Raw genomic sequence first — 47,277 nt, 5'->3', positions numbered from 1 at the left:
AGCGGATTACCAATATTGCAGCCGGTAATATAGCTCAAGGTTCTCTTGATGCGGTTAATGCCGGTCAGTTGTGGACGGTACAAAGTAGCCTGAGTACTCTGTCAACTAAAGTAGATACTCTGCCGACGGGGAATGTTTCAGATGCTGAACTGGCCAGTCTGTCAACGGCAATCAGTACAGGTATAGCCAATCAGATTTCTACCGCAGCGTCTAGTCTGGGTACTTCCTACCAGCCGAGTGCAAACAGTATTGAGCCGCCAAAATACGATAGTATTACACCGACAGGAGGTGTGGTATCGGCAGATAATGTAGATGATGCACTGGCAAATTTGAGGAATTACGGTACTAAGTTTGTGAAAAGTAATTCTGCAAAAGCAACCTCAGTTGCACAGGGTGCTGATTCTATCGCAGTAGGCGGAGCAGCTATGGCCAGCGGTACATCGGCAGTTGCAATCGGTGATTCTGCAAGTGCTCCGTCAGCCAATGCTGTGGCACTGGGTAGTCAGGCTAAGGTAACACAGACCGGAGGCGTAGCACTTGGTGCGGGTTCAGTAGCGAATACGGCAGCCGGAATAGAAAGCTATATTCCGGTAACGGCAACGTCACAGCAGGCAGCAGCGATCCGGGCAACGAAGAGTACGGAAGGTGCGGTATCTGTAGGTGATGCATCGAAAGGTGTATATCGTCAGATAACCGGAGTTGCGGCAGGTACGGCTGATACTGATGCAGTAAACGTGGCTCAGCTTAAAGGTGTTGATAATCAGGTTAGCAGAATAAATGAATATGTTAACCAGATAAATGATAATGTTCACCGTGTTGAGCGCCGTGCATATTCAGGAACGGCAATGGCTATGGCCTTGTCCGGTGCTTATCTGCCTTCCCTGAATGGTGGTGAACAGACTGTTGGTGTTGGTGTCGGTGCATATCGTGGCTATGGTGCTATTGGTGTAAACTATAAGGCAGCAAGTAAAAACGGCAAAATAACATGGGGTGCAGGTGTTTCCACAACAGGTAAAGAGGTTGCAGTTAATTCTGTACTTGGCTTTAAGTGGTAAGAAAACCTGATTAAGCAGACTTCTGGTCTTCCCGTGGAAGTCCGGAAGTCTTATTTGTTTATCAGTAATTACATTTTTACTAAAATACGGATTAATATGCGCATCGGTATCTCTGTTATTACTCATGCCAACCAGAATATCTGGGAAAATGGTATGAGTCAGAATATTATATTTTTGGTTCAGAGCCTGAAGGCTATCCCGTTTGTTAAATCAGTCGATCTGATTAATGTGGGCGGGCAGCCGGGAATGGCCGAACAAATTGATTTAAGTCTGTTTGACTTGCGACTGTTGTCGGAACACGAAGCTGAAGATGCTTTTGATGTCATTATAGAACTGGCCGGTGCATTAAATCCGCAATGGCTGGCTTTGCAGCGGGCACGTGGTAAAAAAGTGGTATTTTATTGTGTTGGTCAGCCTTATGTAGGTCTGGCAGAATTCAATGTCTTTGAAAAACCAACCAGTTTTCCGCCCGTAGATCGTTCTGATGAAGTATGGGTTTTACCTAAAGATAAGGACTATATTCCGATGTTGCGGACAATGTATCGTTGTCCGGTACATGTTACGCCCTATCTGTGGGATCCGATGTTTATATCTCGCCGCAAACAGGAAATTAGTGAGCACGGTTTCTATTTTGGCTGGCGCGGCAATCTGCAGGATGGTGTTAAAACACCGTTGAATGTGGCTATTTTCGAGCCCAATATTTCAGTTGTGAAAACTTCATCCATTCCGATGCTGGCCTGTGATGAGGCCTACCGGGCAGAGCCACAGTCAATAGGTATGATGCATGTGCTCAATACGCTGCACATGAAAGATCATCTGACGATGCTGTATCTGGCCAACTCACTGAATCTGGTAAAAGATCATAAAGCCTGTTTTTACGGCCGCCATGATATTGCCGGTTTTATGGCACAGCATGCTAATGCAGTGGTTTCACATCAATGGTGCAATGATCAGAATTATTTGTATCTGGATGCACTGTATGGTGATTATCCTTTGATTCATAATTCACCATGGTTAAAAGAGTTTGGTGCCGGCTATTATTATCCGGATTTTAATGCTGCAGAGGCGGGCAGACAGTTAATTTTTGCCTGGCAGCATCATGAAGAAAATCTGGGCAGTCAGCGTCAGGCTTCTCAGGCATTATTTAAAGCTACTTCACCTCTCACTGAAGCCAATATCGCCGCTCATGTGCAGCTGTTGTCTAATCTGTGTGCTGATCGTCCAGAATTATTAAGGAATTAACTCATGTCGTCGGTGTCTTCACTTCGTGTAGGTGTTTCGATTTATGTGCGTAAAGGAGCACAGTCGCTTTGGGAAAACGGCATATTTCAGAATTGTCTGTTTCTGGCAATGCTGTTACAGAAATCACCGGTTGTCAGTAATGTAGTACTGGTTGCCGGTTCTGGTGACGGTGATATGCAGGATGCGATGAATTTTCTGAAGGATTCACCAGTACCGGTAATTGACATGGCCAGTGCTCTGAACGAGCTGGACGTCATGATTGAAATGAGTGCTCAGCTGGCCAAGGAATGGATGATAAGTTTCAAGGCTCAGGGCGGCAGAGTAGTCAGTATGCGGGTAGGTAATGACTATGTAATTGATATTGAACGCATGCTGTTTGATAAGCCATCTGCATTACTGATTACAGGTGCCCCGTATGATGAGGTATGGACATTACCTGAGTACGAGAAAACCTGTATGCCCTATTTTGCCAGTACTTTCCGTACTCCGGTAAGAATTATGCCGCATTTGTGGAGTCCGGTTATTCTGAATAAGGCTTGTGAAAAACTGCCGGAAGGTGAGAAATTTGAGTATCAGCCCGGCCGCAGACGCTGGCGTATTGGTTTGTTTGAGCCAAATATGTGTATGGTAAAAACCAGTTATATACCTATGCTGGTCTGCGAAAATGCACATCGGCTGAATCCGGATTTTATTGAGCATATCTATGCCTGTAATACCATGAATCTGAAAGAGCAGAATGCTTTTAATCTGTTTGCCCAGAGTCTGAATATTATTCGTCACGGTCTGACATCGTTTGAAGGCCGTTATCCGATCTGGCAGGTTGTATCGCGCTATTGTGACACAATTGTCTGCCATCAGTGGGAAAATGCACAGAACTATCTTTATTATGAAGCTTTGTATGGCGGTTACCCGCTAATCCACAATTCGCATCTGATTGGCGATTGCGGATACCGTTATCATGATTTTGATTGCGAAGAAGGCGGGCAGAAACTGGCAGAAGCATATAAAATGCATGATGAAATTCTTGTCGGTTACCGTGAACGTGCAAAAGCCTTTTTGGCAACACTTGATCCGGAAGCAGAAAACAATGTGCGCTGTTATACAGAGGCATTGGAATCTTTATTTAAGGCATAGATTACACTAAATTTGCCAACTCTTTAGTATAATGTATACATAAAACCAGCCAGCAATAAAACATTTCGATTGAAATTATGAACTTATCTAATAATCCAAATTTAATTACCAGCCATGGTCAGGATGCTGCACCCACACGCTTGCGTATCGGGATTACTATTGGTCTGAGTCATCCTAAGGAGACTCTGTGGAATAATGGTATTAAACAGAATGCTGTTTTTCTTGCTGATGCATTGAAGAATTGTCCTAATGTAGATTCTGTAGTACTGGTAAACACAACAGACGTACCGGTTACATCAAGTTTGCCATGGGATTTGGAGATATGGCCGACTAAAAGCTTTCTTGAGGCCAAGGATCAGATAGATGTATTGATCGAGCTGGGCGGGCAGATTAGCGCGGAGCAAACGGCCTATATCAAAGACCGGGGTGTGCGCCTGATTTCTTATTGCTGCGGTTTTGAATATATCCATATGATGGAATCGATTTTGTTTTCCCGTAATATGGGTGGCGCCAATCTGTTTATTAATCAGCGCTATGATGATATCTGGATGATTCCGCAGGTTGCAAACTGCAGTCAGGCATATTTTGAAGTATTCCGTCGCCATGACGCGCGTGTTGTACCCTTTGTGTGGAGTCCGGTATTCCTGATTCAGAAAACCGCCGCTATGCCTTTTCAGGGTTTATGGCAGGTTCCGACATCCCGTAAGGGCTGGCGTTTGTCAATAATGGAACCGAATATAGATGTAGTTAAATTCTGCCTGTATCCGATTCTGATTGCTGAAATGGCCTATCGTACTGAACCTGAAGCCATTAATATTCTTCAGGTTTGTAATACTTTACCGATGGCTCAGAAATCCATGGAATTCATTGCGCTGATGAATCAGCTGGATATTGTGAAAAATCGCAAGTCAGTATTTCTGGGTCGTTATGATACGCCTACATTTCTGGCAACCAATACGGATGCAGTGATATCGCACCAGTGGGAAAATCCGCTTAATTACTTTTATCTTGAAGTGTGCTGGCAGGGCTACCCTTTGATTCATAATGCTGAACTGATTTCAGATCTGGGCTATTATTATCAGGGTAATAACGTGGAAGAAGGTGCTAAACAGTTGTTTGCCGCCATGAGTGACCATGCCTATAATGCTGCTCATTACGTATATGACCAGCGACAGCAGATTGCCCGTTTCCTGCCGAATAATACTGATTTGGTGGCCAGCTATTCTGCCTTGCTGACAGAACTGATGGCCAGACCAATTCGCTAATACCTATGCATTTTCCTGCATAAACGTATTGATATTATCCTCCAGCATGCTACAGATACGCTGTATGGCTTCTTCGCTGCCCCATGCTATATGCGGGGTAATAATCAGGTTAGGCAGGTGAGCACGTAGTAACGGATTGCCATGTACCGGTGGTTCTTCGCTAAGTACATCTACGCCTGCTCCGCCTAACTGACCATATTTCAAAGCCGCAACCAGTGGCTGTTCTGCAACCAGACCACCTCGTCCGACATTAATCAGTACGGCTTGTGGCTTCATCATTTTTAATTCTGCTTCATCAATCATATTGCGGGTTTGTTCATTCAGCGGGCAATGCAGGGAAACCACATCAGCTTGTTGTAATAGCTGGGTAAATGGGGTATAGCCATCCCGGCAACTGCTGGCGTTTTTGTGTTCTCCCCAGAGAACATGCATTCCGAATGCCTGCGCCCGTGCAGCTAAAGCCTGTCCGATACCGCCCTTCCCGAAAATTCCCAGTGTTTTGCCGTTCAAATCATGTATAGGTGCACCGAAATGGCAGAAAAAAGGGCTGTTTTCCCATAAGCCGGCAGCGACATCACGCTGATAAGCAGGTAACTGGCGCATCAGTGCCAGAATCAGCATCATGGCATGTTCGGCAACCGTATCGTTTCCATAACCGCGAACATTACGAATACCGACATTGTGTTGTTGTGCTGTCTGCCGGTCAATGTGATCCAGGCCGGTAGCCGGCACCGCAATTAATTGTAATTGTGGACTATTGCGAATAGCTTCGGCATTAATTCGCACTTTATTGGATACAACAATATTTGCCTGAGCAATCCGGCCGGCTACTTCATCCGGGTTGGTATGGCTATAGCTGGTAATGTGATGAGGAAATTTGAAGTTAAACGGATATTCGGGCAGGGTTGCACGGTCCAGAAAAACGATTTCGCTGGTAGTCATATTATCTCCTGTTAATTGAAAAGCCTGCTATGGACAATAACATGCATGGGTTGAGTGTCTGTGTTACAGTGTACGCTAATTTATTAATCAAGGATGAATGAATATGGATCTGGTGATTGAAGATTTGCAGCAGGGTACGGGTACGGAAGCTCAAAAGGGTAAGGAGATTACGGTACATTATACTGGTATGCTGGAAGACGGTACGGTGTTTGATTCCAGTGTTACCCGTCAGCAGCCGTTAACATTTACTCTGGGTGCGGGTATGGTTATTGCCGGCTGGGATGAAGGATTTAATGGTATGAAGGTAGGCGGCAAACGCAAGCTGACTATTCCGCCGCATATGGCTTATGGCAGCCGAGGTGCGGGTGGTGTGATTCCGCCTAATGCCACACTGATTTTTGATGTGGAATTGTTGCAGGTTGATGATTAAGCTGTTGCACGCTGATTTTGCTCAGGCAGCTGTTTCAGGCTGCCTGAACTGTTTTAATAAGCAGGGATTCTGATGATGGAAACTAATCCGACTATTGCTGCTATTGCGACTGCTCCGGGACGTGGTGGCGTAGGCGTAGTACGTTTATCCGGTAAAAATCTGTTGTCTCTGGCACAAAAATTAAGTGGTGGAAAAACACCGGTGCCGCGCAAAGTGATGTATACCGATTTTGTTGATGCGCAGGATGCGGTTATTGATAATGGTCTGTTGTTGTATTTTGCAGAGCCGGCCAGCTTTACCGGTGAAGATGTAATTGAGTTGCAGGGGCATGGCGGACCAGTGGTGTTGCAGATGCTATTGCAGCGCTGTTTGCAACTGGGTGCGCGGCTGGCAGAGCCGGGTGAATTTACTAAACGTGCCTTTTTAAATAATAAGCTGGATCTCGCACAGGCAGAAAGTGTGGCTGATTTGATTGATGCTTCCAGTCAGTCGGCCGCACGGATGGCGGTACGCAGTTTGAAGGGTGCTTTTTCTGAAGAAATTCACCGGCTGGTTGATGATCTGATTACTTTGCGTATGCTGGTGGAGGCAACTCTGGATTTTCCGGAGGAGGATATCGATTTTCTTCAAGCCGCAGATGCAAGTGGCAAGCTTAAGCAGTTACGTGACTGTCTGGACAAGGTATTACAGCATGCACAGCAGGGCGCACTGCTGCGTGAAGGAATGAATGTGGTACTGGTGGGTGCGCCTAATGTGGGTAAATCAAGCTTGCTTAATGCACTGGCTGGCGACGATATAGCCATTGTTACTGATATCGCCGGTACAACCAGGGATACAGTAAGGGAACAGATTACTCTGGACGGGGTACCTGTCCATATTATTGATACAGCCGGTCTGCGTGAAACAGAAGATGTGGTTGAACGTATTGGTATTGAGCGCAGTCAGCAGGCTGTACAGCAGGCAGATGTAGCGCTGATATTGATTGACCAGCGTGAAGGACTCAATGCCACTACTGCGGCAATTCTGGCGCAGTTACCGGCCAGTTTGCACAAAATCGAAGTACACAACAAGATTGATTTAACAGGAGAAGCAGCCAGCTGTGTTTCACGTGAAACGGGAAAATTGCAGGCATTCACGGATGCCGGTCAGGTCATTGCTTTGTCGGCCAGAACCGGTGAAGGGCTGGACTTATTGCGTCAGGCTTTATTGCAGCAGGTAGGCTGGCAGGGTGAAAGTGAAGGGCTTTTTCTGGCACGAACACGCCACATTCAGGCGCTTGAACAGGCTAAAGAGGAGCTGTTAAATGCCAGTATGTGTCAGGAAAATCAGATTGAATTGTTTGCAGAGCATTTGCGTCTGGCGCAGAATGCATTGAATGAGATTACTGGTGAATTCAGTGCCGATGATTTGCTGGGCGTTATATTCAGCCGTTTTTGTATCGGTAAATAAATTTCACACAGTTATTATTACTAAATGAAAGTACTAACTATCAATTTTAACGGATAGTTAGTGCTTTTTTGTTTTAGTGGTTAAAGAGGCTGTATTAAAGCAAATCTTGGCAGTAGTTGTCCGTTAACACTTATGGTTTCTTTAAACATACTTTTGGGACGTACCCAGGTTGAATAATCGCCGTATAGGCACTGGTAAATAACCAGTTCTTCTTCGGTTTCACTGTGGCGTGCTGTACCGGTAACCTGATAAAGCCTGCCTTTATAGTGCTGATAAATGCCTCGTTGCATAGGTATTTCCTGCATAGTCAGATACAGCCGGAGAGCGCCGGCTGTCAGAGGTGTTATAACTAAAATCTCTTTAATTACAACTCGGTATTCTTTTGGCTGAAAGCCGATTAATTATACAATGGTTTGAATGAATTATAACAAGATGCCATATTAAGGAATACTGTAAATGAATAATGACCCGCGAGCCAGAATGCCAGATGCACCATTGGCCGATAATGAACGGCTGAAAGGTGAAAGTAATTATTTATACGGGCAGATTGCTGCCGATTTACATGACGGGATTACCGGCGGGTTTAATGGTGATAATTTTCAGCTGATTCGTTTTCATGGTATGTACGAGCAGGATGACCGCGATGTCCGTGCCCAGCGACAGGCAGCCAGACTGGAACCGTTGAAAAATGTAATGATGCGCTGCCGTCTGCCCGGCGGAATTATTACCCCGAAACAATGGCTGGGAATTGATGAATTTGCTACTGCACATACACTTTATGGCAGTATTCGTCTGACTACACGCCAGACATTTCAGTTTCATGGCGTGCTGAAACCTGATATTAAACCGATGCATCAGTGGCTGCATCAGCTCGGTCTGGATTCAATCGCTACCGCCGGTGATATTAATCGTAATGTGCTGTGCACCAGTAACCCGATTGAAAGCAGTTTGCATCGTGAAGCCTATGAGTGGGCGTGTAAGATTTCTGAGCATTTACTGCCGCGAACACATGCTTATGCTGATATCTGGCTGGATGGTGAAAAGGTGCTTAGTTCAGAACCGGCTGCACCATTGTCAGATGGTGTGAGTAATGATGCGGTCGAACCGATCAACGGTAAGACTTATTTGCCACGTAAATTTAAAACAGCCCTGGTTATTCCGCCACTGAATGATGTGGATTTACATGCCAATGATTTGAATTTTGTCGCCATTGGTGAGGGCGGTCATCTTGTTGGTTTTAATGTACTGGTAGGCGGCGGGCTGTCTATTGATCATGGTAATCAGCGTACATTCCCGAATACCGCTAAGGATTTTGGTTTTATTCCGGTGGAACAGGCAGTACGCTGTGCTGAGGCTGTGGTTACTACCCAGCGCGACTGGGGTAATCGCAGTGATCGCAAAAATGCACGTACACGTTACACTTTGCAGCGTGTGGGCGCAGAAGTATTTAAGGAGGAGGTTGAGCGCCGGCAGGGTTTTAAATTTGCTGCCAGCCGCCCTTATGAACTCACTGAGCGCGGTGATCGCATTGGCTGGGTACAAGGGGAAGACGAACGCTGGCATCTGACCTTATTTATTGAAAACGGCCGTTTACTTGACTATCCTGACCGGCCGCTGAAAACCGGTATGCGTGAATTAGCCAGAATTCATAAAGGTGATTTCCGCCTGACAGCGAATCAGAATGTGATTATTGCCGGTGTGCATGCTGAAGATAAGGATGAAATTGAACGGATTGCCCGTAAATATAAACTCATTGACGATGAAATCACGGAACAGCGTAAAAACAGTATGGCCTGTGTGGCTTTTCCAACTTGTCCGCTGGCGATGGCTGAATCTGAACGGTTTTTATCCGGTTTCATTGATCAGGTCGATGCACTTATGGTGCAATATGGTTTGTCTAAGGAGCATATTATTCTGCGGGTAACCGGTTGTCCGAATAACTGCGGCCGTGCGTTACTGGCCGAAATCGGGCTGATAGGCAAAGCAGTCGGCCGTTATAATCTGTACGTTGGCGGTAACCGGGCTGGTACGCGTATTCCGCGTTTGTTCCGCGAGAATATTACAGTTGATGAAGTGCTGGCTATCTTGCAGGATTGGATTGCGCGCTGGGCACAGGAGCGTAATAATGCTGAGGATTTCGGTGATTTTGCTATTCGTACCGGTATTGTTAAACCGGTAGTGGATGCCGCAGTAGATTTCTGGGATGCAGATAAAGTTTCAGTGTAAACGACTAATCAGAAAAGAGAAATTTCTGTGATTTAATTAAACAGTCCGGATATCTGATAACAGGTCCGGACTATTTTTATGTATGGATGGTGTCAGATTACGGCTGCTGATTGGCATAAATCTGATCAAATATACCGCCATCGCTGAAAAAGCGTTGTTGAGCTTCTTTCCAGCCACCAAATTCTTTATCAATGGTCACCAGTTGCAGGCTGGGAAACTGGTGCCGGTATTCTGCCATGATTTTCGGATTCACCGGTCTGAAATAACTTTGTGCTATCAGACGCTGGGCACTGTCGCTATACAAATATTGCAGATAGGCAGTGGCCAGCCGGCGTTTATCCGGGGTAAGAACATTACTGTCAACAACGGCTACCGGCGGTTCACATAAAATTGAAAGTGACGGTGTGACGATTTCAAATTCGTCAGGAGACTGCTTGAGTGCCAGTCTGGCTTCATTTTCCCATGCCAGTAATACATCGCCGAGCTGGCGGTGGGTAAAGGTGATAGTAGCGGCACGTGCTCCGGTGTCCATCATGGGTACATGCCGGAGTAAAGCTTGCAGATATGCCTGAGCACTGGCATCACTACCGTTTGGCTGATGCTTCGCCCAAGCCCATGCAGCGAGAAAATTCCAGCGTGCACCACCGGATGTTTTAGGATTAGGTGTGATAATCTGAACATTGTTATGGATCAGATCCCCCCAGTCGCGGATGTGTTTGGGATTGCCCTTACGCACCAGAAAAACAATGGTAGAGGTATAGGGGGTGCTGTTATGGGGTAAACGCTGCTGCCAGTCCGGTTGCAGTAATGTTTTTTTGCCACGGTTCAGAGCATTGATGTCTCCGGCCAGTGCCAGTGTCACCACATCGGCTTTAAGACCATTCTGTACAGCAATAGCCTGTTTACTGGAACCTCCGTTGGACTGGCGGATATGCACTTTCTGACCGGTTTGCTGATACCAGTAGTTTTCAAAATCAGTATTGTAGTGCTGATACAATTCACGTGTAGCATCGTAGGAAGCGTTCAGCAGTGTTGCTCTGCTGCTGGAGTTGTTATCGCAAGATGTCAGACCTGCAATTATTGCTGCCAGCAGACCGTAGCGCCAGAATATATTCATGCCGGAAAATAGGTTTTAGACGATGTTTTAATGTAGCAATGCTGGTGCGGGTACGGAAATACTGTTTTTTTGTTTCTTTATAACCAAAAGCAAGATAGCAGCCTGATAATCAGATGAAATGTAAGTAGTGAGGGCTGTGAATTTGAAAAAGTTGGCTTAGGCTGTTATAAACCGCTTTTAATTTTTTTATCTGTTTAATTGAGAAAGTTACATGAAGAGCCGGAATGCAGATGTTGCAGCTGAACAAAAGCTGTTAACACGGGAAGATGTGCGTACGCTGATGCTGTCATCCTTTGGTGGGGCGCTGGAATTTTATGATTTTGTCATCTATGTTTTTTATGCCAAAGTGCTGTCTGAACTGTTTTTTCCGGCAGGTTTAAATCCATTCTGGGCGCTGCTGAATACTTACGGCATTTTTGCTGCCGGTTATCTGTTTCGTCCGCTGGGCGGTATTGTGATGGCGCATTTTGGTGATTTATTCGGGCGCAAACGTTTGTTTGCATTGTCTATTATGATGATGGCTTTACCTACGTTATGTCTGGGGCTGATGCCTACTTTTGCTACTATCGGCTATGCAGCTCCTATACTGCTATTAGTATTACGCATGATTCAGGGTGTGGCTATTGGCGGAGAAATTCCGGCAGCCTGGACTTTTGTGTCTGAACATGTACCTGAAAAACGTATTGGTATGGCAAATGGTTTTCTCACAGGCGGGTTGTCGCTGGGAATATTACTGGGCTCTCTGATTGCGCTGGGTATGGCAAAACTTTTCAGTAGTGAAGCTATTCTAAACGGAGCATGGCGCATACCTTTTATTATTGGTGGGCTGTTTGGGCTGCTGACTCTGTATTTACGCAGCTATCTGCATGAAACGCCGGTTTTCAAAGCAATGCAGCAACGCAAGGAGCTGGTAACGGAAATGCCAGTTAAAGTTCTGGTTTCTAAACATAAAACTGCTGTATCTATCGGCATGCTGCTTACCTGGTTTCTGACTGGCTGTATTGTGGTGATTTTGCTGGCTATGCCGCAGTTATTAACCGGCAGTTTCGGATTTTCCAGTACGCAGGCATTTGAAATGCAGAGTATGGCTATTGTGATGCAAATGCTGGGCTGTGTGATTTATGGTTTGCTGGCTGATCGGCTGGGTACTGGACGGGTACTGATTGGCGGAATTGTGTTTACAGGTGTAATGACAGCGTTATTTTATCCGGCACTGGGCAAATACAGTGATAGCCTGATTTTTATTCTGTACCTGTTGCTGGGACTGGCTGCTGGTGTGGCCGGTATTGTTTCAGCTGCCATGATACGAATGTTTCCGCCGGCTATACGGTTTACAGGGATTTCTTTTTCCTACAATGTGGCTTACGCTATTGTCGGCGGTTTAACCTTGCCTCTGGTGCAGTGGTTAAGCCGTTTTAGTCCGATTGGCGCAATGTATTATATTCTGCCTTTATGTGTAGTAGGTATACTGGCTGCCGGAGTATTTCAAAGTCGTTACCGGTGATGCTGTAGCTGCATCGTAACAGATATAAAAAAGCTGCTTTATCCGCAAGTATATATTGCATCGGGATAAAGCAGCTTTTTGTCTATAATTCTATATCAGGCATTGCCGGCGTTAGCCTGTTCAGCCTGATACATAGCTTCGAAATTGATCGGAGCCAGCATTACCGGTGGGAAGCCGGAACGTGTAATGGTATTAGATACAGTTTCACGTGCATAAGGGAATAGAATATTCGGAGCAGCTACAGCCAGCAGCAGTTCTACATCCTCATCCGGGATGTTGGCAATGCGGAAGATACCGCTTTGTGCCACTTCATTCAGAAACAATACACGTTCTTCAGTCATTTTTGCAGTAACAGTAACAGTTACTGTTACATTATAAAATTCATCTTCCAGTTTTTCAGAAGCAGAAGTAACACGCATTTCAATTTGAGGTTCTCCGCTTTCCAAAAAAATCTGTGGCGCATGCGGTACTTCCAGTGATAAATCTTTCAGATAAATTTTTTCAATACTGAATACCGGTTGTTGTGAGGTTTGTTCTGGTGTTTTTTCTTTTTTGCTCATGCTTTTCTTTCAACAAGGGAATAAAATTAATATTGCGGATTTCATCTGGTTGTACCGGATGAAAAGTGAAAAAAGATAGTACGTGCTTAACCTGCGAGCAGAGCGTCTAGTTTACCTGCTTGATTCAAAGCATTCAAATCATCAAAGCCGCCGACATGTACTTCACCGATATAAATCTGCGGAACAGTCCTGCGGCCGGTACGCTGCATCATCTGCTCTCGGATTTGCGCATCCGTATCAATCCGGATCTCATTGATGTCGGTTACACCTTTTTGTTTGAGTAATGCTTTGGCCATCTGGCAATAAGGGCATACCCCGGTGGTATACATGGTAATCGGTTGCATTGCAGTTTCCTTGGTTGCATACAGATATAGTTAGAAAAGGGTAGCATACCGCGAACTGGAGATACTGAACAGGTGCAGGCTTTCTTTGGCAGTATGCTGCGGTATAATTGATCAATATTCATATAACAAACGGACATGTAGAGATGATTCGTTTTGAGCAGGTTTCAAAAACGTATCCCGGCGGTTTTACTGCCCTGAAAAACCTGAGTTTTTCTATCAGCAAAGGTGAAATGATTTTTATTGCAGGCCATTCCGGTGCGGGTAAGTCAACGATTCTTAAACTGATCAGCGGTATCGTTAAACCTACTAAGGGCAAGGTATGGCTGAATAATCAGGATTTGGGGCGATTAAATGATAACCAGCTCGGTTATTTGCGTCAGCATATCGGTATCGTTTTTCAGGATCATAAATTATTATTTGACCGCAATGTGTTGCAAAATGTGATGTTACCTCTGCGTATCACCGGTTATGAGCGTAAACAGGCTGAGCGGCGGGCGCGGATAGCGATTGAAAAAGTTGGTCTGAGCGGACGTGAACTGGCTGATCCGATTACTTTGTCCGGAGGCGAGCAGCAGCGGTTGTGTATTGCGCGTGCTGTGGTACATCAGCCCAGCCTGCTGATTGCAGATGAACCGTCTGCCAATCTGGACAGAGCCTATGCACTGGATATTATGGAATTGTTTAAAACATTTCATGAGGCCGGTACTACGATTATGGTGGCAGCACATGATGAAACATTAATGGCAGACTACGGACACCGTATTATCCGCTTACAGGAAGGCAGGTTATACGCATGATCCAGTTTATTTCTCTGCATAAAGAAGCAGCATGCAAGGCATTACGTCAATTACTGCGTCAGCCGGTAGCAACCCTGCTGATTTTACTTATGCTGGCCATTGCCATGACTTTACCGCTGGCTCTGTATCTGGGTGTACAGAGCGGTCAGCAGGTACTGGGGCAGATGAATGAAGTGCCCACCATGACACTTTATATGCAGATTAATGCCACAGCCAATGATAATCATACCGTTGAAAAAGCCTTAAAGACCAATAAACAACTTGAAAAAGTAGTATTTGTGAGTAAACAGCAAGGGCTGGAAGAGTTGCAGCGCAGCATGGGTAATCAGGATTTGGTTTCAATGCTTGACAGTAACCCTCTGCCGGATGCATTCACGGTTACACCGCAGGCAGGTTCGCCGGAAGAACTGACTGCCTTACAGACTCAGCTTGAGCAATTACCTATGGTTGAAAGCGTAAAAATGGATGCTGAGTGGATGCAGACGCTGTATCAGATTAATCAGTTTATCCATCAGTTGTTGTGGTTTCTGGCCATTACACTGGGTCTGGCTTTTGCTCTGGTTGCTTACAATACTATCCGGTTACAAATTCTCAGCCATCGGGAAGAAATCGAAATTACCAAACTGCTGGGCGCTCCGGCATCATTTATCCGCCGGCCGTTTCTGTATCTGGCTATCTGGCAGAGCCTGCTGGCTGCGGCAATCAGCATTGGTTTGTGTTACTGGCTTAACTATCAGACCCAGCCTTTACTTAGTGCGATTTTGCAGCCGTATGGCGTGCATGTTGTCTGGCGTTTTTTCAATCTATGGGAAATACTGGCTATTATGCTGGTAGTCTGCGGATTGGGTATGCTGGGCGCATGGCTGGCTACGCGTCAGCATTTGCTTAGCTTTAAATCAGTACGGTAAAAAATTATCCCCGCAAATAGCGGGGATAATTTTAAGGAACCACTCATTAGTGTCGATACTGTTTACTTTTGCTGACGTGCCTGCGCTGCCTGTGCCAGTAAGGCAAGCATAGTTTCTGTTTCTTCCCAGCCAATACAGGCATCGGTAATACTCTGACCGTAATTTTCCGGGTTATCCTGTCGTCCGGCCATCAGATTACTTTCTACCATTACACCCATAATGTGCTGTTCACCTGCCTGAATCTGTGCGGCAATATCCTGTGCTACCTCCATTTGTCGGCGGTAATCTTTGCGGCTGTTGGCATGGCTACAATCGATCATCAGATTAGGAGTAACCTGATTTTTGTTCAGTTCATTTACCGCTGCCTGTACATATTCATGGCTGTAATTAGGCTCTTTACCGCCACGCAGAATGATGTGGCAGTCAGGATTGCCGCTGGTGCGTACAATGGCTGAATGGCCGGCCTTGGTCACTGAAAGAAAATGATGCGGATGGCTGGAAGCACCAATGGCATCAATAGCAATTTTCAGATTGCCGTCAGTACCATTTTTGAAACCTACAGGACAGCTTAAACCTGAGGCCAGCTCGCGGTGTACCTGACTTTCGGTTGTACGGGCACCGATTGCTCCCCATGAAATCAGGTCGGCAAAATATTGCGGAGTAATCATGTCCAGAAATTCAGTAGCTGCCGGCATCCCCATATTGTTTAATTCCAGCAGCAGTTTACGTGCCAGACGCAAACCATAGTTAATATCATAGGAACCATCAATATGCGGATCGTTAATAAATCCTTTCCAGCCTACCGTAGTACGCGGTTTTTCAAAGTAAACCCGCATAACAATCAGTAATTCTTGCGCATATTTTTCACGTAATACATTCAGACGCTGAGCATATTCAATTGCAGCTGCCGGATCATGGATAGAACACGGACCGATAATCACCAGTAGACGTTTATCTCTGCCATGTACCAGATCAGCAATAGCATGGCGTGTATCGTGTACTACCTCAGAGGCCTGTTCTGTAATGGGCAATTCGTATAAATGAGCAATGGGTGGCAACAGTTCCTTAATTTCTTTAATTCTGACATCATCAATTGGGCGGGATGCTACCTGATTCATAGTAATTCCTGTCTGACTCTATTATTTTAAATTTTTCGTGATTTATCCATCAGGCTATAATGAATATGCTTAAAAAGCAAGGACAAAACTTTGGTAAAGATATATTATTGCTTAAATTCGGATTTAAATAACATTTAATTATTTTTTATGATGATTTTTTATAAATTATCGGAATAATATACCAATAATAACCATTATATTGTCTTTACGTAATAGAGCGGATTTTACTGATATAGTTTTGATTTCAGACAAATTTCAGGTACAATCGCCCACCCTGTGGTTCGTAAACCTCCCACATAAAAAAACTAGGAAATCAAATATATGCGTGCGCAAAATAATCTGGGCACGGTGAGCCTGCTGGGTAATCAGCATACGGAATATCGTAGTGATTATGCCCCGGAGCTGCTGGAAGCCTTCGACAATCAACACCCTGATAACGATTATTTCGTTAAATTTATCTGTCCTGAATTCACCAGTCTGTGCCCGAAAACCGGCCAGCCGGACTTTGCTACCATTTATATCAATTATTTACCGCGTTTGCGTATGGTAGAAAGCAAATCATTAAAACTGTATCTGTTCAGTTTCCGCAATCATGGTGATTTTCATGAAGATTGTGTCAATATCATCATGAAAGACCTGATTGCCCTGATGCAGCCCAAATACATTGAGGTATATGGTGAATTTACACCGCGTGGCGGTATCGCCATCCATCCGTATGCCAATTATGGTGAGCTTGATACACGTTATAGCGATATGGCTGCACAGCGATTACTTCAGTTTCAGGTGAAATAAGTCTTCTTAAAATGACACAAGTATCTCAGGCTGCCGGTTTACATCATCCGGGCAGTTTTACTGCCTGGCGCAGTTACCGATACAACTGATAGGAATAAATATGTATGAATTTTCTGATGCGCAACGCTATAAGGCATTGCGCTGGCTGACGTTCTGGCACATGCTGGTAATCGTAGCCAGTAATTATCTGGTACAGTTTCCCTTTACTTTATTTGGATTACACAATACCTGGGGTGCTTTTACCTTTCCGTTTATTTTTCTTACCACTGATTTAACGGTAAGAATTTTTGGTTCAGGTCTGGCGCGCCGAATCATTTTCTGGGTAATGCTGCCATCATTACTGTTTTCTTATGCCATTTCTGTCCTGTTTCAGGACGGGCACTGGATGGGCTGGGCGGCATTAAGCCATTTTGATTTATTTGTTGCCCGCATTGCCCTGGCCAGTTTTACAGCCTATGTGGTCGGTCAACTGATGGATATTCTGGTATTTAACCGGCTGCGGCAGTGCCGGCGCTGGTGGCCTGCTCCCAGTGCTTCTGCTGTTTTAGGCAGTGCTGTAGATACATTGCTGTTTTTTGCTGTTGCGTTTTACCATTCGCCGGATGCATTTATGGCCGAGAACTGGTTACAGATTTCCCTGACCGATTATGCGTTCAAAATCAGCGTTGCCGCTCTGTTTTTCCTGCCTACTTATGGCATCGTACTGCGCTATTTATTATACAAACTAACTGCTTTGGCACCACGTACCGTAAACGGGTAAAAAGAATTATCAATCAACATCTGATTACAATTTATTCTTTATCATCAGGCCGCTTAAAAGCGGCCTGATTGACACACCGGCTTCTGTTATAATACGCGCCTATTTTCAAATACATGGCTAAGAGAACATCATGGAAGCGGAGCAGATTAATCAATTAAATAATATTCTGGATGATATGGCATCCCGTAGTCACGATTTACGGAGGTATCTTTGACTACGCTGGCAAAAAAGACCGCCTCGAAGAAGTAATTGGTCTGTCAGAAGATCCTGAGTTGTGGAACGATCCGAAAAAAGCTCAGGAAGTCGGTAAAGAACGCAAAGTGCTGGAGGGCATCGTACTCACACTGGATCATCTGCACAGCGGTATCGAAGATAACCGGATGCTGCTGCAGATGGCTGTGGAGGAAAATGATACAGACGGCTTTGAAGCCGTTCAGGCAGATATTACCGCCTTACAGGATGAACTGGCACAGCTAGAATTCAAACGTATGTTTAATCAGCCTGCCGATGTCAATAACTGCTTCATAGATATTGTTGCCGGTGCCGGCGGTACAGAGGCGGAAGACTGGGCTGGGATGCTGTTGCGCATGTACGTGCGTTATGGCGAACGCAAAGGCTTCAAAGTAGAAATACTTGAAGAAGATGAAGGCGAAATTGCCGGTGTGAATCGTGCTACCATTAAACTGGACGGAGAGTACGCCTACGGATTGCTGCGTACTGAAACCGGTATTCACCGTCTGGTACGGTATTCACCTTTTGATTCAAATAACAAACGCCATACTTCATTTGCATCGGTATTTGTCTATCCTGAAGTCGATGACAGCTTTGAAATTGAAATCAATCCGGCTGATTTGCGCATTGATACCTATCGTGCTTCTGGCGCTGGTGGTCAGCACATTAATAAAACTGATTCAGCTGTACGTATTACCCATGAACCGACTGGTATTGTGGTGCAGTGCCAGAATGACCGTTCTCAGCACCGCAACCGCGAAGAAGCAATGAATATGCTTAAGGCAAAATTGTTCGAGCTGGAAATGCGCCGGCGTAATGAAGAAAAGCAGAATCTGGAAGCCAGTAAAGATGATGTGGGCTGGGGACATCAGATTCGTTCTTATGTATTCGACTCTTCGCGCATTAAGGATTTACGTACCGGCTATGAAGTCGGCAATATCAAAGCAGTTATGGATGGTGACCTTGATGGCTTTATTGAAGCCAGTCTGAAACAGGGCGTTTAAGAAACAGTCACGAGGCTGTCTGATGCATTTAGGCAGCCTTATTTTTTAAGGTATGTAGCATGAATTGTATTGATGTCATTATTCCCTGCTACAACGCAGAAAACACACTGGCGCGGGCTGTAGAGAGTGTACTGGCACAGCCGGAGCTGGGTTGTCTGTGGCTGATTGATGATGCCTCTACCGATAATACCGCCATCCTGATTCAGCAGTGGCAGCAGCGTTATCCGCAAAAAATTCGTGCAGAATATCTGGTATCTAATCGCGGACCTGCGCTGGCGCGTAACTGGGGGGCATTATTGTCTGCCTGCAGCCATATTGCTTTTCTGGATGCCGATGATGCCTATCAGCCTCATGCCTTACAGGCAGCATGTGCCGTATTTCACTTTCGCCCGCAGAGTGGTTTATTGCGCCTGCCGGTAACCGGATACAATATTCCGGAGGAATACCGCGAGCATGAACAGTTTGATCTGATCTGGCGTACGTTTGAAATGATTACTGCCACCAATACCGTTTTTAACCGTGCCTATTTTCTCGCCTGTGGTGGTTTTCCGGCTGACTCACTGTTTCGGCAGCTGGGCGGGGAAGATGGTGCTCTTGGTCTGGCTACAATAGAAAGCTGCATGGTTGCTACTCTTTTTGATAAAGCCGGCATGACCGACATCGGTGTCAATTTTTATGGTCATGACAGTATGTATGTACGTAAACTGTTTGATTCGATGCTGTCAGGGCAAGCTCGTCCTGATTGTGATGAGCATGCGATGCAGCAGGCCAATACCGTTACTCAGACTATTGTGCATCGCTTACTCGATTTGCGTCAGATACTGAATCATCCGAAACCGGGAAAGCAGGCATTACAGCTTTTTACTGATTTAACCGGTTAATGCTGTCGCATCGGATTAACTGAAAATTGTCTTTTGATAACTCTGGAAGTAGAAGAAACATGATAAATCCGTTATATGCGCTGTCTCCGCTGGATGGGCGCTATGCATCGTCTGTGGCTGATTTGCGCCCGATTTTTTCTGAATATGGTCTGATGCATGCTCGCGTACAGGTTGAGCTTGGCTGGCTGAAAGCATTGGCAGCCGAAGCAGGAATCAGTGAAGTTCCGCCATTCAGTCCGGCCACCATTGCAGAAATTGATCGTGTTATTGCTGAATTTTCAATAGCAGATGCCGAAGCAGTTAAAGCTATAGAAGCCACAACCAATCATGATGTGAAAGCTATTGAATACTGGCTGAAACAGCGTTTTGCCAATGTGCCTGAAGTTATGGCAGTCAGTGAATTCATTCATTTTTCCTGTACCAGTGAGGATATCAATAATCTTTCACATGCTCTGATGCTGAAACAGGCACGTGATGAAGTACTGCTGCCTAAGCTTAATGAACTAATAACTGTATTGCGCAATCTGGCGCATACTCATGCTGCTTTGCCTATGATGTGCCGTACCCATGGGCAGCCGGCTACTCCCAGTACACTGGGTAAAGAAATCGCCAATGTCGTGGCTCGTCTGCAAAGACAAATGGAATCAGTTCGGCAACAGCAGATTCTGGGTAAAATCAATGGTGCTGTAGGTAATTACAACGCGCATCTGGTTGCCTATCCCGATATAGACTGGGAAGGACATTGCCGCCGTTTTGTCGAATATAATCTGGGGCTGACCTTTAACCCCTATACTATTCAGATTGAACCACATGATTATATGGCGGAATTTTTCCAGACGATTAGCCGTATAAACACCATTCTGATCGATTTTAACCGTGATATCTGGGGTTATATCTCTATTGGCTATTTCCGGCAGAAAGTTAAAGCCGGAGAAGTTGGTTCTTCTACCATGCCACACAAAGTCAATCCGATTGATTTTGAAAATTCAGAAGGTAATCTGGGTATGGCCAATGCTGTGCTGGGATTCCTTGCTGAAAAACTGCCGGTATCCCGCTGGCAGCGCGATTTAACTGATAGTACTGTATTGCGTAATATGGGGACGGGCTTCGGTTACACTATATTGGGACTGACAGCGCATTTGCGTGGTCTGAATAAGCTGGAAATCAATTCTGCTGCATTTGCCGCAGATCTGGATGCAACATGGGAGCTGCTGGCTGAGCCGATTCAGACAGTAATGCGCCGCTATGGGATAGCCAACCCGTATGAGCAGCTTAAAGAACTTACCCGTGGTAAGCATGGAATTACCCCTGAAAGTTTGCAGACATTTATAAATCAGCTGGCTATTCCAGACACGGCAAAAGCACAGTTACTGGCGCTTACTCCTGCATTATATGTAGGCAAGGCTCAGGAGCTGGCAGAACGAATCTGAATATAATGATTAACAGGGGAAAGCAGTGAAATTCTTTCCCCTTATCTTAAAGTAATTCAATAAACTGACTTTTAAATATTATTGTAAAAATGCAAGATATATTATGGCATAGCTCAAAAAATATAATCACAGACAGCTTAGCCCGATCAGTTAGATTAATGCAAATAACTTTTAACGAATAGAATTATAATTAGTCAATACTATAATAAAATTCAAAAATATATTTGATTTAAAATAATAAAAATAATTTGTTAGCTATTACTATTATTAAAAATGTAACTTAAACAAGTTAAGCTCAAGCTGTCAGTCACATTATTAGTTATGTCTTAAAATGTACTGATAAATATTATTCGGACAACTCTGTTGTTGTAAAAATAATTCCTTAGCAAACATTTGATTAATGATATTCAAAGAAGAGGAATTTAAATTTAATCAAACCTTCATACTATAGACATTAGTTTATTACTATTGCATTTCATTTAGCAATTAATTGCAATTTAATAAACTCTATTCAAAATGAACAATCTACTGGCAAAATAAATTAAAATAACTAATTTATTTTATATCTTATTGCCATTTATTTTATCCTGACACTCAATAAGTATTTCATTATTTGGTTTGTATATTTTTTATTCGCATTAAATTATCCGGGTAAATTTATTGATTTGGATAATTCGATAATTCAATAAGATTATTATCCGGATCACGAATATAAATCGAAGTTATTTTTCCACAAGCTCCAGTACGAGAAGTTGGCTCTAGTTCTAATGGAATATTATGCTGATGTAAAACAGCTATTACTTCATCCAGAGTCTGTTCTACAATAAAGCACAAATCAGCAGAACCGGGAGTAGGGTGTTTTGCTTTAGGTTCAAACTCATGTCCTTGCTGATGTAAATTAATCTTCATCTGACCAAAATGCAAAGCAGTACGATTATCTGCAAATGTACTTACCTGCATACCAAGTATATCAGCATAAAAAGCGCAGGAGGCTTGAATATCTTTAACAGTTAATACCAGATGATCCAGTCTTTTAATCTGCATTATTAACTCCTTACTATAAAATTAGAATAGTAGTGTATTCACAACTCAGTATAAACCCGGCCCCATTGAGTGAGTCAATAGAGAAAAATAACGCTTACAAATAATTGTTTAAATTGACGTTTAGTATTGTGGTTTTGTGGTCTGAAAACATTCTGCATGTAAATATATAAAATACTCTTAGGTTTTTTATTAGAAAATTGTTTATTTTTATGATATTTGATTTAAATTATTATCGTATTATTAGAGTTTGTATTTTCAATTGTCTGGATTCAGATTAAACACAGATTCCAGAAATGGATTAAAATCTGCATGAAATAGTTAGTCACATAACATAAATAAAAATGCCAATGCTATTGAAGCATTGGCACGTGTGAATAAAATCTTTATTCCATACGCAGTTCAGCAGACCTTGCGTGTGCAGTCAGGCCTTCACCATGTGCCAGAATGCTGGCAATTTGTCCTAACTGTCGGGCACCCTCAGCAGAAACCTGAATCAGACTGCTGCGCTTTTGAAAATCGTATACACCCAGCGGGGAAGCAAACCGAGCAGTACGGCTGGTTGGTAATACGTGATTAGGGCCGGCACAATAATCTCCCAGACTCTCACTGGTATATTGCCCCATAAAAATAGCACCGGCATGCCGGATTTTCGGTGCCCATTTTTGCGGGTCAGCTACAGAAAGCTCCAGATGCTCAGGTGCCAGATAATTGGCAATATGACATGCTTCATCCAGATTCTGAGCCTGAATAATGGCTCCGCGATTAGTCAGTGAAGCTTCAATGATATCCTTGCGTGGCATCTGTGCCAGTAACTCCTCCATCTGAGCTTCTACTTCCTGAGCATAATCTGCATTGGTTGTAATCAGTATAGCCTGTGCAATTTCATCATGCTCTGCCTGACTGAATAGATCCATAGCCACCCATTTGGCCGGAGTAGTACCATCAGCAATCACTAGAATCTCACTAGGACCGGCAACCATATCAATACCAACAACACCAAATACCCGCCTTTTGGCTGCAGCAACATAAGCATTGCCGGGTCCGGTAATTTTATCAACCTGAGCAATACTTTGTGTTCCATAAGCTAAAGCTGCTATGGCCTGAGCGCCACCTATAGTAAAGACTTGAGTTACTCCGGCTACATAAGCTGCCGCCAGAACAATATCATTTCTCTCTCCATATGGCATCGGCACAACCATCACAATTTCAGCGACACCGGCTACATGTGCCGGCATAGCATTCATCATCACTGAGCTTGGATAAGCCGCTTTACCGCCAGGTACATAAATGCCTACTCTGTCCAGAGCAGTAATTTGCTGCCCCAGTAAAGTACCATTTTCATCTTCATATTGCCATGATTGCTGTTTCTGGTGTTGGTGATAGCTTTCAATCCGTTTAGCAGCAGTTTGTAAAGCTGTCTGCACATCTGCCGGCAGACGGGCAAATGCTGCGGCCAGATCTGTCTGACTTAATGTCAGATCAGCCATAGACTGAGCCTGTGTGTGATCAAAACGATTAGTATATTCAATTACAGCTGCATCACCGCGTTGTTGCACATCTGTACAAATAGCGGCCACAGCTGCATCCACTTGCGGATCCTGTGCAGTTTCGAATGCCTGTAATGCAGTTAGCTGGGCTTTAAAATCAGCATCCAGCGTAGAAATATATTTCATGCCTATGTATAACGGGCAGCCTGAGCTGCCCGATCCTGATATCATTAATTAAAAATTATTGCCGAAATTATCATCATCTTCATCGATAACCGGTGTTTTTGATTTAGCGGCCAGTTCATGAGCCGGAATAGTATTACCATCTACTTCAATATCATAAGGTTTTACTACCCGTACCCGTAAGCCACGGCCGGCCTTACGGCTGTCTACCCACTCACTGCTAATTGCTGAAATAGCATTATTGGCATTGTCAAAACCATAGTCTTTAGCATTAAAGCCGCCATCGCTGGTTACCAGCTCGCGAGCAACTGAGCTTACTGTCGCCCAGCCTTCGATATCACAGGTTCTTTCAATGGCCTTTTGTACCATCGGCACCAGACGGTTCCAGTGGTGCTGGCTGGATGTTTCACCGGAAGAACGACCAGATTTGGATGAGCGGTTATTGAAACCGGATTTTGCCGGACGACCACGACCACGGCTACTTTCCGCAGGAGTTACCGTCGTTTCGAATACGGTCTTGCGAGGACGGCCACGGCCGCGTTTAGTCTGATCATCCCGGCCCTTTTCATAACTGGTGAATTCCGGAGCTCTGGTTTCAATCTGTACCAGCACCGGTTCTTTAGCTTTGCTTTTTTCTTCCGGTTCAATGGTTACACTTACTTTTTCTGCCGGCATGGCTGTGCTGACTGCCGGAATGGTAATAACCAGTGGCGCATCATTATTCTGCTGGAAAGCTGTCGGCTCACTAACCGATGTGTAAGGTTTGCTTTCTGTTTTAGGTGCAAGGCTACTATTGCGTTTTTTCAGACGCAGCCATAAATGATTGCCGTGCATCTGAGTTTCAAAAATATCGATGGCACTAATCAGATAAGAGAGTTTGGTATAACCATAATTACGTGCATCGAAATCGGAATTAACCTTGTTGATATACTGACCGATAACGCCCAGTGATGTCCAGCCATCATCATCTGCATGCTCCTTCACTGCATTGCGGAACAGATTCATCAGTGCAGTATCCTGTTTCAGCTCAGCCGGAGTTTTGCGTTTATTGCGGAAAATCGGTGTCTGGACTTTATCTTCACCCATATCTACTGTGGTATGGCTAAGTAAATTCTCAGTATAAATAAATTTATCACATGCTTTACGGAAAGATTCGGGCGTTTTTTTCTGCCCGAAACCATAAACAGTCAGACCATTTTCACGAATACGGGAAGCCAGACGGGTAAAATCACTGTCACTGGATACAATACAGAAGCCGTCAAAAGTATTACTGTATAATAAATCCATGGCATCAATTACCATAGCCATATCAGTGGCATTTTTTCCCTTAGTATAGGCAAATTGCTGTACAGGGGTAATAGCGTGTGGTAACAGTGCATCTTTCCATTTGGACAGGCCGCTGCTCCAGTCGCCATAAATGCGTTTAACGCTGGCAATACCGTATTTGGCAATCTCTTCCAGTAAAGATTCAACAATACTGGCTGAAGCATTATCAGCATCAATAAGTACTGCCAGTTTGGCCGAATTTTCCGTAGTCATTTATAGAATTCCTGTTAATAAAAATTTAAATTTCGTGATTTCGTGCACTAGTAAATACATTAATAATTGGTTGTATAGCTGCATATTTCAGCTTTAAGGCCGCCTTATTTACGACCAGCCGGCTGGAAATATCTACAACATGCTCTACAGCCTCCAGGTTATTTGCCTTTAACGTATTACCCGTCGAAACCAAATCAACAATTGCATCAGCCAACCCTACCAGAGGTGCCAGCTCCATTGAACCATATAATTTAATTAAATCAATGTGTACGCCTTTGCCGGCAAAATGTTCAGCAGCAATATTAGGGTATTTACTGGCTACGCGTAAGCGGCAGCCGGGTTGTGAAGCTGCTGCGTAGTCAAACCCTTTGCGTACGGCTACCATCATTCTGCAACGGGCAATATTCAAATCCAAAGGTTGATATAACCCGTCACCATCATGTTCAATTAAAACATCTTTTCCAGCGATTCCAAAATCAGCTGCTCCGTATTGCACATATGTAGGCACATCTGTTGCCCGAACAATGATTAAACGGATATTGTCATGGTTAGTATTAATAATCAGTTTACGTGACTCTTCCGGGTCTTCAATAGCATTAATTCCTGCCGCAGCGAGTAATGGCAAGGTTTCTTCATAAATTCGACCTTTAGATAACGCTATGGTTAATTGTACAGTCATTTTTTTGTCAGTGTTGAATAATATACATAAAAGCAAACTTATTAAGCGATAAATTATTTTTGCAGAAAAATAAGTTTGCAGAAATTATAAAAATAATAATTAAATAATTTTAATCCAGTAATTGTTTTATGTCATGAGCCAATTGTGCCGCTGTCTGGCTGTGTGGTTCATAAACTACGGTACGGCCTTGTTTATCAATTAAATATGTTCCTGTGCTGTGATCCATTAAATATTCACCGGAACTACTGCCTGCTACTTTATGTACAGCAATTTTATACTGATTAATAACGTTATTAAGCTCTTGCTGATGTTGTTTATTTACAGTTAAACCAATAAAGTCAGGATTAAATGCTGGAGCATAAGCTTCCATAACCTGTGGTGTATCACGCAGCGGATCAACCGTAATAAACAATACCTGTACCTGTTTTCCCTGCTCACCTAGCTGATTTATTGCATCTGCGTAAGCAAGCAGATTAGTCGGGCAAACATCCGGACAATGGGTATAACCGAACACTAATACTACTATTTTACCCTGAAAATCACGCAGATGTACTGTTTTACCGTCAGAACCAAGCAAGGAAAAATCTTTACCACCCAAGCCGGCATCGCGTACATCACTGCCTTCAAAATTATACTGATGCAGTGGTTTGGCTGAATCAGCACTTGCTGGCTGAGCATTGTTAACTGCCGACTGAGGCTGGCAGGCACCCAATAAAATCGCGGATGTTAATACAGCCAGAAAATTTTGTATGTTAAGCATAAAGTTAATAATAATACAAAAATGAACTTTAAATAAATATTTAAAATTCAGAAATTTTTTAATTTTAAAATTAATAAGTAAAATATAAAAAAATCCAAAAATAAAATCAATATTTTATTCAGAATCAGTTAAAAAAATTTTTTACCATAAAAAAATTCTTTACAGCCATGGAAAATCCGTTATAATGCGTCTTCTTCGCTAGCCCAGGTGGCGAAATTGGTAGACGCAGGGGACTCAAAATCCCCCGCCGCAAGGTGTGACGGTTCGAGTCCGTCCCTGGGCACCAGATTCTGAAAACCGCTGATAACAGCGGTTTTTTTATTTTCGCAGTTAACAGCCTGTCAGACTAATGATATGCAGAAATTTATCAAACTTGATAGCTAAATCATGAGAAAAACATAATAGCTTATTTGGCATAATCATTATAGCTAGTGAGTCGTATTATTAAATATAATACGACTCTTTTGGTTTCCGGTGGTTTTATCATTTACCGGACAATCATAGAAAACCCCATATCAGACCCGGACAGACATCTATCACTAATTATTGCAATTGAATTCTAAAAATGATTTTTAAGCAGGCTGACAGTAAAGTAAAAGACATAGAAATACTCCATCAGCTATTGCAACGGTCTGATCTAACGCAGCAGACACGTCAGCATATTGAACATCATCTGCGGTTAATCCGTTCGGGAATCAAAGGTGAAGCAGAATCTGCTTATCAGCTGCAGTTTCATTTTAGCAATCATTCCGAATGGGTAATTATTAATGATTTAAGATTAAAGTATCAGGGAAAAGTGGCACAAATTGACCATTTACTGATTAATCGTCATATGCAAATATTTGTATGTGAAAGTAAAAGAATAACTGGCAGCCTGATTATTAATGAGCAGGGTGAGTTTTCACGTATATATGAAGGTAATGAACAGGGAATGTCTTCTCCTCTTGAACAAAACCGACGTCATATCAGTCTGCTGAATAATTTATTACTTTCAGATAAAATTCAGCTGCCCAGCCGTTTTGGCAGAAAATTGCGTCCGTCATTATATAGCCTGATACTCGTTTCTAATGATGCCTGTATCCGGCGCCCCCGAAATCCAGTTTCTGGATTGGACAGCGTAATAAAAAATGAGCAATTGCAAACAAAAGTACAGCAGTTAAGCAAACCCGCGGGTATCTTAAGTTTTATCCGTACAGCACCAATTGCCAGTATACAAAAATTTGCCCGTCAGCTGGTGCAGTTGCATCAACCAGCACGATATGACTGGCCAAGTTATTTTGGTTTGAATAAGTCATCTGATCAATTGATAACTAAATCAGCTCATATAGCTCATCCACAAAATGAAAATTTGAGTTCAGCAACTTATTATTTTTGCTCCATGTGTCATAAAAATATTTCATCAGGCGTAGTTGATTATTGCCGGAATCATAAAAATATATTTGGCGGTAAAATATATTGTTATCAGTGTCAGCAAAAAATTAAACAACAATGAATAGTGATGATTTCAGTATGTTATTGAGAAGTTAGATACACTAAATATACTGGTTTAAAAGTAATGTATACCATGAACATTATTATTTTACTGAACAATTTTTTACATAAAATACTATTGGTAAAATTTTTCAGAAGTACCATATTCAAATATATATTAATGTAAGCTAATTGATTTATATAGCCAGTATATTATATATAGTGGTTATATATATTTTATGAGTATCCTTACCTATTTAATCAATATGATTATTATTTTTGAATTAAAATAATCAATTGAATTATTTAATAATTATTGAGAAACAACTGGAATCCAGACAATGAATATTACTGATATATCCAAACAGCGTTATACGACCAAACATTATGATAAAACAAAAAAAATTCCGGCAGAGCAATTGGCGCAACTATTTGAAGTTATCAGAAACAGCCCTTCATCAGTAAATTCACAGCCTTGGCATTTTTTTGTAGTGGATAATGACGATGCTCGTGCCAAAATCATGCCGGCAATTGTAGAAATGAATCATCCGCGGGTATCTGATTCATCACATACCTTAATATTCTGTGCTAAAACCCCCCTGGATGAGCAGCATTTACAGAATGTACTGGCTCAGGAAGAAAAGGATGGTCGTTTCGAAGAAGGTGAAATCAAGGAAATGATGGATAAAGGTCGCCATTTTTATGTTAATAAAAATAGCGCGACACCACATAGCCAGCTTGAGTGGGAAAGCAGACAGTTATATATTGTATTGGGGCAGTTATTATTTGCAGCAGCTGCTATTGGTATCGATTCAACAGCAATTGAAGGCTTTGATGATCAGAAAATGGATGAAATTCTTGGTCTGCAACAGCAGGGGTTGAAAAGCGTACTGGTAGTCAGTCTTGGCTATCGTGCCGCTAATGACAGTAATGCTACCCGGCCAAAATCACGCCTGCCTGAAGAGCAGATATTTACTCGCTTGTAATTATTAGTTCCAGACTATTACCGATTATCGGGCAAAACAATAAATATACTGATATCCGTATTTTATTGTTTTGCCTTCTAAGAAAATTGTACTTATGTGCTGAATTATATATTTGTCGGTAGCACCTTCGAATATAAGACTTAGCTAACCTTATAATTGATTTGATTTAGTTTAAAATGGGATCTATTCAGAAATAACGAGACAGCTAAATTCCTGATTACTAAATGATAACAACGAAGAGAAAACTTGCTGAATAATATTGTTTAATAACGCTGAAGCTTAAAGAAAATAATCATTTAATTTTTATCTTTTTCTTTTAAATTTCTGCGGAATAATAGTCAAAACTTTCGCTTGAATCTAAATGGTATATTTTGCATCAGCAGATAAAGTGTATTGTATTAACCAAGGTGATACTAATAGTTTACAGTTTCTAATTCTTACTCTGAATTTTGTTGATATTATTAATAATTAATACAGTTATCCTGTCTGGTTTAAGCATAATAAAATCATCTTTAAAATAAAAAATCATAGAATAAATTATCTTGAAAAATAAAATTTAATAAGACTGGTTTATATTCAGATAAATAACCGTTTATTCCAGCTAAACCGTATTTTCTATTCTTTCGAGCCAAAATTTTTTATCTTTAGATAGTTCAATTAGCATATCATCAGGAAATCATAAGCCAAGCTCTAATAAATATATCCCGCAATATCTTCATTTAAAAATATTACCTTTGCATAATATTTTATTTTACAATCTATTTAAGATTTTTGAAATTAAATTTATCGCCTTATTTATACTTTTAAAAGTATCTTAAATACTAAAACCATTTTCTGTATAAATATTCAGGCAGATAATTTATTTATACCCAGCTTAAAGTGCACAACACCTTGTTCACAGACAAAATAAGGTATTTTGATATCATGCTTTTCAGTTTGAATTTCTTGTAACCGCTGGCAGGCAAAACCAGCCCCTATTAATTTCGGTTGCCAGGATTGTAATGCTGAAAGTGTGGCATCGTAATAACCCCCGCCCTGTCCCAGACGATTACCTTTTTGATCAATTCCCAGCAACGGCACAATCAGAGTATGTAAATAGCGAGCCCGAATCCGCTGACCATGAAATTGAGGAATTAAACCGCGCTTTTGTTTTAAACCGTACTGAGCCATAAAACGAGCTGTAGCTTGCCTATGAGAGAGGATAGGGCAGGGAGTAAACCATAATTGTCGTTGTCTGGCTGCAATATAAGGCAAATAAACTGTTGCTCCGCGTTTCTGAGCAGTAATAATAAATGACCACAGTGATAATTCACTGCCTACTGCCCAGTATACGGCTATCCGTTTTTTACGTCGGATCAGAGGATAGAGTAGGCGGTTAATTCGGGTAGTAGCATGCTGACGTATATCATCCTTTAACTGCTGACGCTGCCGGCGTAAATAACTACGCTGTTGTCTTTTATCTGTATGTATCTGCATAATTTAGCCTGTTAATACTCAGGCAGGATACCGTAAAGCCGCATACTTGCCGTAACTGCTTTTTTTCTGTATCATCTGAGTGTTTTACCTCGGTAAAAATAAACAACGCTCGCACTGTACGCGAAAGGGTGCTCTGTTACAGAGTTCTATGCGTGGCAGTGTCAGGCTTTAACCCTTTTAAGGATAGATTATTATGTCACAAATTACTATGCGCCAGATGCTGGAAGCAGGCGTACACTTTGGTCATCAGACACGTTACTGGAATCCGAAAATGGCTGAGTACATTTTTGGTGCGCGTAACAAAATCCATATCATCAATCTGGAAAAAACCCTGCCGATGTTTGTAGAGGCTCAGGATGTAGTGCGTCGTCTGGCTGCCAATAAAGGAACTGTACTGTTCGTAGGTACTAAACGTCAGGCACGTGATATCGTTAAGGAAGAAGCTACCCGCGCCGGAGCTCCTTACGTTGATCATCGCTGGTTGGGCGGTATGCTGACTAACTACAAAACCGTAAAACAGTCTATTAAACGTCTGGAAGAAAAAACTGTTGCGCTGGAAAATGCTACTGAAGCCGGTTACGGTAAAAAAGAAGTATTGGAAATGCAGCGTGAAGTTGCTAAGCTGGAACGTTCTTTGGGCGGTATTAAAGATATGAAAGGCCTGCCTGATGCGATTTTCGTTATCGATACCGGTTATCAGAAAGGTACTTTGGTAGAGGCAGCTAAACTGGGTATTCCGGTTATCGCTGTGGTTGATACCAATAACAGCCCTGATGATGTTAAATATGTAATTCCGGGTAATGATGACTCAGCTAAGGCAATTCGTTTGTACTGCCGTGGTATTGCTGATGCCATTCTGGAAGGTAAAGCTCAGTCTTTACAGGAAGTGGTTCAGGCTGCTCAGGCCGCAGAAGAAAAACAGGCTGCAACTGCTGCTGAATAATTAGTTATCTCATATCTTTGTAAAAGAAGGGGACGTTAGTGCCCCTTTTTTTAAAACAATTTTTCAGCCTGATATCTGTTTGGCTGAGCATAATTAAGTTTAAGGAGTAAAACATGGCTGCAATTACTGCAAAAATGGTAGGTGATTTGCGTGCTGCTACCGGTTTGGGCATGATGGAATGCAAAAAAGCTTTGGTAGAAGCCGAAGGTAATATGGAAAAAGCCGAAGAAATTCTGCGCATTAAATCCGGAGCCAAAGCTGGTAAGCTGGCTGGCCGTACTGCAGCAGAAGGTGTAGTTGCTGAATACGTGGATGGCAAAGTAGGTGCAGTTGCTGAAATTAACTGTGAAACAGATTTCGTTGCCAAAGATGCCAGCTTTATGGCATTTGCTCAGGCTGTGGCTAAAGCTGTTGCCGTGCACAACCCTGCTACACTGGAAGCATTGGCTGAAGCCAAAACAGATGATGGCGTTACTGTTGAAGAAGCTCGTAAAGCTGTCATTGCTAAGCTGGGTGAAAATATCACTGTACGACGGTTTGAACGAATTGAAACTGATAACAGTTTAGTAACCTATATGCACGGTACCAAAATCGGTGTACTGGTAGAACACAAAGGTGGCGATGCACAAGCTATCCGTCAGGTAGCCATGCACATTGCTGCATCCAAACCACAATGCGTTTCTGCTGCTGAAGTGAACCCGGAAATTGTGGCAAAAGAACGCCACATTTATGAAGAGCAGGCTGCAGCTTCCGGCAAACCGGCAAATATCATTGAAAAAATGGTTGAAGGCCGGGTACAGAAATTCCTGGCTGAAGTAACTCTGCTGGGTCAGCAGTTCGTTATTAATCCTGACCAGACTGTGGAAAAATTCCTGAAAGAACAAAATGCTGAAGTAAGTCGTTTTGTTGCATTCCATGTTGGTGAAGGTATTGAGAAAAAAGAAGTGGATTATGCTGCTGAAGTAGCCGCTGCTTCTAAAGTATAAGGCTGTTTATGCCACGGGCACTCTGGATTCAGGCTCCTGAATCAGGGTGCTTTTTTTTGAGTTATCTGTTTACTCAGGTTGAGATAGCTGAAATAAAAGTTCCCATTTTTTTAAAATTTATCGATCGCTGTTAAACATCTAATAGCAAACTGACAGAAAGAATGATCATGACCAAACCAGCAAAATACAAACGTGTATTATTGAAATTATCCGGAGAGTCCCTGATGGGGCCGGATGCTTTTGGTATCAATCGCGATACTATTATGCAAATCACTGCACAGGTTAAAGAAGTGGTCGATATGGGTGTAGAAGTGGCTATTGTTATTGGCGGCGGTAACATCTTTCGCGGAATGGCGCAATCAGCCAAAGGCATGGAACGTGCTACTGCCGATTACATGGGCATGATGGCAACGGTGATGAATGCACTGGCTCTGAAAGAAGCATTTGAAAGTCAGCAGGTTAAAGCCAGAGTGCAGTCAGCACTAAGTATGCAGCAGGTAGCAGAAACTTATGCACGCCCGAAAGCCATCCAGTATCTGGAAGAAGGTAAGGTGGTGATTTTTGCGGCAGGAACCGGCAATCCGTTTTTTACTACAGATACCGCAGCAAGTTTGCGTGGAGTAGAAATGAATTGTGATATTATGTTAAAGGCAACCAATGTTGATGGGGTTTATACTGCTGATCCTAAAACCAATCCTGAAGCCAAACGTTATCAGCGAATTACTTTTGATGAGGCGATTAGCCAGAATCTAAAAGTAATGGATGCCACAGCATTTGCTTTATGTCGTGAACAGAAACTGAATATTGTGGTATTCGGCATCTTCAAACCGGGAGCACTTAAACGGGTTATCTGGGGTGAAGATGAAGGTACATTAGTCCATGTATAAACATCAGACTGCTTAACTAAACTTGTGGTGACGCGTATAACTGCGTTAGTATGCGCGTTTGCTATTTTCTGACAGCAAAAATTTGAGAAAATTGAAATAAATGCTGTCAGGCCAGACAGGAATATTCATGATTAACGAAATTCAACGCACTGCTGAAACCAAAATGCAGAAATCACTGGATGTATTGCGCGATAATCTGTCTAAAGTTCGTACAGGGCGCGCTCATACCGGTTTACTAGACCAGGTTGAGGTGGAATATTACGGAAGCATGGTGTCTGTTAGTCAGGTTGCCAGTGTAACCTTGCTGGATGCCCGCACCATCGGGGTGAAACCATATGAAAGTAAAATGGCTGCTGTTATCGAAAAGGCTATTCGTAACTCAAATCTTGGCCTGAATCCGGCTGCAATGGGTGATCTGATTCGCGTACCCATGCCAATGCTTACCGAAGAGCGACGTAAAGATCTGATTAAAGTAGTCCGTGGTGAAGCTGAAGATGGCCGAGTAGTCGTGCGTAATATACGACGTGATGCCAATAATGACCTCAAACGTCTGCATAAAGACAAAGAAATCAGTGAAGACGAAGTTCGTCGCGGTGAAGAAGGTATTCAGAAGCTTACTGATAAATACATTGCTGAAATTGATAAGATGCTGGCAACTAAAGAAGCCGATCTGATGGCAATCTGAACTATATAATTGCAGTAAAGGATGTATTTTGGTTACTAGTAGTACTCAGAGTGTGCCCGAACATACCGAAATCCCGAGGCATATTGCCGTTATTATGGATGGTAACGGACGTTGGGCTAAAAAACGTCTGATGCCACGGATTATGGGGCATAAAAAAGGGCTGGAAATGCTGGAAGAAATGACAGCAAACTGCGCACGTATGGGTGTGGAGTATCTGACAGTCTTTGCTTTTTCTACTGAAAACTGGCGTCGTCCTCTGGACGAAGTTAATTTTCTGATGGGGCTGTTTTTGCAGTCATTGCAAAAACGGGTACAAAAATTGCATAAAAATAATCTGCGTCTGCGTGTCATTGGTGATCGCAGCCGTTTTGCAGCAGAAATCGTACACGGGATTGAAGAAGCAGAAGCATTGACAGCAGCCAATACCGGGCTAACTCTGACTATAGCTGCTGATTATGGTGGTCGCTGGGATATTTTGCAGGCGGTTAATCAGGCTATTCAGGCCGGAGATACCAAACTGACTGAAACCAGCATCCTGCCATATCTGTCACTTGGTTATGCTCCAGAACCGGATTTATTTATCCGTACAGGCGGCGAAACCCGTATCAGTAATTTTCTTCTCTGGCAACTGGCTTATACCGAGTTATATTTTACGCCAGTTCTGTGGCCGGATTTTGATGAATCTCAGCTGGCTAATGCTGTACGTTCCTATCAGGAACGGGAGAGACGGTTTGGCAGAACCTCGGAGCAGTTGCCACTTACCCAACAGCGACTCTAAATTTATTTATGCTCAAACAACGTATTCTTACTGCTCTGGTTTTACTGCCCTTAATGATAGGTATGTTGTTCGGGGCTAACAACAGTATATGGGCTGCATTTAGCGGTCTGATTGCCTTACTGGCTTTATGGGAATATGCCCGTATTGCCCATTTCACTAACATACAGAATGCCCTCTATCTGCTGGTCAGCGCAGTAGGCGGCGGATGTCTTTATTTTTATTATCAGCAGACGGCATTACCACTCTGGGCACAGATAATGGTTTTGCTGTTCTGGCTAATTATCGTACCAGTCTGGTTAAAATTTAAATGGAAGATCAGAGCCAACTTGTTTGGTGTCATGATTGGCTGGCTATTAATGGTGCCTTTCTGGCAGGCATTAATTTCCTTGCGGCCGGATACTAAAGCTGCTGGTGCTCTTTTATCGATCATGGCGTTAGTGTGGATTGCCGATATTGCTGCCTATTTTGTCGGAAGGGCTGTGGGTAAACGTAAACTAGCTCCAACTATCAGTCCGAATAAAAGCTGGGAAGGTGCTATTGGTGCGGTTATTTGCGTTGCTATCTATACAATTATCCTGCAACAGCAAGGCCGGTTACCCTTTATTCTGCCTTGGTGGCAAACCTTGTGTCTGGCTTTTGTTCTGACTGCAGTCAGTATCTGCGGTGATTTGCTGGAAAGCTGGTTAAAGCGTGCCGGTGGTGTAAAAGACAGCAGCCAGCTTTTACCCGGACATGGTGGTGTCTTTGATCGGGTAGATTCCCTGATTGCTGTATTGAGTGTTTATGCCGCCTTGATAGCCTGTTTTAGTGTAAAGTGATTTTTTGATGAGTGGTTATAATCCTACTTCTATAACTATTCTGGGAGCGACTGGCAGCATTGGTCAGAGTACTCTTGATGTTATTGGGCGCCATCCTGAACGGTTTTCTGTTTTTGCGTTAACCGCACACCAGAAAATTGATCGTCTGACAGAACTGTGTATTCGTTATCATCCAGTTTACGCTGTGGTTGCTACCGCTGCGCAGGCGGATGTTCTGCGAGTACAATTGCAGACTGCTGCTGTTACTACAGAGGTTTTATTCGGAGAGCAGGCCCTGTGTGATGTTGCACAGGATAGTGAAACTGATGCTGTCATGGCTGCTATTGTCGGTGCCGCCGGCTTAAGACCTACGTTAGCAGCAGCGAAAGCCGGTAAGACTATTTATCTGGCAAATAAAGAAACCCTGGTAGTCGCTGGTGCCTTATTTATGCAGACTGTTCAGCAGTACGGTGCACGGCTGTTACCTGTAGATAGTGAGCATAATGCTATTTTTCAGGCATTACCTGATAATTATCAGGGAAATTTGGAGCAGGCTGGCGTAGCATCGCTGGTTTTAACGGCATCAGGTGGCCCTTTTCTGCACACTGCACTGACAGATTTTGCGGCTATTACCCCTGAGGCTGCAATACGCCATCCAAACTGGCAGATGGGTCGCAAAATTTCTGTTGATTCAGCTAGTATGATGAATAAGGGCCTTGAGTTAATTGAGGCTCACTGGTTATTTAATGCTGCTGCTGAACAGCTGGAAGTGATTATTCATCCGCAAAGCGTGATACACAGCATGGTTCGTTACCGGGATGGTTCTGTACTGGCTCAAATGGGTAAACCGGATATGCGTATTCCGATTGCACATTGTCTGGGCTTACCAGACAGAATTGATTCAGGGGTTGAACAGCTGGATTTTACCAGTTTAAGTGGTTTACACTTTTTGGCACCGGATTTCATACGTTTTCCATGCTTGAAACTGGCTTACGATGTATTACACAGCAATCATCCGGCCAGTTCATGTGTGCTGAATGCAGCTAATGAAGTTGCCGTAGCTGCCTTTCTGGACAGAAACATTCAGTTTGTTGATATAGCGTCAGTAGTTGATAACTGTCTGCAATATTTTAGCGGGCAAACTGCGTCTTCTATAGAAGAACTCTTGCAACTTGATACACGGGTGCGTAGTGTAGCAAGTGCATGGATAGCTGGCCGGTCTGCCGGATGAGAACAGGATAAACCATGTTATTAACCATATTTGCTTTTATTGTAGCAATTTTACTGCTGGTAAGTTTGCACGAATTAGGCCATCTGGTTGTGGCTCGCTGGTGTGGTGTTAAAGTACTGCGTTTTAGTATTGGTTTTGGTAAACCATTTTTTTGTTTAAAACGCGGCAATATCGAATGGTGTCTGGCACCCATCCCTCTCGGGGGTTATGTCAAAATGGTTGATACCCGTGAAGGAGATGTCAGTGAAGCTGATTTACCTTATGCTTTTGATAAGCAGCATCCTCTTAAACGTATTGCAATCGTTATTGCCGGCCCGTTGACCAACCTGATATTAGCAGTACTGCTGTATGCAGCAAGTTTCAGTATAGGCGGTATTACTCAAATTCGCCCTTGGGTGGGTATGGTTGAGCCAGCTACAGTAGCTGCTGATGCAGGTTTTCAGCAAGGCGACCGTATCAATAGCGTTAACGGACAGGCTGTCACAGACTGGACGGATGCTCAGGCTAAAATTATGCTTAATCTGGATAGCGGCAAAGTTCAGGTTGATGTTATCAATGCAGCCGGACAACCGCAGCAGCGGCAACTGAATATTGCCGGTACCGATGCTGCTGCTAATGTTGCCAAAACTGGATATCTGGGTATTGCACCTTTCAAAGTTATTAATCAGATAGGTATGGTTATACCGGATAGTGTCGCAGCTAAAGCTGGTCTGCGTACAGGTGATATCTTATTGACCATTAACGGACGCAAACTTACTGGCTGGCAGGATTGGGTAGACAGTATCCGGGCCAGTGCCGGTGCAAAACTTGACATTAGTTATCAGCGAAGCGGACAGATTCTGCAAACTAGCCTGCGACCGGAATCAGTGCTTGAAAAGGGAGCAATAATTGGTCAGGTTGGTGTAGGTGCCATGCGTGATAAAACATGGGATGCCCAGATTCGCCAGCATTATCAGCCCGGTTTTTTTGAATCTGCACGATTGGCTATGCAACGCACGTGGGATTACATTACACTTACTCTTTCCATGTTTGCCAAATTACTTACTGGTCAGGCGTCACTGCATTATCTTTCCGGTCCATTGACTATTGCAGATGTGGCTGGCAAAACTGCTGCTATGGGCTGGCAAAGTTATACAGAATTTCTGGCTCTGGTCAGCGTAAGTCTTGGCGTACTCAATTTATTACCCGTTCCCGTATTAGACGGGGGGCATTTACTGTATTATGCCATCGAGTGGATTCGTGGCAGACCCCTGAGTTTGCGTATACAGGAAATGGGGTTGCGTTTTGGTATTGCTGCCATGTTAATGTTAATGCTGGTGGCTTTCTTCAATGATATTACCCGTTTGTTTGGATGAATGATGAAATTAAAACAGATTACTGTCAGTTTAATGGCTCTGGGCCTGTCTTCACTGGCTTTAGCAGTAGAACCGTTTACCATAAAAGACATTCGGGTAGAGGGTTTACAGCGTACAGCTCCCACAACTGTTTTCAGTTACCTTCCGGTTAAAATCGGTGATACTTTTACCGATACGGAGGGTGAAGAGATTATCAAAAAACTGTATGCGACAGGTTTTTTTGATGATGTACGGGTTGAAACCATGGGTAATCAGGTCCTGTTAACTGTAGTGGAACGGCCAATTATCAGCAGCTTTGATGTTACTGGCGGTAAATCCATCAATAATAATGATATTAAGAAAAACCTGAGTGGTTTTGGTCTGGGGCAATCACGCGTATTTAATCCGGCTACATTGGAGCAGGCAATAATAGGTTTGCAGGATGCCTATCGCCAGCGTGGTAAAAATGCGGTAAAAATTACTCCCAAGGTTACCAGACTGGAACGTAATCGTGTTGCACTTGAGCTGAAAATAGATGAAGGTGCAACGACAACCATCAAATCAATTAATTTTAGTGGTAATAAACACTATTCTGCCCATACTTTGCGTAAACAGATGTCATTAAGCCAGAAAAGCTGGACAAGCTGGTTAACCAGAGATGATCGTTATTCAGATACCCAGTTACAGCAGGATCTGGATAAAATCAATAATTATTATCAGGATCATGGGTATCTGAATTTCCGTATTGCTGATGTTAAAGTAAACAGCAGTGAAGATAAAACTGCTCAGATGATTAACATCACAGTAAATGAAGGCGAACGCTATCGCTGGGGTAATGTAACTGTTGGCGGTGATACCCGTGAAGTACCAGCAGAATCATTACAGCAACTGGTTAAAATCAAACCGGGAAGATGGTATAACCGCTCACAGATGATTAATATTATCAGAGCCATTCAGGACAAAATGGGTAGCTCAGGTTATGCTTTCTGTCAGGTAGATGTTCGTTCTGTAACTAATGAGAATACACATGTTGTCGATTTTGTACTGAATGTTGTTCCTGATCGTAAAGTCTATGTTAATCAGATCAATATTACAGGTAACAACAAAACCCGTGATGAGGTACTACGGCGAGAATTGCGGCAAATGGAACGCGCTCCCTATGATGTATCGAAAATTAACCGTTCCAAAGAGCGTGTTCAGCAATTAGGCTATTTTGATAATGCTCAGGTAGATGTTAAGCCTGTAGCAGGTACACCAGATCAGGTTGATCTGGATATGAGTGTCAAAGAGAGATCAACCGGTTCTATTAATGTTGGTGCCGGTTGGGCGCAGGATGACGGTTTGCTGCTGTCAGCAGGTATTGCACAGGATAATTTGTTTGGTACTGGTAAATCGGCCAGTCTGCAACTATCCCGCTCCAAGGTTAATCAGGTTGCGGCTCTTTCCTTTACTGATCCGTATTTCACTCCTGATGGTGTCAGTCTGGGATATAACCTGTACTATCGTGGTTATAACCCCAGCAAATCAGACAGTAACTCAATGGACTATAAAACCACGACCATTGGCGCAGCAATGACCATGGGCGTACCGATTACCGAGTATGACCGGGTTAATTTCAGTCTTGGTGCAGAGCATCTGGCCGTTAACTTATATGGCGAATATGCGCCGCAGCGTTATGCTGAATTTGTTCAGAAATATGGTAAAGATAACTGGATATTAAAAGGTACTGTGGGCTGGGGTCGTAATACTACAGACAGTTCATTATGGCCTACTCGCGGCTACATAATGAATGCTAATATTAACAGTGGTTTACCTGGCGGTGATTTACAATATTACAGCATTAGTCATGACCAGCGCTGGTATTTCCCGATAAATAAAAACTTTACCCTTATGCTATACGGACAGCTTGGTTATGCGGACGGCTATGGAAAAACCAAGGATTTGCCATTTATGTATGCTTTTAATGGCGGTGGTTTAGGTTCAGTACGGGGTTATGAGTCTGGTACACTTGGTCCGAAATACTTTAACCGATACAGTGACGGTTCATATAGTAGTGATTCCAGCAGCTATGGTGGTAATTACATTGCTACTGCAACTGCAGAACTGTTGTTCCCGTTTCCGGGAATTAAAGATCAGCATACTGTCCGCCTCAGCATGTTTGCAGATGCCGGTAGTGTGTGGGATAACAAAACTTATAACTATTATGATGAAAAAAATCCTTATGGCGGCTCCAAAACACATAAATCAAGTATTGGTAACGAAGTACGCTATTCTGCTGGTTTAGCTGTTACCTGGTTGTCACCTATGGGACCACTGAAATTCAGTTATGCTTATCCAATTCATAAGAAATCGGAAGATCAGATACAACGCTTCCAGTTCCAGTTGGGAACTACGTTCTAATCGCAGCTAGATAAGGACAAATTTATGTTTAAAAAAATTGTTTTAACATTTGCTGCTGTGCTTTCCTGCTCTTTTGCATGGGCAGAAAGTATACAAAAGCTCGGCTTTATTGATACCAGCCGTGTTTATCAGCAATCTGTTCAGGCTCAGTCTATTCAGAAAGATCTTGATAAAGAATTTGCGCCGTTGCAGAAAAAACTGCAAGTCATGCAAGCTGAAGGGCTGAAATTAAAAGAAGCAATTGAATCAGGGAAAGTTCCGGCGGCCGAACGAGAAGCAAAAATAAAACAAATGCTGCAAATGGATGAACAATATAAAGAAGCAGCTGCAAAACTGGCAGAAGATTACAACCTGCGTCGTAATGAAGAGTTTGCCTCACTTCAGCAAAATGCCAATAAAGTTATTATCGAAATGGCACGAAAAGAGGGTTATGACCTTATCATTCAGGATGCCATATTTGTCAACAGTAAATTTGACATTACTGATGCCGTTATCAAAGCATTAAACGCACAAAAACAGTAGGCAGAATTATATGGCTGTAAACCCAATAACCGCAGCCGCTTTAGTTGAACAGCTGGGCGGACAATTGCGTGGCAGTGATGTCATTGTTACCAGAATTACTTCATTACAACAGGCTCAAGCAAACGATATCAGCTTTCTCAGTAATCCACGTTTGCGTGCAGAAGCATTGGCCAGTAAGGCCGGGGTACTGATTGTTACCGAAAAATCTGCTGAAGTTTTAACTAATCGTACACTGATAGTTACTGATGATCCTTATCTTTACTTTGCTCAAGTTGCCCGTTTGTTTCATCCTCGCATTCAGGCTAAAGCATTTATCCATCCCAGTGCAGTAGTTGCACCATCTGCAAAAATTGCAGCCAGTTGCGAAATTGGTGCTCATGTTGTTATTGGTGAGCGCTGTATCATTGGTGAAAACACACGCATTCTGGCTGGCGCTGTTATTGAAGATGATTGTACGGTGGGTAGTGATTGTGTTATTCATGCTAATGTAACCATTTATCATGGTTGTATACTGGGTAACCGGGTAGAACTGCATTCGGGATGTGTTATTGGTGCTGATGGGTTCGGTTTTGCATGGGACAAACAGAAAAATGAATGGTTTAAAATTGTTCAGACCGGTTGCGTAATTCTTGGCGATGATGTCGAAATTGGAGCCAACACTACAATTGATCGCGGAGCAATTGAAAACACCATCATAGAAAATGATGCCAAAATTGATAATCAGGTGATGATTGGCCATAACGGCAAAATCGGTGCTCATGTAGCTATTGTAGCCTGTACAGGCATTGCCGGTAGTACAGAAGTTGGCGCTTATTCAGTTATCGGCGGTGCAGCAATGATTGGTGGTCATTTACACATTCCGCCGAAAACAACTATTGGTGCCGCTACAGCTGTCAGTCACAGCATTAAGGAAAGCGGATACTATGCTTCTATTTTTCCGTTACAAAAGCATAGTGACTGGGTAAAAAATGCTGCCCATATTCGTCATTTACATGAAATGAACCAAAAAATAAAAGCCTTGGAACATCAATTAGCCGAATTAAACGGCAATTCATCAAACCAACAGGATTAAAGCAATGGATTGGTCTTTACCTTTAGATATTCGTACCCTGCAGAAATTATTACCTCATCGTTATCCGTTTTTACTGATTGATCGTGTTATCGCTTACGACAGTGAAGCCATGACTTTGAGTGCAATTAAAAATGTCACAGCTAATGAACCCTTTTTTCTTGGTCATTTTCCTGATTTTCCGGTTATGCCTGGTGTGTTGATTATTGAAGCTATGGCACAGGCATGTGGAACACTGGCTATTTTAAGTCATGGCGGTCGTGACGATGATGAAATTTATTTTTTTGTAGGCATCGATAATGCCCGTTTCAAGCGTCAGGTTGTCCCCGGCGATCAGCTGAAATTCGAAGTTAAATTATTGGCAAACAAACGTGATATCGGTAAATTCAAGGCTGTTGCTTTAGTAGATAATCAGGTTGCGGCAGAAGCTGAAATCATGTGTGCCAAACGCAAGGTAGAAAAATAAAAAATACATCACTAAAAATATTAATCATCTATGATTAAACTAGTCGTTAACCACGACAGCAGGAAATATACATGACGCAGATTCATCCCACAGCCATTATTGATCCCAAAGCAGAACTCGATAGTAGCGTATCTGTGGGAGCCTATACCATAATCGGTGCAAACGTGCAGATTGGAGCCGATACCTATATCGGACCGCATGTTGTTATTGACGGGCACACTACTATTGGTGAAGGCAATCGAATTTTTCAGTTTGCTTCACTGGGAGCAATCCCGCAAGATAAAAAATACCATGGGGAACCAACAAGACTTATTATTGGTAACCATAACACCATCCGTGAATTTACCACCTTCAATACGGGTACCGTTACCGGCATTGGTGAAACTCGTATAGGTGATGATAACTGGATAATGGCTTATGTTCATTTGGCTCATGACTGTGTTGTCGGCAATCATACAGTTTTTGCCAACAATGCATCGCTTGCAGGACACGTTGTTATCGGCGACTATGTAATACTGGGCGGCTTCTCACTTGTACATCAATTTTGTCAAATTGGCGATTATGCTATGACAGCTTTTGCTGCCGGTGTGCATAAAGATGTGCCCCCGTATGTTATGGCTGCTGGTTATCGTGCCGAGCCAGCCGGACTTAACACTGAAGGTTTACGCCGGCACCAATTTACATCAGAACAAATTGCCAACATCAAACGTCTGTATAAAATTCTTTACCGCCAGGGATTGGCTTATGCTGATGCTAAAGCCAGAATTATTGCTGAAGCAGATTCAGCACCTGAGTTACATGTGTTTAAAGAATTTTTTGCACAATCAACGCGTGGTATTATTCGTTAGTTCAGGCGCAATACAACAGGTAGATAATCAACAATTAATCTACCTGTTTTACATTTAAAGATAGAAATCCAGATACAGATATTTAATAGATGGATTATTTAATAATCTAGAAAATTTTTACATGAAATTTACTACATAACAATATCTAAATTTTATAAGTTATTTTAATAAGTGCCTCAGAAAAATCTGCTGAATAATAAACTCTGTTATTCCATAACTCTGGAAAGCAATATTGATATATTGCTTTTATTAATACTTATATCGTAAAAATTTCATTATAAATATAAAAGGGAGAATCAATCGTTTGATTGGTTATAAAAATATTTTCTTGAAATATTTGACATTATCAGTTCAGCTCTTTTCTAAAGGCAAATAAAGAAAGAAAAAGGCGGCGTAAAAGACTAAGTAAAAAATGACATCATGTATATTTTATTAGTACCTATATTATCGAGTATATAAATAGTCTCCACTCAGTAATATGATATTACTTCTTTCATATCCCACTAGAAATAATATACGCAACTATATTTATATCAGTAATTATGAATAATTATTTAATATGCGCAAACGGATACAAAAATAGTTTAGGTATTTAATTATGATATCAAATTTTATTGTAGTATTATTTAATTAAATGTATTGAAATAAAAATAATCTATTAAAAAATGGACTTTCCTCGATAGAAAGTCCATTTAATAGAATTATATTGAGATATTTAATTTACGATTTATCTTCCGTAACAAAGCCAACTTTTACCAAACCTGCATCCCGAGCAGCGGCTAATACCTGAGCAACATGATCATAAGCAACGTGTTTATCAGCAGCTATCGCCAGTACTAGTTCTGGATCTGCCTGAGCCTTTAGATGTAAATCATTTTTTAGTTGAGTTAGGGAAAGTGTTTGTTCGCCTAATTTATATTGCCCGTCAGCACCAATCGATAAGCGTAATGGAGATTTTGGTTCTGTTTGCTCCGTAGGATTAGCGGTGGTAGGTAAAGTTAACGGGATAGAATGAGTTAATACTGGCATCGTAATCATAAAGACAATCAAGAGTACCAGCATTACATCAACCAGCGGCGTTACATTAATATCAGCTGATTCATGTACCTCATCATCACTGAAATGACCGAATGCCATCACTATTCCTCATTATTTAATAATTGTGCATGTAAATCATGAGCAAAACCATCAAGATCACGACTTAAATTTTTCTTGCTGCGTACCAGACCATTGTAAAATAGTAAAGCCGGAATCGCTGCAAATAAACCTATGGCGGTAGAAATTAATGCCTCACCTATAGGACCAGCTACAGCAGCAATACTCATCTGTCCGCTATGGCCAATATTAATTAAAGCATGATAAATACCCCATACAGTACCAAATAATCCGATAAATGGAGCACTTGAACTTATTGATGCCAATACAGTCAGTCCACTCTCATAGTGGCGCATAATCTGTTCCATACTATTACGAATCTGACTGGTAAGGTAGCGGTTAAAGGGCATGGCCGCAGCCAAAGAATGATTAGCTTTATCATGATAAAGCTTACTTGCGTGTAATGCATCACGAGTCAGTAAAGCCACCGGTGAATGGTTTTCAGCCAGTTCATGTTGCAATTGAACCAGATTCTCAGCTGTCTCAAAGCAATTTAAAGCTATACGATTATCCCGTCTTGCGCACCATAAACTCCAGCACCGAACCAAAGCAATAATCCAGGTCATAATGCTCATCAAGACAAGAATAGCCAGAACCGTCAGTAAAATCCAGCCACTCTGGGCATAGATTGAAGCAATATTACCATCCATAAGAATAATTACCTTCAAAGTTAATAATGATTTAACCAAATCATTTAAAATACAAAAATTACATTACTTATCGTTATTTTTTATCAATCTGATATTTTGAATCTTATATTAAACTGATAGTTATAAGAGATTGGAATACCACCGCGCGTAGCTGGTTTAAAACGATATTTCAGTATTGCCTGCTTAGCAGCCCGGTCAAGACGGCTATAGCCACTACTTTTACTTATAGTGACATTAAGTGCTTTTCCGTCTGCACCTACATAAACCTTTATACCCACCACACCTTCTTCCCCATTACTCCGAGAGTCATACGGATAATCCGGGTTTAATGCAGCCAGATAACCTCCCTGATATTCTTTTGGCACAACTAAGCTACCAGCAGACTGATCACTGCTGTTTTTACCATTTGCAGATTTGGAATCTGATTTTCCGCCAGTATTTGCAGAAGTAGCATCTGGAACATTGTTGCTAGGTGCAGGCGCTATTGGCGATGATTTTGCTACTGCAGGTATCAGCTTCGGTTCATCCTCTTTGGGTGGCGTAACTTTAAATTGACTTTGTACTTTGCTAGTTGCTACAGGTTTTATCAGAGTTTTTTCAGGTAGCACTTTTCTTGGCGGTGTTTTTACCGTCTGTTTATGCACAACATGCTGTTGAGATTCGGGTTGTTGAGGAACATCGTCAGCAATCTTGCCAGCCATATCCGAGCTTATGCCTAAATCAACAAAATTCAGTGCTTGTATATTATTATCAACTTTAATCTGCTGTTCATTAAATGCTATTGTCCAAAATAAAATAGCATGCACGCCCAGCACTAGAATAACAATTAAAAAATTGACTTTGCGTTGGTTTTCCATATCGTTGCATGATAATAGAAACCATTATTATTTGCAATATAACTTAACACTAAAACATAAGACTGCGTTAATCAGTCAGATTGAGCAATTTATAAGCTTGTTAAAGTGTAAACAGATCGTATTTAAAGCTTTAATACACCTATATACAATTATCAAAACAATATAATTATGACTTGATTCTATACTTAATATTTAAAAACAAAATATAAGATCAATTAAAATAGAAAATTATCTGATTATCGGAATTAATTTAGAACTATTAATTAAAGGTAACAGAAAAACCGCTTTATCTTTATATATATATCTGTATCTGTATCTCTAAATTCGGCTGATACTATTCTGACAAAATCAAAATATAAAAAACAGCAACAGACTAAAGTTAGAAAAATAGCTATAGGACACATCTATATAGTATAGAGTTCATAAAGTACAAGATAAAAGTTAAATTAATTATTTAATTGATATATTTTAACAACAAAAAAGTTTACTGAAGCTCTACATAGAAACAATAGCCTTAAATATATCTAAATTAAATTTGGTTTAATCAATAAAACCAGAGTCGAAGTAGTCTACAATAATTTAAAGTGAGCATATAAAAGTGCCAAATACAAATATATAAGAAGAGTCATCAAGTCATAAGTAAAAGGAAATAGAGGATATAAATGAGTCAACATCCCTATCGGCAGATAGCGGAGTCAAATAAAACAGCAAAAGCTGAGTCAAAGGAGCCAAAAATAAACACAGGAAAAACAGTTGAATGAAGAGAAAGTCAAAAATAAATGCAGGCAGGAGTTGACAGGGGATTTGTGGAGGCGTATAGTTCGCCTTCTTCGCTGATGACGCGACACGAAACAAA

General features: G+C 42.3%; 45 protein-coding genes, 1 tRNA gene, 1 pseudogene and 1 riboswitch. Of the genes and pseudogenes, 31 read left to right on the top strand and 16 right to left on the bottom strand.

What is annotated here, in order from left to right; genetic code table 11:
* The 4 genes and pseudogenes from H3V01_RS10500 to H3V01_RS10485 all read left to right on the top strand — a co-directional run.
* Window positions 1-1,055 (top strand): annotated as a pseudogene (locus H3V01_RS10500) (YadA-like family protein); the annotation flags it as partial.
* A 96-nt stretch (window positions 1,056-1,151) separates the two neighbouring features.
* On the top strand, window positions 1,152-2,297 hold the full coding sequence (locus H3V01_RS10495; protein ID WP_198186753.1) for a DUF2827 domain-containing protein: 1,146 nt from the start codon (window positions 1,152-1,154) through the stop codon (window positions 2,295-2,297).
* Between the two features lie 3 nt (window positions 2,298-2,300).
* A complete protein-coding gene (locus H3V01_RS10490; protein WP_198186752.1) occupies window positions 2,301-3,431 on the top strand; it encodes a DUF2827 domain-containing protein in 1,131 nt (376 codons plus the stop codon).
* A gap of 77 nt (window positions 3,432-3,508) precedes the next feature.
* Window positions 3,509-4,696, top strand: coding sequence for a DUF2827 domain-containing protein (locus H3V01_RS10485; RefSeq protein ID WP_025329669.1), 1,188 nt, complete (start codon window positions 3,509-3,511; stop codon window positions 4,694-4,696).
* Between the two features lie 3 nt (window positions 4,697-4,699).
* Here H3V01_RS10485 and H3V01_RS10480 read toward each other — a convergent pair whose 3' ends face one another.
* Complete coding sequence (locus tag H3V01_RS10480; RefSeq protein ID WP_198186751.1) at window positions 4,700-5,638, bottom strand: D-2-hydroxyacid dehydrogenase; 939 nt, start codon at window positions 5,636-5,638, stop codon at window positions 4,700-4,702.
* Window positions 5,639-5,741: 103 nt separating this feature from the next.
* Between H3V01_RS10480 and H3V01_RS10475 the strand changes: the two genes are divergently transcribed.
* Together H3V01_RS10475 and mnmE are read left to right on the top strand one after the other, a co-directional pair.
* Window positions 5,742-6,068 carry an FKBP-type peptidyl-prolyl cis-trans isomerase gene (locus H3V01_RS10475; RefSeq protein ID WP_025329671.1) on the top strand — a complete coding sequence of 109 codons (327 nt, stop codon included), beginning with the start codon at window positions 5,742-5,744 and terminating at the stop codon, window positions 6,066-6,068.
* Window positions 6,069-6,140: 72 nt separating this feature from the next.
* Window positions 6,141-7,517 carry a tRNA uridine-5-carboxymethylaminomethyl(34) synthesis GTPase MnmE gene (gene mnmE, locus H3V01_RS10470; RefSeq protein ID WP_198186750.1) on the top strand — a complete coding sequence of 459 codons (1,377 nt, stop codon included), beginning with the start codon at window positions 6,141-6,143 and terminating at the stop codon, window positions 7,515-7,517.
* Window positions 7,518-7,597: 80 nt separating this feature from the next.
* Here mnmE and H3V01_RS10465 read toward each other — a convergent pair whose 3' ends face one another.
* A complete protein-coding gene (locus H3V01_RS10465; protein ID WP_370570133.1) occupies window positions 7,598-7,807 on the bottom strand; it encodes a DUF1653 domain-containing protein in 210 nt (69 codons plus the stop codon).
* Between the two features lie 166 nt (window positions 7,808-7,973).
* Here H3V01_RS10465 and cysI point away from each other — a divergent pair, with 166 nt between their 5' ends.
* Window positions 7,974-9,743 (top strand): assimilatory sulfite reductase (NADPH) hemoprotein subunit, encoded by a 1,770-nt coding sequence (gene cysI, locus H3V01_RS10460; protein ID WP_198186748.1) that lies wholly within the window; start codon window positions 7,974-7,976, stop codon window positions 9,741-9,743.
* Between the two features lie 97 nt (window positions 9,744-9,840).
* Here cysI and H3V01_RS10455 read toward each other — a convergent pair whose 3' ends face one another.
* Complete coding sequence (locus tag H3V01_RS10455) at window positions 9,841-10,860, bottom strand: sulfate ABC transporter substrate-binding protein (RefSeq protein ID WP_198186747.1); 1,020 nt, start codon at window positions 10,858-10,860, stop codon at window positions 9,841-9,843.
* Window positions 10,861-11,071: 211 nt separating this feature from the next.
* Here H3V01_RS10455 and H3V01_RS10450 point away from each other — a divergent pair, with 211 nt between their 5' ends.
* Complete coding sequence (locus tag H3V01_RS10450; protein WP_025329676.1) at window positions 11,072-12,364, top strand: MFS transporter; 1,293 nt, start codon at window positions 11,072-11,074, stop codon at window positions 12,362-12,364.
* 95 nt (window positions 12,365-12,459) lie between these two features.
* Here the strand turns inward: H3V01_RS10450 and secB are convergent, their stop codons facing one another.
* Together secB and grxC are read right to left on the bottom strand one after the other, a co-directional pair.
* Window positions 12,460-12,924, bottom strand: a complete 465-nt coding sequence (gene secB, locus H3V01_RS10445) for a protein-export chaperone SecB (RefSeq protein WP_025329677.1) — start codon at window positions 12,922-12,924, stop codon at window positions 12,460-12,462.
* An 86-nt stretch (window positions 12,925-13,010) separates the two neighbouring features.
* The gene (gene grxC / locus H3V01_RS10440; RefSeq protein WP_025329678.1) at window positions 13,011-13,268 is read right to left on the bottom strand and encodes a glutaredoxin 3; all 258 of its coding nucleotides are present in this window, start codon (window positions 13,266-13,268) and stop codon (window positions 13,011-13,013) included.
* A 143-nt stretch (window positions 13,269-13,411) separates the two neighbouring features.
* Here grxC and ftsE point away from each other — a divergent pair, with 143 nt between their 5' ends.
* A complete protein-coding gene (ftsE, locus tag H3V01_RS10435; protein ID WP_025329679.1) occupies window positions 13,412-14,065 on the top strand; it encodes a cell division ATP-binding protein FtsE in 654 nt (217 codons plus the stop codon).
* Complete coding sequence (ftsX, locus tag H3V01_RS10430; protein WP_179300412.1) at window positions 14,056-14,973, top strand: permease-like cell division protein FtsX; 918 nt, start codon at window positions 14,056-14,058, stop codon at window positions 14,971-14,973. The genes ftsE and ftsX overlap by 10 nt, the downstream gene beginning before the upstream one ends.
* Window positions 14,974-15,035: 62 nt before the next feature.
* Here ftsX and aroG read toward each other — a convergent pair whose 3' ends face one another.
* On the bottom strand, window positions 15,036-16,091 hold the full coding sequence (gene aroG / locus H3V01_RS10425; protein ID WP_198186746.1) for a 3-deoxy-7-phosphoheptulonate synthase AroG: 1,056 nt from the start codon (window positions 16,089-16,091) through the stop codon (window positions 15,036-15,038).
* 270 nt (window positions 16,092-16,361) lie between these two features.
* A riboswitch (PreQ1 riboswitch) is annotated at window positions 16,362-16,406 on the top strand.
* A gap of 6 nt (window positions 16,407-16,412) precedes the next feature.
* Here aroG and queF point away from each other — a divergent pair.
* From queF to purB, 5 genes are all read left to right on the top strand, one after another.
* The gene (gene queF, locus H3V01_RS10420) at window positions 16,413-16,883 is read left to right on the top strand and encodes a preQ(1) synthase (RefSeq protein ID WP_198186745.1); all 471 of its coding nucleotides are present in this window, start codon (window positions 16,413-16,415) and stop codon (window positions 16,881-16,883) included.
* Between the two features lie 100 nt (window positions 16,884-16,983).
* Window positions 16,984-17,643 carry a 7-cyano-7-deazaguanine/7-aminomethyl-7-deazaguanine transporter gene (locus H3V01_RS10415; RefSeq protein ID WP_025329683.1) on the top strand — a complete coding sequence of 220 codons (660 nt, stop codon included), beginning with the start codon at window positions 16,984-16,986 and terminating at the stop codon, window positions 17,641-17,643.
* 130 nt (window positions 17,644-17,773) lie between these two features.
* A protein-coding gene (gene prfB / locus H3V01_RS10410; protein WP_096766013.1) for a peptide chain release factor 2 occupies window positions 17,774-18,878 on the top strand; the annotation gives its coding sequence in 2 pieces (ribosomal slippage) (window positions 17,774-17,854 and window positions 17,856-18,878; 1,104 coding nt in all).
* A gap of 59 nt (window positions 18,879-18,937) precedes the next feature.
* Window positions 18,938-19,759 carry a glycosyltransferase family 2 protein gene (locus H3V01_RS10405; protein WP_198186744.1) on the top strand — a complete coding sequence of 274 codons (822 nt, stop codon included), beginning with the start codon at window positions 18,938-18,940 and terminating at the stop codon, window positions 19,757-19,759.
* 59 nt (window positions 19,760-19,818) lie between these two features.
* Window positions 19,819-21,189 carry an adenylosuccinate lyase gene (gene purB, locus H3V01_RS10400; RefSeq protein ID WP_198186743.1) on the top strand — a complete coding sequence of 457 codons (1,371 nt, stop codon included), beginning with the start codon at window positions 19,819-19,821 and terminating at the stop codon, window positions 21,187-21,189.
* Between the two features lie 657 nt (window positions 21,190-21,846).
* Here purB and H3V01_RS10395 read toward each other — a convergent pair.
* The 5 genes from H3V01_RS10395 to H3V01_RS10375 form a co-directional block, all read right to left on the bottom strand.
* Window positions 21,847-22,233, bottom strand: a complete 387-nt coding sequence (locus tag H3V01_RS10395; protein WP_198186742.1) for a VOC family protein — start codon at window positions 22,231-22,233, stop codon at window positions 21,847-21,849.
* Window positions 22,234-22,616: 383 nt separating this feature from the next.
* Window positions 22,617-23,906, bottom strand: a complete 1,290-nt coding sequence (gene hisD / locus H3V01_RS10390) for a histidinol dehydrogenase (RefSeq protein WP_198186741.1) — start codon at window positions 23,904-23,906, stop codon at window positions 22,617-22,619.
* 48 nt (window positions 23,907-23,954) lie between these two features.
* A complete protein-coding gene (locus H3V01_RS11290; RefSeq protein ID WP_025329688.1) occupies window positions 23,955-25,442 on the bottom strand; it encodes an NYN domain-containing protein in 1,488 nt (495 codons plus the stop codon).
* Window positions 25,443-25,467: 25 nt separating this feature from the next.
* Window positions 25,468-26,121: an ATP phosphoribosyltransferase gene (gene hisG / locus H3V01_RS10380; protein ID WP_025329689.1), complete on the bottom strand. Its 654-nt coding sequence runs from the start codon at window positions 26,119-26,121 to the stop codon at window positions 25,468-25,470.
* Between the two features lie 109 nt (window positions 26,122-26,230).
* On the bottom strand, window positions 26,231-26,881 hold the full coding sequence (locus H3V01_RS10375) for an SCO family protein (RefSeq protein WP_078474550.1): 651 nt from the start codon (window positions 26,879-26,881) through the stop codon (window positions 26,231-26,233).
* 201 nt (window positions 26,882-27,082) lie between these two features.
* Between H3V01_RS10375 and H3V01_RS10370 the strand changes: the two genes are divergently transcribed.
* From H3V01_RS10370 to nfsB, 3 genes are all read left to right on the top strand, one after another.
* A tRNA-Leu gene (locus tag H3V01_RS10370) sits at window positions 27,083-27,167 on the top strand.
* 279 nt (window positions 27,168-27,446) lie between these two features.
* A complete protein-coding gene (locus H3V01_RS10365; RefSeq protein ID WP_198186740.1) occupies window positions 27,447-28,373 on the top strand; it encodes a nuclease-related domain-containing protein in 927 nt (308 codons plus the stop codon).
* 319 nt (window positions 28,374-28,692) lie between these two features.
* Entirely contained in the window at window positions 28,693-29,337 is a 645-nt protein-coding gene (gene nfsB / locus H3V01_RS10360) for an oxygen-insensitive NAD(P)H nitroreductase (protein ID WP_198186739.1), read from the top strand.
* A gap of 846 nt (window positions 29,338-30,183) precedes the next feature.
* On the opposite strand, the gene H3V01_RS10355 is transcribed toward nfsB, so the two are convergent.
* Window positions 30,184-30,813, bottom strand: a complete 630-nt coding sequence (locus H3V01_RS10355) for a 5-formyltetrahydrofolate cyclo-ligase (protein WP_198186738.1) — start codon at window positions 30,811-30,813, stop codon at window positions 30,184-30,186.
* Between the two features lie 193 nt (window positions 30,814-31,006).
* On the opposite strand from H3V01_RS10355, the gene rpsB reads away from it, so the two are divergent.
* The 13 genes from rpsB (at window position 31,007) to lpxA (ending at window position 43,759) form a co-directional block, all read left to right on the top strand.
* Window positions 31,007-31,756: a 30S ribosomal protein S2 gene (gene rpsB, locus H3V01_RS10350; RefSeq protein ID WP_025329694.1), complete on the top strand. Its 750-nt coding sequence runs from the start codon at window positions 31,007-31,009 to the stop codon at window positions 31,754-31,756.
* Window positions 31,757-31,869: 113 nt separating this feature from the next.
* A complete protein-coding gene (tsf, locus tag H3V01_RS10345; protein WP_078474547.1) occupies window positions 31,870-32,742 on the top strand; it encodes a translation elongation factor Ts in 873 nt (290 codons plus the stop codon).
* A gap of 167 nt (window positions 32,743-32,909) precedes the next feature.
* Window positions 32,910-33,629: a UMP kinase gene (gene pyrH / locus H3V01_RS10340; protein WP_198186737.1), complete on the top strand. Its 720-nt coding sequence runs from the start codon at window positions 32,910-32,912 to the stop codon at window positions 33,627-33,629.
* 127 nt (window positions 33,630-33,756) lie between these two features.
* Complete coding sequence (frr, locus tag H3V01_RS10335; RefSeq protein ID WP_025329697.1) at window positions 33,757-34,314, top strand: ribosome recycling factor; 558 nt, start codon at window positions 33,757-33,759, stop codon at window positions 34,312-34,314.
* A 28-nt stretch (window positions 34,315-34,342) separates the two neighbouring features.
* Window positions 34,343-35,092, top strand: coding sequence for an isoprenyl transferase (locus H3V01_RS10330; protein WP_143555308.1), 750 nt, complete (start codon window positions 34,343-34,345; stop codon window positions 35,090-35,092).
* A gap of 8 nt (window positions 35,093-35,100) precedes the next feature.
* On the top strand, window positions 35,101-35,910 hold the full coding sequence (locus H3V01_RS10325; protein ID WP_096766026.1) for a phosphatidate cytidylyltransferase: 810 nt from the start codon (window positions 35,101-35,103) through the stop codon (window positions 35,908-35,910).
* Window positions 35,911-35,917: 7 nt separating this feature from the next.
* Complete coding sequence (gene ispC / locus H3V01_RS10320; protein WP_096766027.1) at window positions 35,918-37,120, top strand: 1-deoxy-D-xylulose-5-phosphate reductoisomerase; 1,203 nt, start codon at window positions 35,918-35,920, stop codon at window positions 37,118-37,120.
* A gap of 14 nt (window positions 37,121-37,134) precedes the next feature.
* Window positions 37,135-38,475, top strand: coding sequence for an RIP metalloprotease RseP (gene rseP / locus H3V01_RS10315; protein WP_198186736.1), 1,341 nt, complete (start codon window positions 37,135-37,137; stop codon window positions 38,473-38,475).
* Between the two features lie 3 nt (window positions 38,476-38,478).
* Window positions 38,479-40,854, top strand: coding sequence for an outer membrane protein assembly factor BamA (gene bamA, locus H3V01_RS10310; protein WP_025329702.1), 2,376 nt, complete (start codon window positions 38,479-38,481; stop codon window positions 40,852-40,854).
* 24 nt (window positions 40,855-40,878) lie between these two features.
* Window positions 40,879-41,376, top strand: a complete 498-nt coding sequence (locus H3V01_RS10305) for an OmpH family outer membrane protein (RefSeq protein ID WP_025329703.1) — start codon at window positions 40,879-40,881, stop codon at window positions 41,374-41,376.
* Between the two features lie 10 nt (window positions 41,377-41,386).
* Window positions 41,387-42,448, top strand: a complete 1,062-nt coding sequence (gene lpxD / locus H3V01_RS10300) for a UDP-3-O-(3-hydroxymyristoyl)glucosamine N-acyltransferase (RefSeq protein WP_096766029.1) — start codon at window positions 41,387-41,389, stop codon at window positions 42,446-42,448.
* Window positions 42,449-42,452: 4 nt separating this feature from the next.
* Window positions 42,453-42,911, top strand: a complete 459-nt coding sequence (gene fabZ / locus H3V01_RS10295) for a 3-hydroxyacyl-ACP dehydratase FabZ (protein ID WP_025329705.1) — start codon at window positions 42,453-42,455, stop codon at window positions 42,909-42,911.
* A 71-nt stretch (window positions 42,912-42,982) separates the two neighbouring features.
* Window positions 42,983-43,759, top strand: a complete 777-nt coding sequence (gene lpxA, locus H3V01_RS10290) for an acyl-ACP--UDP-N-acetylglucosamine O-acyltransferase (RefSeq protein WP_198186735.1) — start codon at window positions 42,983-42,985, stop codon at window positions 43,757-43,759.
* 720 nt (window positions 43,760-44,479) lie between these two features.
* Here the strand turns inward: lpxA and H3V01_RS10285 are convergent.
* The 4 genes from H3V01_RS10285 to H3V01_RS11100 all read right to left on the bottom strand — a co-directional run.
* The gene (locus H3V01_RS10285; RefSeq protein WP_025329707.1) at window positions 44,480-44,896 is read right to left on the bottom strand and encodes an ExbD/TolR family protein; all 417 of its coding nucleotides are present in this window, start codon (window positions 44,894-44,896) and stop codon (window positions 44,480-44,482) included.
* Window positions 44,897-44,898: 2 nt separating this feature from the next.
* Window positions 44,899-45,564 (bottom strand): MotA/TolQ/ExbB proton channel family protein, encoded by a 666-nt coding sequence (locus H3V01_RS10280; protein WP_084563932.1) that lies wholly within the window; start codon window positions 45,562-45,564, stop codon window positions 44,899-44,901.
* Between the two features lie 83 nt (window positions 45,565-45,647).
* On the bottom strand, window positions 45,648-46,421 hold the full coding sequence (locus tag H3V01_RS10275) for an energy transducer TonB (protein ID WP_084563929.1): 774 nt from the start codon (window positions 46,419-46,421) through the stop codon (window positions 45,648-45,650).
* A 633-nt stretch (window positions 46,422-47,054) separates the two neighbouring features.
* The coding region (locus tag H3V01_RS11100; RefSeq protein WP_232332682.1) for a hypothetical protein at window positions 47,055-47,277 on the bottom strand (223 nt) is incomplete at its 5' end.

Origin of the sequence: Snodgrassella sp. M0351 (assembly GCF_016100575.1) — a bacterium.
In the GTDB taxonomy this organism is placed as follows: Bacteria; Pseudomonadota; Gammaproteobacteria; order Burkholderiales; family Neisseriaceae; genus Snodgrassella; species Snodgrassella alvi.
This window is presented reverse-complemented; position numbering and strand designations above follow the sequence as displayed.

What these genes read in the sequence shown, in the direction of transcription:
- H3V01_RS10495 (WP_198186753.1), top strand. Translation starts at nt 1,152, where the DNA reads ATGCGCATCGGTATCTCTGTTATTACTCATGCCAACCAGAATATCTGG.
- H3V01_RS10490 (WP_198186752.1), top strand. Translation starts at nt 2,301, where the DNA reads ATGTCGTCGGTGTCTTCACTTCGTGTAGGTGTTTCGATTTATGTGCGT.
- H3V01_RS10485 (WP_025329669.1), top strand. Translation starts at nt 3,509, where the DNA reads ATGAACTTATCTAATAATCCAAATTTAATTACCAGCCATGGTCAGGAT.
- H3V01_RS10480 (WP_198186751.1), bottom strand. Translation starts at nt 5,638, where the DNA reads ATGACTACCAGCGAAATCGTTTTTCTGGACCGTGCAACCCTGCCCGAA.
- H3V01_RS10475 (WP_025329671.1), top strand. Translation starts at nt 5,742, where the DNA reads ATGGATCTGGTGATTGAAGATTTGCAGCAGGGTACGGGTACGGAAGCT.
- mnmE (WP_198186750.1), top strand. Translation starts at nt 6,141, where the DNA reads ATGATGGAAACTAATCCGACTATTGCTGCTATTGCGACTGCTCCGGGA.
- H3V01_RS10465 (WP_370570133.1), bottom strand. Translation starts at nt 7,807, where the DNA reads ATGCAACGAGGCATTTATCAGCACTATAAAGGCAGGCTTTATCAGGTT.
- cysI (WP_198186748.1), top strand. Translation starts at nt 7,974, where the DNA reads ATGAATAATGACCCGCGAGCCAGAATGCCAGATGCACCATTGGCCGAT.
- H3V01_RS10455 (WP_198186747.1), bottom strand. Translation starts at nt 10,860, where the DNA reads ATGAATATATTCTGGCGCTACGGTCTGCTGGCAGCAATAATTGCAGGT.
- H3V01_RS10450 (WP_025329676.1), top strand. Translation starts at nt 11,072, where the DNA reads ATGAAGAGCCGGAATGCAGATGTTGCAGCTGAACAAAAGCTGTTAACA.
- secB (WP_025329677.1), bottom strand. Translation starts at nt 12,924, where the DNA reads ATGAGCAAAAAAGAAAAAACACCAGAACAAACCTCACAACAACCGGTA.
- grxC (WP_025329678.1), bottom strand. Translation starts at nt 13,268, where the DNA reads ATGCAACCGATTACCATGTATACCACCGGGGTATGCCCTTATTGCCAG.
- ftsE (WP_025329679.1), top strand. Translation starts at nt 13,412, where the DNA reads ATGATTCGTTTTGAGCAGGTTTCAAAAACGTATCCCGGCGGTTTTACT.
- aroG (WP_198186746.1), bottom strand. Translation starts at nt 16,091, where the DNA reads ATGAATCAGGTAGCATCCCGCCCAATTGATGATGTCAGAATTAAAGAA.
- queF (WP_198186745.1), top strand. Translation starts at nt 16,413, where the DNA reads ATGCGTGCGCAAAATAATCTGGGCACGGTGAGCCTGCTGGGTAATCAG.
- H3V01_RS10415 (WP_025329683.1), top strand. Translation starts at nt 16,984, where the DNA reads ATGTATGAATTTTCTGATGCGCAACGCTATAAGGCATTGCGCTGGCTG.
- H3V01_RS10405 (WP_198186744.1), top strand. Translation starts at nt 18,938, where the DNA reads ATGAATTGTATTGATGTCATTATTCCCTGCTACAACGCAGAAAACACA.
- purB (WP_198186743.1), top strand. Translation starts at nt 19,819, where the DNA reads ATGATAAATCCGTTATATGCGCTGTCTCCGCTGGATGGGCGCTATGCA.
- H3V01_RS10395 (WP_198186742.1), bottom strand. Translation starts at nt 22,233, where the DNA reads ATGCAGATTAAAAGACTGGATCATCTGGTATTAACTGTTAAAGATATT.
- hisD (WP_198186741.1), bottom strand. Translation starts at nt 23,906, where the DNA reads ATGAAATATATTTCTACGCTGGATGCTGATTTTAAAGCCCAGCTAACT.
- H3V01_RS11290 (WP_025329688.1), bottom strand. Translation starts at nt 25,442, where the DNA reads ATGACTACGGAAAATTCGGCCAAACTGGCAGTACTTATTGATGCTGAT.
- hisG (WP_025329689.1), bottom strand. Translation starts at nt 26,121, where the DNA reads ATGACTGTACAATTAACCATAGCGTTATCTAAAGGTCGAATTTATGAA.
- H3V01_RS10375 (WP_078474550.1), bottom strand. Translation starts at nt 26,881, where the DNA reads ATGCTTAACATACAAAATTTTCTGGCTGTATTAACATCCGCGATTTTA.
- H3V01_RS10365 (WP_198186740.1), top strand. Translation starts at nt 27,447, where the DNA reads ATGATTTTTAAGCAGGCTGACAGTAAAGTAAAAGACATAGAAATACTC.
- nfsB (WP_198186739.1), top strand. Translation starts at nt 28,693, where the DNA reads ATGAATATTACTGATATATCCAAACAGCGTTATACGACCAAACATTAT.
- H3V01_RS10355 (WP_198186738.1), bottom strand. Translation starts at nt 30,813, where the DNA reads ATGCAGATACATACAGATAAAAGACAACAGCGTAGTTATTTACGCCGG.
- rpsB (WP_025329694.1), top strand. Translation starts at nt 31,007, where the DNA reads ATGTCACAAATTACTATGCGCCAGATGCTGGAAGCAGGCGTACACTTT.
- tsf (WP_078474547.1), top strand. Translation starts at nt 31,870, where the DNA reads ATGGCTGCAATTACTGCAAAAATGGTAGGTGATTTGCGTGCTGCTACC.
- pyrH (WP_198186737.1), top strand. Translation starts at nt 32,910, where the DNA reads ATGACCAAACCAGCAAAATACAAACGTGTATTATTGAAATTATCCGGA.
- frr (WP_025329697.1), top strand. Translation starts at nt 33,757, where the DNA reads ATGATTAACGAAATTCAACGCACTGCTGAAACCAAAATGCAGAAATCA.
- H3V01_RS10325 (WP_096766026.1), top strand. Translation starts at nt 35,101, where the DNA reads ATGCTCAAACAACGTATTCTTACTGCTCTGGTTTTACTGCCCTTAATG.
- ispC (WP_096766027.1), top strand. Translation starts at nt 35,918, where the DNA reads ATGAGTGGTTATAATCCTACTTCTATAACTATTCTGGGAGCGACTGGC.
- rseP (WP_198186736.1), top strand. Translation starts at nt 37,135, where the DNA reads ATGTTATTAACCATATTTGCTTTTATTGTAGCAATTTTACTGCTGGTA.
- bamA (WP_025329702.1), top strand. Translation starts at nt 38,479, where the DNA reads ATGAAATTAAAACAGATTACTGTCAGTTTAATGGCTCTGGGCCTGTCT.
- H3V01_RS10305 (WP_025329703.1), top strand. Translation starts at nt 40,879, where the DNA reads ATGTTTAAAAAAATTGTTTTAACATTTGCTGCTGTGCTTTCCTGCTCT.
- lpxD (WP_096766029.1), top strand. Translation starts at nt 41,387, where the DNA reads ATGGCTGTAAACCCAATAACCGCAGCCGCTTTAGTTGAACAGCTGGGC.
- fabZ (WP_025329705.1), top strand. Translation starts at nt 42,453, where the DNA reads ATGGATTGGTCTTTACCTTTAGATATTCGTACCCTGCAGAAATTATTA.
- lpxA (WP_198186735.1), top strand. Translation starts at nt 42,983, where the DNA reads ATGACGCAGATTCATCCCACAGCCATTATTGATCCCAAAGCAGAACTC.
- H3V01_RS10285 (WP_025329707.1), bottom strand. Translation starts at nt 44,896, where the DNA reads ATGGCATTCGGTCATTTCAGTGATGATGAGGTACATGAATCAGCTGAT.
- H3V01_RS10280 (WP_084563932.1), bottom strand. Translation starts at nt 45,564, where the DNA reads ATGGATGGTAATATTGCTTCAATCTATGCCCAGAGTGGCTGGATTTTA.
- H3V01_RS10275 (WP_084563929.1), bottom strand. Translation starts at nt 46,421, where the DNA reads ATGGAAAACCAACGCAAAGTCAATTTTTTAATTGTTATTCTAGTGCTG.